The sequence below is a fragment of the Ruegeria sp. CL5 genome (genome assembly GCF_056536485.1).
Genome location: NZ_JBQFPS010000004.1, coordinates 55711 through 111675, shown reverse-complemented (window position 1 = coordinate 111675; position 55965 = coordinate 55711). Strand labels below are relative to the sequence as shown.

Sequence of the window (55965 nt, the reverse complement as noted above, 5' to 3'; positions counted from 1 at the left end):
TATGACAAGAGATATTGAAGCTAACGCTCAGAAAATCGCTGATGCCCTGAGCTCTGCCCAGCAGATATCTAAACTGTCTTCAGAGGCAGAACGGCTAACGCTGGATGACGCATATTCGATTGCAAGTCGCGTCCGAGAGCTTCAGGGCAAAAAGAGAGTCGGCCGAAAAGTCGGCTTCACGAACCGCACGATTTGGCCTGTTTATGGTGTGGATCAACCCATTTGGGGAGAGGTCCACGCAGATGGGCTGTTTTCGACTGATCAGCCGGTAAACTTGGCAAGGTATTCAGAACCGAGGATTGAACCAGAAATCGTACTAGGCCTTGGCTATGTCCCGACGGCTGAAATGAACAATGAGCAGTTGGCAGGTTGCGTGGAGTGGGTCGCTCCGGGATTTGAAATTGTTCAATCGATTTATCCCAAATGGAAATTCTCGTTCGAAGACTCAATCGCAGCACAAGGACTGCACGGCTGCCTTGTTCTTGGCGACAAAATCGCGGCGACGCATGATGTTTTGATCGGCTTGGCCGAAGTGCCACTAACATTGTTCAAGGGCACCGAGGCTATCGAGTCCGGCAAGGGGGAAAACGCGCTTGGAGGCCCAATTGAAGTCCTGGCTCATCTTGTGTCTCTGCTCTCCGAAGCCGACCAGCTTCAAGGAGGCGAGCTGGTTACAACCGGTACTTTGACAGACGCATGGCCAGTGTCTCCGGGTGAAGAATGGTCAGCTGGTTTTGGTGGCGTGATGGACACCGAGCTATCAGTACGATTTACATGAGGCTTTGGTAGAGTGGTGACGCCGACTGCACCAAAGAAAAGTTACTCTCAATAGCTGACCATGATGGTCTTCCACTGGTTTCATCAATTCTGGGATGCAAGTTACACCATGCTATCCAAATCAGATTACATGATGTTTCTCAGGCACCCCGCCTGGCTATTGTGCACCAAATCTCTGGCAAGTAATTGATCGGTGAGGATCAAAAGCTCTAAACCGAGGCTTCTAAAGATATTTGGCAGTAGCAATGTGCTCTCATTGTGCTTCAACAATCTAGAGTGCCGCACTTCCACGAAGAGCCTCCGACCATCAAAACAAATGACTTCAAAATCAGGAGTGTAGGGTTTTGGCTTGTATCCCGTTCCTTTGAACTTGGTGATGAGCTCCGCTTTTGTTGGATAAACACGACCTGATTTCAGATCGAAAGTGCAGGGTTGCGGCCTGACGGCTTTAACCTTCGGATGCAGGTCGCAACCAAAGGCAAAACTTGCCTCCAATCCACTTTCAGTCTGGATCACGCCCTGTGCTTTTCTTGCGGACAAGAAATGGGACTTCTTTTTTTGCCCTCTTCGCCAAGCTTGGCGCGCAGGGATTTCTGCTCTACTGTCGATTTTCATAGGGTATTCCCTACAATATCAGCGTCGTCTTTTACAATTAATTGTTGACGTTGTACAATAATGGTGAACTAACCGATGCGAAAAAGCAACGGCCTCGAAGACGTGGCAAAAAAAGATAATTGGATAGATTTTGGTGAGGCCCTAGCAGAAGCGGTCGAAAACCCAATAAAATATGACCTTCGCACATCTTCGGAAGTTCTGAATATGGTGGCGGAACTAAGAGGGAAGCGTGCTCATACCCTGAGAAACCCGCTCGAAGCATACAAGTGGTTAAAAAAGAGATTTCCTGACGTAGAAAAAGATAGACCAGCTTGGTTGGGTATGACCCTGGTCATGTTTTTGATGAAAATAGAAGAACTGGATCCGACCACTGCTGAAAGACTAGCGCCCCAGGTCTTCGGCGGACAAATGAGACAAGTCGAGCTAAAGGCCGAGTTCGACCGACTCCGACAGGAGCGAGCAGAAAAGCACTCAGATACAAATCTTTCAAAACTATCCTCTCCTCAACGCGCGCAAATTTTTGATCAAACTGTTTTCTCTTTTCTCAGGGTATATGGCCCCAAGATGTTCGAATCCGATAACGCGGTGCTCAAAGACGGAAGGAGCCTAGGTTCATTGTATCCTGACTACGTCATCGAAGTTGATGGGAAGCCCAAAGTAGCGGTCGAAATAAACGCGCACAGGACGAGAGTAGAAAGACAGTTCGCAATAAACACACTTGGCTATCTTTGGCTCCTTAGGAGACTTGTACCAGAGGCGCTCTTAATCGTACCTCAAGACTCTGGTTATGACCTAAAACATCTGGCAAAGCTCCGAGATGAAATTGGCCTTGATGGAATTCGTTTCGCAACATTACCAGAAGCTGGAGCCAAGCGTTTTGAAGACTTGGTGGTTCAGGAGTAAGTAACGGGTCAAGGATAGTCGATCCAGATTTGTGGTCGCTGGGCTGCTTATTTAACAACCATATCTTTGCCAGTTGCAAAGTCGTAAGCCTCCGGACTTGGCCCATCTGTTCTCAACCGAAGAAGTCTTTCCTTTCCTTCTGTCAGGCTCGGGATATGGCCAGCCCGGATTGGCCAGATATTCGTCTGTCGAGTAGCAGCCCAAATCGGACATTCACATTTAGACCTTGCAGTTTCCAAGACGCCAAAGAGCGAACTTTTGCAAGAGGCTACACCCGATACCAGTTTTCAACGTCTCGGGTAGCTTCCTCGACTGTAAAAGTAGCCTCTACCTCTGCGACTACACACCGTACTTCATCCGAGCTTGCATTGAGTTCTAAAATACTCGCCCCCAGATCATGGGCTGACCCGGCATTTGAAAAAATCGTATCGACCCCAATTCTGATGGCGTTTCGATGTTGCAGTAGGTGCTCAAAAAACCGCACATAAATCATCTCCTCGTACGGAGAATGACTGTCCGCTTCTGAGATCAAACCCAATTCTGCGGCCTTGGTACACGTCAAACGCCAAGCCAGCTCCATTGTCGATGGAGGCGCATCTCTGGCCTCATCAGGGTGTTTTGGGTTCGCAAACGTAGACCTTCGGATGGCTTCGAGATTGGCACGCAAGCTCATTGTAGGAACAGGATAGATGAATGTGGTTTCCTCGGATGCTAAGGCTGGTTCAACCTGATCCGGCTGCGCCTGGATGAACTCGGAAAACCTGTTTCCGATGATAGGGACTTCACCGACAATCATGTCTGTGGGATCGGTGGTCTCTGCGAGCCATCGCGCCAGGGCTCTCCGGCCCCACAATCCGGCTGCCTTTCGGATCAACGGATGAGTTCCATCTGAAACATCTGGATACTTTGCGAGTATGTTTTCGGTCTGAAACGCCGCGAGTCCTGTATCCCACCGCATGATATGTACGCGTCGTCCCAACGAGACCGAAATGGATATATGCTGGCGCAACAGAAATGACTTTCCAGACGCTGGTAATCCAGTGAAGAAAACCATGCGGCAACGACGTGCAGCGTCGGCAAGGTGTTTTCCAATCTCGGTTTCCGCAAAACTGTCGATAGAAATTGCGTATCTCCTAATTTGGTGTCAGCCGCAGACCGGAGCGGCAAGCGTTCACCACCTCCAAAATTGTTACCCAAGAAATCCGGCGATTTCACAGATAAATTGTCAACCTAAATTGCCCCAAAGCCCAGGCTGAGAGCTTTCCATTGAACATAGATACTTCGGGGCTCGCAGCAAATCCATGGCGCGCCCGGCTTAGACGGCAATATCAGCTCCTAGGCGTTACCAGGATGATCCGACCAGGTAGATAAGGTTGATGAAAGACACGCTGCATTACCCATGGGGACTGGCTAGGCGATGCCTGCTATGGGTTTCAATTACTGCTCGCAGCTCAAACCGGACCTTCATTACGAGCTCTACATCCTCCGAGATGCGGAGCAAACTGCCGTTCGCTTTCATCAGCGCAATGCCTGCATCCGGTAAGCGGTATTCTCTCAGGAAGGGCTCAACTATTTGGGAAATAGCAAGGTAGCTACAAGTCTTACGCCCCAACCGTCAGGTCCACTATCTGGGCCGTCGGCCCAGTAGCGTACTCCCCCGCCTACGCTGACAAGTTGATCCCCGAGTTGGGTAACTTTGGTGACAACACCGTTGATTGGCACAGACCATTGATCGGTTTCCCAGTTGTAGGTGGACTCAGTGTTTAATGTGAACGTCCACGCGTTCGAATTTGTGTAGGAAATAAACGGCTGTAAGAACGTCTGGTTGATGTCGGTATCACCATCAATGTCCCAGATGTGATTTGTCAAGCCACCATATGTCCACTGACCCTGCTGTTTGAGTGCCACGCCGGTAACTCCAGCACCCCACTCTCCGAGACCTAAGCTGTTATCTGTCGACGTTGGCAGCAGAAAAACGGGGCCAGCCCCCCAGATCCAACCGCCCGCACTTGGTTTTTTGGGCGAAAGGAAAAAGCTTTGAACAGTATCTCCTAGCCCAGTCTCGGATCCAGAACCCGGCAAGCCACCATCTATGGAGGCAATTGGAAGAATTGTTCGGGATATGAGGTTCCAATCATCCGTAAGATCAAAGGGAACAACCGGTTGTACGTTTAATATCCAATGCGAACCATTTCTGTCGGCACCCAAATTCTGATCATAATTCAGCTGGAATGGTACACTAATGAGAGCGGCCACGGGGTTAGCAAGTTGCTTTGCTAGTTCTTCTTCCCGGGACTCTGCCCACGCAGTACCAGAAAGGGCACCAATCCCGGCAAGTATGGAGCAGCGTAGCAACCTGAGGTTCATAGGCGGTCTCCTCTTAGCTGGCCGTTTTCTCATGGGTGGCTTGCACTTGAGATCGCCAGGTTGGCAATGACGTCAATGGCCCACTCACAGTCCGCCGCCGCCGAACTGGATGACATTATCCAGCACGGTTGACTTATAGCCAAAATACTTGATCGAACATGGCTTTCAGACTGTCTCCATAAGCGTATCCGAAAGCACATCCTCGGAGAGGGCCCCCGGTGCGCCTATGGCGACAAGCCTTGTTTCGGGTTTGCGGTCACCCCATGTTCCATCCCGTGCGATGTCCATACGTTTTCCAACGACCTGAACAAGAATGCGATGATCCGGATCCTCCTCACTGAAGACAAAACCCTTGAGACGATAGACATCACCGGGAAGCTTCCGAATAGCGCTGCGGAGAGAGGATAGGCTTATGGGGTGTTCAGCTTTCATCATAGTTGTTGAAAAGCTGTCTGAATGATCAGCGTGGAGGCAACCGCAGTCGGGGCCATGTTCATGATGATCGGGTATTTCTGTGTGTAGCTGTTCGGCGGCAAAGCGACCGACTGAAAGAAGTATATCCAGTGGGACGTCCGCATTGACAGCTTCGACCAAACGATAGCGACGGAAGCGAGACCCGAGCCAATCGTGCACCCTTTGAACAGCGGCCCTGTCGACAAGATCGACTTTGTTCAAAATAACCATATCTGAGAACGCGATTTGACGCAGCTTCAGTTCCATTTGTTCCGGCGCAGCAAAAAGCTGTTCCGCATCGACCAGACACATAAGGCTGTCCAAGCGGATCATGTCCCGAAACTTCTGATCGGTAAATGTCATCGCAATTGATGACGGATCCGACACTCCACTTGCTTCAAGGACGATGTATTCCGGTTTCTCGGGCCGGGCGAGAACGGCTTCCACCGTTTCGATCAAGTCATCTCGTATCGAGCAGCAAACGCACCCATTCGCGAGGCTCATGACGTCATCTTCGAGGCCGACCACCAAGTCTGCATCGACGTTTATGGATCCAAAGTCATTTACAAGAACCGCAACCCGCAACCCGTGATTGCCTGTTAGGATCCGGTTCAAAAGTGTAGTCTTACCGGCTCCAAGAAAGCCGGTAAGGATCGTTACGGGGATCGCAGAAGTCGAACCAAATTCAATCATTGTTCGATCTCCTCTCAGTCTTCATCACGCGAGCCGATTACATCCGAAACTTTGATGGTAAAGTCCTGCGGCCAGTCCCCGCCGGGTGCTCGGAAAACGTCAGTTGGGTAGTATTCGCGTGGATCGATCTCCATATCACGGTACTTCTGGTCTTGCTGATCTGCTCGGGTGAGCCTCGGATTCGGTAATGTGATTTCATCCGGAAGCTCAATACGCCCGGCCTCGGCTGCCGCAGCCAGTTCACGAAATGGTGGCACAGTACCGGATTTTCCGGGCAATGCAGCTTTCCTGTACCAGATTGCATCCTTGGTCACGTTCACAACGGCTACATCGAGACCCCATTGGAACAGACCGTCGTAGTGGGCGCGAATACCAGCCAGCATTTCAGCGTCAATGTCTTCGTCCTGGGTATAGTGTGTCACCATTCCCAAACGCGGCCTTGTGTCAGCAAAGAGCTTACCCACGGCATAGTGGGAGGTGTGATGCGTATCGATAGTGTAATTAAAGAGATCCTGTGGGATACCGTATTTGTAAGTCATCAACTGACCAATATCCTGTCCCGACATTTCGGTTACAAAGACATCAACGCCTTCGCCGTATTTCCGTGAAAGCTCATCCGGGCGTCCATCGCCAGTCCATACAAAGCTCAGACCGTTCCAATCGAGCCGATAACCAACTGCGCCGTCCTTGGCATGACTGCGCGGCCAGGACCGAACAGTCACACCTTCTTGGTCATAAACGATGCCACCTTCTTGGCGGAAATCGAACTCGTTGACCTCGATCTCATAGCCGTCCCCAATCGGGAACACATCAAAGGCCTCCAGATGCCATTTGAGCATCTGTTGCATGCCTTTGACCATACCGGCTGTGCCAAGCTCGGGTGTTCGACCTGACGGCCCATGGATGCGTAGTGGCGTGTAGCCACCCGACCAGGCACGGAAGGGGTAAATATACGGAATGTCGGCATAGTGGTCGACATGCAGGTGAGAGATGAAGATGTCGTTGATCAACTGCCCAGGCACTTGCATCGCAATGATGTTGCGGACACAACCGGACCCAAAGTCGAAGAAGAACCGTTTTCCATTCCCCAACTCCACCATGATACAAGTACCCGCCTGATCTTCGCGCGGCGGATATGGTGTTGAGCCGCAGAATGAGATGCGCATCTCATCTGGCCCCAACTCCTCACTAAGCGGAAAATAGTTCGCATTTGAACCAGTCATGTACTTCGTAGGACGGAAGTACTCTGGCAAAGAGATGCCGCCTGCGGGTCGACCACCATATGGGTTCTTGAGTGTTTCTCCAAGTGGACCGTCTCCTTCGTGGGCCTCGGCACTTCCAGCCGCAAACCCAGCTGCCCCTGTCGCAGCCGCTCCAGTTGCCAAGCCCTTAAGAACACTCCGCCGCGACGGGTCTTCAATTTGATCTGATGCCCGAACCTGTTTGTCGTCCTGGTCTTTTCTATTGTCTTCCTTGGTCATGGATTGGTCCTCAGTTGGAAGTATCTCAAAGGTTGCGCTTCAACATCCGGCGAAGCTCGTTGATGAGTTCAGATTTGATGTGGGCCCATTCGGCGCGCTCTGAGGCCGAGATCGATGCGTCTTTCGAAAACGCAGATGCTTTCTTCAGGTCTTCGATGACTTCGCCGAGTAGCGCATCCGTTCCGATACGCCCCGAAAGCACATCAGAAAGTTCTGGAATTTCTTCAATCAGGTCGACCGTCACTGGAAAAGTCCCGACACCCACTATCTATTCTCAAATCAAGATGAGTGCGGTTGACCGCAAAGGCCAAGTGAGTCACCGTGAGTTGGGGGTGAGTTGACATTGAACAAATCCAACGATTTAACAATAAATCAACATGTTGGACAGCCTTCTCCGGAACTCATCCGGGAAGCTCTGAGTCGAATCGTATCAAGCGACGGGTTTCAAGCTTCACCACGACTCACGCAATTTCTCACCTATATAGTCGAGGAATCTCTATCTGGTCGAAGCACTCAGATTAGAGGCAAAGCTATCGCTGTTGAGGTCTATGGGCGGCGCATAGATGGTACTGGTGGTCAAAACCTGGTTCGCGTTGAGGCAAGGCGGCTGCGTCGTCTTTTGCATCAGTTCTACGAAGATCACTGGGACGGCAATGGAGTTCGCATTTTTGTTGACCCCGGCGGATACAAGCCGCGGTTTTCATTCGAACCTGCAATCGAAGACCGCACATCAAGTGAACTGAAGAGCGACAATCCAGTTGGCCGTTGGCGTTCGCGGCAACTGCTGCATGCAGGACTGGGTGTTCTTGCATTGGTCGCTGTGCTTGGCATCTGGATGAGCCAGGATAGCAGGGAGGTTGTGCCAACAACTCGATCCATCGAACAAGCAGAACGTGTGGCGCTTGGTGAACAATCATTGACACGACTCCAGGCGGTCAACCTTGCGGATCAAGCCCGCGGCATGTTTTTCCCCGTTTTTGATGTCAAGCGTCAGCAAATAGCGCTGGGAATGTTCCAGCACGCTAGGGAACTCGACCCGGCTCTGTCCGACGGCTATGCCGGATCAGCGCAGGTCTTGGCTATCCTGGCAGTGTTGTCGCCGGATGAAGCACAAAGGGATGATCTCTTCAATCAAGCCTCGGAAATGTCTGGAAAAGCGCTTGAATTGTCCCCCTCTGATGCGTGGGCAAACGGCGCAAATGGTTGGGTGCTGGCTGTCAAAAACCAGCCAAACGAGGCATTGAAATACGCTAGAATGTCCGTCGAACTGGCGCCGAAGGATGGCCATATTCTCGACGTTGCAGGTATGACCGCCATCTTGGCTAACGCCCCGGAACTTGCTGCCGAGGTTAGCAACCCGGAGAGACCCAAATCAGGATCTGGTAGGTTTGGTGCGAGAAACATCTGGGGCGTTTCACAACTAATGCTCGGGAACTACGAAAGTGTTGTTGAAGCCTTTCAGGGAGCGCCAGCTGCCGGAGCGCCAGTCAGTGCGCCTTCGCTCTTATTCCAAGCCGTTGCGTATGATCAGTTGGGAAATTCAGAAGAAGCACGACGGCTCGTCGCTGAAATGCGCAGGACATGGCCTGAGTTTCCGTCCGAGTTTCTCACCGGCAGGATTTTCCACAACGACGTCAATACGCGGAACATAATACTGGAGACGCTGAGTAGATACTGACGAAACGTATCGCGCCTATTGCCTAGAAACGAGCGTCAAAATCAATTCATATAATTCCGCTTTGAAATCACACGGCGTTGATAAAATCGGTGATTGAGCCGGACCACGCCGTCTGTCGATTGAGGATGGGCTTTGCAGATTTGCAAAGCCCGCTTTCTGCGCATCGCAGACCTTCGCGAGAATCCAAGGTTCCTTAGGGAGGCCCATTGCGGGATTGAGCAAAGCAAAGGGCCATAACCGCGACGACTAAGCCATAAACTGATTTAATTCGTCGCTAATGCGGACAAACGCGCAGCGCAAAACTATGGGCGAACTACGCAAATTTATGGGGTGCGCGAAGTGTTATGGGCAAACCTACAACTAGATCAGAAATCCAGATTCTCGACGCTTAGCGCATTCTTCTGAATGAATTCTCGGCGTGGTTCCACAACGTCGCCCATAAGCTTGGTGAACAGGTCATCGGCCTCAACCATATCGTCAACTCGAACCTGCAATAGTGTCCGGGCATCTGGATCGAGTGTGGTTTCCCACAATTGGTCCGGATTCATCTCACCCAGACCCTTGTAGCGTTGCAGTGACAGGCCCTTTTCGCCCTCTTCCAGAATCGCGCGCAGCAAATCCAGCGGGCCGTGGATGATTTGGGACCGATCGCGGCGGATCAGGGTCGCCGGAGTATTATAAACCTCTTGCAGGCTTTGGGTGAAGCTGCCGGTCTTGCGCGCCTCGCCCGAGCGGAGCATGGGGCCGTCCAGGGTGCGAACCTCTTCCACACCGCGCAGGATACGGGCCAGGCGGATGCCGTGATCTTGTGTGATCCTGCCTTGCCAGCCGCGTTCGTATTCCAGTGCGATCAGATCCAAACGGGCCGCAACCTTGTCGGCCACGCCTTGCAGGTCAGCATCCACCGCACCTGGCACAAAAGCACCGGCGACGGCGGCTTGCTCAAGGATATGACGTGGGTAATGGGTTGGGAACGCATCCAGCACACGTTTCAGTTGACGCGCTTCATCGACGACGCGGGTCAGGTCCTGGCCAACTAATTCTTCACCGGAACCAAGCTTTAGAACCGCACCTTCGACGCCTTGATTAACCAGATATTCATCAAGCGCAGCCTGGTCCTTCAGGTAAACCTCAGATTTACCTCGAGAAACTTTATAGAGTGGCGGTTGCGCGATGTAGAGATACCCCCCTTCGATCAATTCCGGCATCTGCCGATAGAAGAACGTCAGCAGCAGGGTCCGGATGTGCGCACCATCGACATCCGCATCGGTCATAATGACAATTTTGTGGTAGCGCAGCTTTTCGATGTTGAACTCATCGCGACCAATGCCGGTGCCTAGCGCCATCACAAGGTTACCGATCTCCTGGGACGACAGCATCCGATCAAATCGTGCGCGCTCGACGTTCAGGATTTTACCGCGCAGGGGCAGCACCGCCTGCGTCAGGCGATCCCTACCCGTCTGAGCAGAACCACCAGCCGAGTCTCCCTCTACCAGAAAAACTTCGGTCTTGGATGGGTCTTTCTCGGAACAGTCTTTCAACTTTCCGGCCAGATAATTCACATCCATCGCCGTTTTGCGGCGGGTCAGTTCGCGCGCCTTACGGGCGGCCTCACGGGCTAAAGCGGCCTCGATGATCTTGCCGACGATGCCCTTTGCCTCGTTCGGGTTTTCTTCGAACCACTCGGACAGCTTTTCGTTCATCAGGCCCTCGACCGCTGGGCGCACTTCGGACGACACCAGCTTATCTTTGGTCTGGGATGAGAATTTGGGGTCAGGTACTTTCACCGACAGCACACAGGTCAGGCCTTCACGCGCATCATCGCCGGTAAAGCTGACCTTTTCCTTCTTCGCGATGCCGCTGGACTGGGCATAGTTGTTGATGGTCCGAGTTAGCGCGCCCCGGAAGCCCGCCACATGGGTGCCGCCATCACGCTGCGGGATGTTGTTGGTGAAGGGCAGAACCGTCTCGTGATAGCTGTCATTCCACCACATCGCGATTTCGACGCCAATATCGTCGCGCTCGCCTTTGATGTAAATCGGCTCGGGCATGGCCGGAGTTTTCGACCGGTCAAGGTACTTAACGAACTCTTTGACACCGCCTTCATAGAACAGCTCGGTTTCCAACCGCTCTGCCGGGCGCTCGTCGATCAGGATGATCCGCACGCCCGAATTCAGGAACGCCAGTTCGCGAAGACGTTTTTCCAGCGTCTCGAATGAATACTCGAGATTCGAAAACGTATTGGTCGAGGCCAGAAAGCGCACCTCGGTTCCAGTGCGATCGCCGCACTCATCCACAACTTTCAAATGTTCTGCAGTCTCACCACCTTCAAACCGCGCCACATGCTCCTTGCCAGCGCGCCAGATGCGCAGTTCCAGCCAATCGGATAGTGCGTTCACCACCGATACACCCACACCGTGCAGACCACCCGACACTTTGTACGAGTTGCTGTCGAACTTACCGCCCGCGTGCAGCTGGGTCATGATGACCTCGGCAGCCGAAACGCCTTCTTCGGGGTGAATATCGACCGGAATACCGCGACCGTTGTCGCTGACTGAAACGCTGGAATCGGCGTGGATTTTCACGGTCACATGGTCGGCATGACCGGCCAACGCCTCGTCAATTCCGTTGTCCACGACCTCGTATACCATGTGGTGCAGACCCGAGCCATCATCCGTGTCCCCGATATACATGCCTGGGCGCTTGCGAACCGCCTCTAAGCCTTTGAGAACTTTGATGGAATCTGCGCCGTATTCCTGGGGTGCCTGTGCGTCTTCGGACATGCCGTTAGTACCTATATTATTTTGGTAACTTATACGTTTTCTGGTGGGGAATGTCACGCGATCCCCCAACATTTTGTGGTTCTGATCCGCTTTATTTGCAGATCAAAGCCGATCGAGGTCTGCTGCAATATCTTCGGCGATCTCTGCTGCGTTCACATCGTCGCGTTCGGCCGATAATCGCAGCCCTAAAAGATCAGATTGATAGCGCGAGGCAAGGCGGTCAGGGTCATGATCAGGGGCGATTTCTCCGGCATCCTGCGCGCGGCGAAACAGGTCTGCAAAACAAGTCTTCATCGAAACCATATGAGTACGTGCCTGAGCGGCTAGATCGTGATCCTTGGCCTGCAACTCGGCAAAAGTTTTCGCCAACATGCAGGCTTTGGTCGGCAGCTCTGATGCCTCGATTACGCGACGTGGCTGCGCCTTGAGCGCGCCGAGCGGCCCCAGTTCCTCGGCCAAGGTCCTCATGCTGGCAACCCCATCCTGCGCATACCGCTCTAACGCTAGGGCGTAGAGCGTATCTTTCGACCCGAACGCCGCGTAGAAGCTGCCCGGTTTCAGCTTCAGCTCGCGCTCAAGGTCTTTCAGCGACGTTCCTGCCCAGCCGTGACGCCAAAAAACATCACGAGCCTGCGCGATTAGTGCGTCTCGGTCGTATGAGGGCTTGCGGGGCATGGTCTCACCAATACTTGAACGTTCGCTCAAATATATACTTGAGTGATCGCTCAAGAAACCCTAAATACGACCCATCTCGCCAGAAACAGGAGTTTGACATGGCCAATTTCCCGTCCCACGACCTCGAATCCGCCCCAGAAGGATCCAAGCCGCTGCTTGAGAAATCTCAGGCTGCATTCGGGCGCCTGCCCGGTCTGCACAAAGTAATGGCCGAAAGCCCACAACACCTAGAAGGCTATCAGGTTCTGCACGGTCTGTTCCTGCAGACCAACTTCGACAATGACGAAAAGACCGTTGTCTGGCAGACAATCAACGTAGAAAACGAATGCCATTACTGCGTGCCGGCCCACACTGGAATCGCTAAGATGATGAAAGTCTCGGACGAGATCACAGAGGCACTGCGCAACGAAACTCCGCTTCCCTCGGAAAAGCTTGAGGCACTGCGCACTTTCACCCTGCAGGTGATGGAAACTCGTGGCAACCCGACCGAAGAACAACTGCAGGCGTTCTTCGAAGCAGGCTATTCCCACCGCGCGGTTTTGGACGTGGTTCTGGGACTGGCGCAGAAAACCATGTCGAACTACGTCAACCACATGGCCAAAACACCGGTCGACCAGGTTATGCGCGGCTTCCTGTGGGAGCGCAAAGTCAGCGAGCCTGCCTAAGCAGTTACAACCGAGCCTTCGTCGCCCTCGGTTACAATCAATGTTTGGGCCCGGTCGCCCAATTCCGCAAATAGCTCAGGCCCGGTGCCCGTCATCCAGGCCTGAGCGCCCAGCGCACAAATCTCATCGTAAAGCGCGGCGCGACGGTCCGCGTCCAGATGAGCAGCGACCTCATCCAACAGCACAATCGGTGGCGCCCCGACCATGCCCGCCAAAGCCCGCGCATTCGATAGGATCAGCGAAACCAACAGCGCTTTTTGCTCTCCGGTGGAACAGTCTTTGGCGCGCACACCCTTGGCCGCAAACACTCCAAAAAGATCCGAACGATGCGGCCCAACTAACGTGCGGCCCGCCGCCAAATCCCGAAACCGGCTTTCATTCAACGCTTCGCGCAAATCTTCCGTAGTTTCAGGCATCGCTCCTTCGGTCTGGACAAGTTCCAACTCTGCCGAAGGAAACGCCGTTTCCGCTTGATCCTGAGCCGCGCGCAAATGCTCCAGAGCCGCCCTTCGTGCCGCGTGGATACGGTGCCCCGTCTCTGCCATCTGTCCTTCCAGCGCCGCATACCAATGGGCGTCTCGAACGTGCTCTTTCAGCAATCGGTTCCGCTCGCGCATCGCCTTTTCATAGGTCAGTGAGGCTTCGGCATGAGACGGATCAAAACTCAGCGCAATCCGGTCCAAAAACCGCCGCCGACCCTCGGCACCCTCAATCCACAAGCGATCCATCGAGGGGATCAACCAAACAACGCGCGCCAACTTGCCCAGATCAATCTGACTGGCCGCCTTGTTATCAATCCGAACCTGACGTGCTGCGCCACCTTCGGACCACGTTTCAATTTCATACCGCTGGCCCTGAGCTTCCAGCAAACCGGACAGTTTCCACCCCAATGCCTCGGGCCGCCGCGTCATCTCGGCGGCACTTGCCCGTCGCATCCCGCGCCCGGGTGAAAATAACGAGACTGCTTCCAGAATGTTGGTCTTGCCGGCCCCGTTCGGCCCGTGGATCGCCACTGGTCGCCCGTCCAAGGACAACCGCGCCAGCTTATGAGACCGAAAATGCGAAACCGTAAGTTCGGTCAGGGCCAATCCCATGACCCCTCCCTTTCGTTAGAGATCACCCGATCGGGGCAATCAGACGCGCATCGGCATTACGACGTAAACAGCGCTTTGGTCGTTGCCCTCGCGCATCAGCGTCGGATCACCAGCGGAATTGAACATGAAGACAGCGTTCTCACGGTCCACTTGAGAAGCGATCTCGAGCAGGTATTTCGCGTTAAAACCAATTTCGAGACGTTCATCCCCATAGGCGACAGCCAACTCTTCCTCAGCCGCACCACTGTCGGGTGCATTCACTGACAGAACCAGCTTGTCCGCATCCAGTTGCAGTTTTACAGCTCGTGACCGTTCGGACGAAACGGTCGCCACACGATCCACGGCCTGCGCAAATTCGGCAGCGTCAACCTCTAGCTTGCGCGTATTTCCCTGAGGGATGACGCGAGTGTAGTCAGGGAAAGTCCCATCAATCACTTTCGAGGTGAGCGTGATGTCTGGCGTCGCAAACCGCACCTTGGTTTCGCTGACCGAGACGGCGATGTCCATTTCATCATCATCCAGCAGCTTGCGCAGCTCGCCCACGGTCTTGCGGGGAACAATTACACCCGGCATATCCGTCGCACCGTCCGGCAAATCCGCATCAATGCGCGCCAGACGGTGGCCATCGGTTGCCACGCAGCGCAGCACCTTGCCGCCCTCAGAACCATCAGCGACATGCATGTAGACACCGTTCAGATAATAACGGGTCTCTTCGGTAGAAATGGCGAACTTCGATTTGTCGAACAGCCGCCGCAGCAGCGCAGCCGACGCCGTAAAGTTCGATTGGTATTCCGAGGACGCCATGACCGGGAAATCCTCTTTCGGCAGCGTCGCCAGCGAGAAGTTCGACCGACCGGCCTCAACCGTCAATCGGCCAGCAGCACTGTCGGCGGTTAAAGTCACCAGCGCCCCATCGGGCAGCTTGCGTACAATCTCATGCAGCGTTGTGGCGGCAACAGTTGTTGCTCCAGCTTTCTCAACCTGCGCAGGTGCCTTGTCGACAACCTCGATATCCAGATCGGTCGCACGGAACAGCGCCTGATCCCCTTCGGCTTCGATCAGCACATTGGCCAGGATCGGAATGGTGTTGCGACGTTCAACAACAGATTGGGCCTGCGAAACGGCCTTGAGAAGGGTGCCGCGTTCGATGCTGATCTTCATACCCTCAGTTCCTCTGACTTGAGTGCGTACATGGGCGGGACTGGCAAGTTACCGGTTCCGCCCTGAGGCACAAGGATTTTTTGTGAATTTCTGGGTTGGAATGATCAAACCGTCAAGGCCAACCGGCCATCCCACCGCCAGTTCGCGCGCAATCGTGGATTATTGCGCACATGAAAATACCCCGGCCAGACGGGCGCGGGGCATTTCCAGTACGGTCGCAGATTAGGCTTCCAAAGCCCGGCGCAGCATCTCGACGTCTTCGGCGATCTGGCCATCGGTCAGCTTCAGCTCTTCGATGCGCTTGACGCCGTGCATGACTGTGGTGTGGTCGCGCCCACCGAAACGACGGCCGATTTCCGGCAAAGACCGGCTGGTCAGTTGCTTACACAGATACATCGCCACCTGACGCGGGCGAGCATAAGACCGGAGACGCTTGGGGCCAATGATGTCGCTGAGGCGAATGTTGTAATAGTCCGAGACTTTGCGTTGAATCTCTTCGACAGTGATCTTGCGCTCGGATGCGCGTAGCACATCGGCCAGACAATCCTGCGTCAACTCCATATCGATCTCACGCCCAACCAGCGAGGCAAAGGCGAAGAGCCGGGTCAGCGCCCCTTCCAGCACGCGCACATTGGTCGAGATGCGGTGTGCAAGGAATTCCAATACACCATCAGCAATGGTCAGATCGGGATAAGTGCTGCTGTATTGCTGCACTTTGTTCTGCAGGATTCCCAGACGCAATTCGTAGTCTGTGGGATGAAGATCGACGACAAGGCCGCATTGCAGGCGCGACTTTACCCGGTCTTCAAGATCCTTGATCTCACCCGGCGCGCGATCGGCCGAAATGATGATCTGCTTGTTCTGGTCCACTAGCGCATTGAAGGTATGAAAGAATTCTTCCTGCGTCGAATCCTTACCCGCGATGAACTGCACGTCATCAACCATAAGCACGTCAACCGAGCGGAACAGATGCTTGAAATCCATCATCCGGCGCTCACGCAGGGCCTGCACAAAACGGTACATGAACTGTTCTGCCGACAGGTACAGAACGTTTAGTTCGGGATGCTTGGTTTTCAGCTCCCAAGCAATGGCGTGCATCAGGTGCGTCTTACCAAGGCCGACACCCCCGTAGAGCACCAGCGGATTGAATGTTACGGGCCCGCCTTCGGAAACGCGGCGCGCGGCGGCGTGAGCCAGCTCATTCGGCTTACCAACAACAAAACTGTCAAAGGTAAAGCGCGCGTCCAGCGGTGCCGCCTGCAACGCCTCAAGCGCATCATGCGAGGCCTCAACAACTGCGGGCTGCGGAACGGCTTGGGGTTTTGGGGTCTCGGCCTGCGCCGGACGGGTCGGAGAATTGGCGGCGGTGCGGAAGGCAAGGCGCTGAACAGGCTCGCCCGCCGTGTTCAGTTCATAGAGAATTAGATCCGCAAAATTTTGACTTACGTAGTTTCCCATGAAGTTGGTCGGCACAGAAAATACTGCGACGCCATCTTGCAATCCCTGAAACTCTAAAGGTTCGATCCAGGTCGTGAAGTTGTTCTTACCAACAGCCTTCATCAACTTGTTCCGCAACTGTCCCCATTTCTCTTGTGTCATTCGGCGCCTCACGCATCCCATTCTTTATTGGCCTGTCAGCCTTATCAAAATAGTCCGGTATACCGGTTTATTGCGTCCACCCACAAGGATCCCACGCGCCAGGCCACAAGGTCTGGCGGGTCATTTTGACGTTCAGCGCAATCCGATACCGCATTGTCCAACGGTCGGTACAACCCCGAAAACAGGGTGGCGCGTCACAATCCAATTTTTCGACAGGGCCGAGATCATCGGAAAACCCGAGACCCAGAGCAGATCGTCCAATCGACCGAAGCCGATTTTCGAACATTCGTTCCGGATTCCTACTGATGCCCGTCAGTCAGATACCCAGAACAGCCTGTCCCCCCAAGCGAGTGAATCGCTGACTCAGTCGTAGCAAGAGCCCATGGGTCCGGGCAACGAAACTCTGATATTGACTCGGGGTTCAGGGCGAAAGAATCTCTCGACTTCGTGAAGACGCGGCTTTCCGGCAACAATGAAAAAGGCGCCGCTATGCGCGACGCCTTTTTCGCAAATCAACGCTTGACGCGTTTTCCCAAAGAATCAGCCCAGCGCTTTGACGCGTGCCGACAGGCGCGACATTTTGCGGGCTGCGGTGTTCTTGTGGAAGACGCCTTTGGTGACGCCGCGCATCAGCTCGGGCTGAGCGGCGCGCAGGGCAGCGGTAGCCGCGTCCTTGTCACCGGATGCGATTGCTTCTTCAACTTTGCGCAGATGTGTGCGGATGCGCGAACGGCGCGCTTTGTTTACAGCAAAACGCTTTTCGTTCTGACGAGCGCGTTTCTTTGCCTGGGGCGAATTTGCCATGTGTCTCTGACCTTTTGTTCGGTACGGTTATCTAGGGTTGCGCGCCACGGACATATCCGCACCGGATCAGAAATCACGAGTGTGAGTCGGGCCAAGCGGGCCGCACGCGCATGTATGACGGCGGTCTCTACCCAAGTTTAAAGGTTTTGCCAAGCTGATTCTTCAAAAGAGCTTCAGTAGCAAAAAGGCGGGACCAAGCCCGCCTGAATTCACTGAATGTCCGTTATCGTCACTTGTCGCGGAACTGAGCCGCACGTTTTTCCAGAAACGCGGCCATGCCCTCTTTCTGATCTTCAGTTGCAAACATCGAATGGAACACCCGGCGCTCAAACAGCATGCCCTCGCTCAGCGGCAACTCATAGCTGCGGTTCACGGCTTCCTTGGCCGCGATTGCCGTGATCTGCGACTTCTCAGCGATCTTCTGCGCCGCACCGGTTGCTTCTTCTATCAGCTTCTTGGCAGGCACGACACGGCTGACCAGCCCCGCACGCTCGGCCTCTTCCGCGTCCATGAACCGACCGGTCAAGTTCATATCCATCGATTTGGACTTGCCTACAAACCGTGTCAAACGCTGGCTGCCGCCGAGTCCTGCGATGACGCCCAGATTGATCTCGGGTTGGCCGAACTTGGCCGTATCCGCCGCGATGATGAAATCACACAGCATTGCCAGCTCACAACCTCCGCCCAGCGCATAACCCGCAACAGCGGCAATGATCGGTTTGCGGATCGCCGAAACCCGGTCATTCGCGTCGGCAAAAAGGTTGATGTTGAAGACATCGGCATAGCTCATCTCGGACATCTCTTTGATGTCCGCACCAGCCGCAAAGGCTTTGTCCGAGCCGGTGATAACGATGCAGCGCACCTTGTCGTTGCTGTCTGCTTCTTCCAGCGCATCACACAACTCACCCAGTAACTGGGTGTTCAGCGCATTCATCGCATCTGGTCTGTTGAGCTTGATTAGGGCGACGTGGTCTTCGATTTCGACGATGATCGTCTCAAAAGCCATGAGGTGTAAGCTTCCGGTTGTTCCGTTCAGGTACGATTCCTTACCACGCGATTTCGCTGGATCAAGTTATCTTTGGCATTGCGCACAGTAGAAGGATGAGCGACCGGACTGAGTGATTCTCTTGATTTCAGCGCCACAACCTTCGGTTCGGCAGGGCTGGCCTTCGCGGCCATAGACGTCGAAGCTGTGCTGAAAATATCCAAGTTCTCCATCGGCTTGGCGGAAATCACGTAAGGATGAACCACCCGCTTCAATCGCGTCCTGCAACACCTGGCGGATGATCGGAACCAGTGCTCCAACACGCGACGCAGAAATTTGTCCGGCTTTGCGACGTGGCGACACCTTGCCGCGATAAAGCGCTTCGCAGACGTAGATATTTCCCAATCCGGCAACGATTCCCTGATCCAGCAACGCGGATTTGACCGGGCTATTCTTACCTTTGAACGCCTCAATGAGGTGCTTTTCGTGGAAATCGTTACCCAATGGTTCAGGTCCCAGAACTGACAGCAGCTTGTGATCCTCTGCCGTGACCGTCGGCAGCAGGTCCATGGCTCCGAACCGGCGCGGATCGTTAAAAGTGATACGGGCGCCGTTGGCCATATGAAAGACTACGTGATCATGCTTTTCCGGCATCGGGTGTTTGTGGGCAAATTGCCCTAGAGGATCACCAGATACGGTCATACGCCCTGACATGCCAAGATGGATCAGCAGTGTTTCTCCACTGTTCAGATCGGCCAGAATGTATTTCGATCGTCTACGCAATCGGTCGACGCGCTGCCCAGTCAATCGTTCAGCCATCCGCTCGGGGAAAGGCCAGCGCAAATCGGGGCGGTTTACGTCCGCCCTTTGGATTACGACGCCTTCCATCGCCGGGGATAGACCGCGTCTTACTGTCTCGACCTCGGGCAATTCGGGCATTAGATGGCTCCTATTCCAAAGGGCCGCATTGTGCCCGCCTCTCATCGCCCTATAACAGAGACGAAATTCGACGAACGGCAAGGCAAATGTCCGACAACAGCGACAAGACCACTCATTTCGGGTTCGAAACCGTGCGCGAGGCTGAAAAGGCCGGGCGCGTACAGGGCGTGTTCAACTCGGTCGCCTCGAAATACGATGTGATGAATGATGTCATGTCGATGGGCATTCACCGGGTCTGGAAAGACGCAATGATGGATTGGCTTGCCCCGCGCCCCGGTCAACGGTTGCTGGACGTTGCAGGTGGGACCGGAGATATCTCTTTTCGCTTCCTGAGACGCGCGGGCCACGGCCATGCCACGGTTCTGGACCTGACAGAGCCTATGCTGGTCGAAGGCCGCCAGCGCGCCGAGGCCGACCAGATGTCCGACAGCCTGAACTGGGTGGTGGGCGATGCGATGTCCCTGCCGTTCGAGGACAATACGTTCGACGTCTATACAATTTCCTTCGGCATCCGGAATGTTACCCGCCCGCAAGAGGCATTGAACGAGGCCTATCGCGTGCTGAAACCCGGTGGCCGCCTGATGGTGCTTGAATTCAGCCAACTGCCCAATGACGGACTGCAAAAGCTTTATGACCTCTACAGCTTCAACGTCATTCCACGCATGGGCAAACTAATCGCCAATGACTACGACAGCTATCAATACCTGGTGGAATCGATCCGCAAGTTCCCGGATCAGGAGACATTCCTGAGCATGGTCCGCGCCGCCGGGTTCGAAAACGCCAAGTACCGCAATCTCAGCATGGGTATCGCGGCACTGCATTCCGGCTGGAAGATCTAGATGCGCGGCCCACACAACATTATCCGCCTGATCCGCACAGGCGCAACGCTCGAGCGCACGGGTGCCATGAACGTGGTATTAGACGCGTTCGAAGCTCCTCGGGCTATCCGCATTCTCGCACATGTTCTGGGCAAACCATTTCAGTGGCTGGGGTACAAAGGGGATCCCCAGATGCCGCCCGCAACCCGCGCCCTAACTGCTCTTGGACCCGCCTATATCAAGTTCGGACAAGTCCTTTCGACCCGCCCCGACGTGGTTGGAAATGAACTGGCTGAACAACTGCGTGTCTTGCAGGATAAGCTTCCGCCATTCTCCAAGGCCGAAGCCATGGCCGAGGTCGAGAAAGAGCTGGGCCAACCCCTTTCAGAAATGTTCAGCGATTTCAGTGAGCCTATCGCCGCAGCCTCAATCGCTCAGGTCCACAAAGCTAAGCTGGCCAGCACGGGTGAAGATGTTGCCGTCAAAGTCCTGCGCCCCGGAATTGAACGCGCCTTCCGTAAAGATGTAGACGCCTTTTATTTCGCCGCCCGAATTGTCGACCTGTTTGCCCCCGGTGCTCGTCGCTTGCGCCCTATGGAGGTGATCGAGCATTTTGACGGAGTTGTCCGCGGCGAGTTGGACCTGCGCCTGGAAAGCGCTGCTGCTTCGGAGTACGCCGCCAACACCAAGGATGATTCCGGGTTCTGGCTGCCTCCGGTCGTCTGGTCCTTGTCCGCACGCCGGGTGATGACACTCAGCTGGGCCGATGGAATCCCGCTGGGCGACAATGATGCGCTGGACGCTGCAGGCCACAATCGCAGCGATCTGGCAGAACGTGTGTTGCGCCTTTTCCTGCTTCACGCCCTTCGCGATGGCTATTTCCATGCGGATATGCACCAAGGGAACCTGAAGGTCGCCGCGAATGGAGACATTATTGCCTATGACTACGGCATCATGGGGCATATCGACGAATACACCCGTCGGGTCTATGCCGAAATCCTCTTCGGCTTCATCCGCCGCGACTACAAACGTGTAGCCGAGGTCCATTTCGAGGCCGGCTATGTCCCTGCCAACCAGGATGTCGACGAATTCGCCCGCGCCCTGCGCGCAGTCGGAGAACCCATCTTCGGCATGGACGCGACCCATATCTCAATGGGCCGACTGCTCAGCTATTTGTTTGAGGTCACCGAGCGCTTCGGCATGGAAACACGAACTGAACTGATTCTTCTGCAGCGCACCATGGTCGTGGTCGAAGGCGTTGCCCGATCACTCGACGATCATATGAATATCTGGGAAGTCGCGCGCCCGGTCGTCGAGGATTATATCAAAAGCTCCATCGGCCCCCGGGCCGCCCTGAGAGATTTTGGAAAGACCGCAATGGTGCTGGCCCGATTCGGCCCACGCTTGCCTGCGCTGGTTGAAAACGCCCTGATTGCGCAAACCACGAAAGATGACCAGCAAACTTCCGGCAAGACAACGTTGCTTATACCTGCCGCCATTGGCGCAGCCGTTGGAATCGCAGCCACACTTGTCGTGATGACATTCGGCTAACAACAACCCGCCTGCTTCATCTGGCCACAAATATCTTCGGGGGGAATCGCGCCACCGGCGCGATGGGGGGCAGACAGCCCCCTCCGCTCGACCTCAATCAGAGCCGCTCGATGGCAATGGCAATCCCCTGCCCACCGCCAATACACATGGTGATAAGCGCCTTGGAACCGCCAACACGCTCCAACTCATACAGCGCTTTCAGGGTGATAATCGCCCCAGTTGCCCCCACAGGGTGCCCCAACGCAATCGCACCGCCATTCGGATTGACCTTAGCGGCATCCAATCCAAGCTCTTGATTGACGGCCAGGGCTTGTGCGGCAAAAGCTTCGTTACTCTCGACCACATCGAAATCACCCGCCGACAGCCCTGTCTTCTTGAACAAGTTCTGCACTGCAGGAACCGGCCCAATTCCCATTACTTCGGGCCGCACTCCGGCATGCGCATATCCCAATATCCGTGCCTTTGGTTTCAATCCGGCCTTTTCAGCAGCATCTGCCGTCGCCAGAATCATTGCTGCAGCCCCATCGTTGATACCCGATGCATTCCCCGCCGTGACGCGTCCTTCTTTCTTAAATACCGGACGAAGGCCCGCCAGAGCCTCAGCTGTGGTGGCCTTGGGATGCTCATCCACCTTAAAGTCAACCATCTCGCGTTTGACTTTCACCTGCACAGGCGTGATCTGGCTTTCGAAATATCCAGCGTCGATCGCTGTTGCCGCTCGGCTCTGGCTGGTTAAGGCAAACGCATCCATCTGTTCACGACTGATCTGATGTTCGTCGGCCACATTCTCAGCCGTCACACCCATATGACCGGTTCCGAAAGGACAGTTCAGCGCGCCCAACATCATGTCCAGTGAGGTGACGTCGCCCATCTTGGCGCCCCATCTGGCCTGAGGTACGATGTAGGGGCTGCGTGACATGCTCTCCGCTCCACCAGCCACAGCGAAATCAGCATCGCCCAGTATCAGAGACTGTACCGCTGACACAATCGCCTGCGCGCCGGAGCCACACAAACGATTTACGTTCATCGCCGGAGTCCCATTCGGAATGCCCGCCTGCATCGCTGCTACGCGCGACAGGTACATATCGCGGGGTTCAGTGTTGATCACATGACCGAAAACCACATGCCCGATTTGCCCACCTTCGACACCCGACCGTTCAAGCGCGGCTTCGGTCGCCACGGTCGCCAGATCAATCGGCGCGGTCGAAGCCAACGCACCGCCAAAAGTGCCGATGGCAGTACGTGCGCCATCCAGAATAACAATATCGGTCATGGATCACTCCTCCTGAGTTTGGCCGTAGTATGCACCCGCAGAAACCCTCTGTCGCCTGAGACGTCCCGTCACAGACGGAATTGACATCTATCGATTCAAGGCGCATGAAATTCCGTCATGACGGACAAGACAGACGATATCCTGACACGCCTTCCGACTCGCCTTAAAGAGGCGCGCCGGGCCCAGGGCCTTTCCCTCGAAGCGGTCGCGAATCTCAGCGGCGTATCGCGATCCATGGTCAGCCAGATCGAGAGGGGAGAAAGCAGCCCCACAATTTCGACATTGTGGAACCTGACCCGAGCTCTGCAGGTGGATTTTGCCGGGTTGCTGGAAGACACGAAGACAACCGACCAGATCGAGATTCTCAAAAACTCCGAAGTGCCCAGCATCGATAACATGGGAGAGAACTGCCGCATCCGGATCCTCTCACCGCCAGAAGAGGCCGGCGGTCACGAGGTCTATGACATTCAGCTCGACAAAAACGGCGCCCTGAATAGCCAACCCCATGCGCGCGGTGCACGGGAACAATTGACCGTGTTGGAAGGGTCAGTTCGAGTTACTTCAGGCGCGGCAGTGAGCGAACTCAGGCAGGGTGATACAGCCCGATATGCCGCTGACGTTGCGCATTCCATTTCTGCCGACAGCCCTGCGCGTGTTTTCCTAATTGTAAAGAACGCCTGACTCAGCGATAATCCGCCTTCACGGATATTTTTCCGTAATTTCGTAAATCCCCTATTTGGGATATTCGTCCGTTATGTTAGAAGCGCGACTCAGTTGAACGGAGGTCGCCATGGCAGATGCATTCCTGTCCCACATCACGGACACCCTTAAGCAGATCGAATCCGAAGGTCTGTACAAGCGTGAACGAATGATCACCTCGCCTCAGGGCGGTGAGATTACTGTGGGCGGAAAGCAGGTCATCAACCTGTGCGCCAACAACTATCTGGGCCTGGCCGATCACCCCGCCCTGATCGACGCCGCCAAGAACGCCATGGAACCAAAAGGGTTCGGCATGGCCTCGGTCCGCTTTATCTGCGGCACGCAGGATATTCACCGCGAGCTTGAGCAACGGCTGGCCAAGTTCCTGAACAAAGATGATTCAATTCTGTTCGCTGCCTGTTTCGATGCCAATGGCGGGCTATTTGAGCCTTTGTTAGGGCCTGAAGACGCAATCATCTCGGATAGTCTGAACCACGCGTCAATCATCGATGGCGTAAGGCTCTGCAAGGCCAAACGCTATCGCTATCTAAACAATGACATGAATGACCTCGAGGCTTGGTTGAAACAGGCACGCGAGGACGGGGCGCGGCATATCATGATCGCCACCGACGGCGTTTTTTCGATGGATGGCTATCTGGCCAATCTGCCGAAAATACGCGAGCTGGCCGACAAATACGACGCCATCGTCATGGTCGATGATTGCCACGCCACGGGGTTCATGGGGCCAAACGGTGCGGGCACGCCGGATCACTTCGGCGTTGACGTGGATATTCTGACGGGAACTCTGGGCAAGGCACTTGGGGGGGCAATCGGCGGCTACATCGCCGGGCCGCAGCCAGTGATCGACCTGCTGCGGCAGCGGGCGCGGCCCTATCTGTTCTCAAACTCGCTGCCGCCGTCCATCGTCGCTGCCGGTCTGGAAGCAATCCGTCTGGTTGAAGAGGGCGACATGCTGCGTGCCCAACTGTTCGGCAACGCCAAATACTGGCGCGCCGGTTTGGAGAAGCTGGGCTTTGATCTGTTGCCCGGTGAGCACCCAATCATCCCGGTGATGCTGGGGGACGCAACGCTTGCGCAAGACATGGCGTCGCGGTTGTTTGATGAAGGCGTCTATGTTTCGGGTTTCTTCTTCCCGGTCGTCCCGCGTGGTCAAGCGCGGATCAGAACTCAGATGAATGCGGCTCTAACAAAGGATGAATTGGATCGCGCGCTCGCGGCCTTTGGCAAAGTCGGCAAAGAGTTGGGGGTGATTTGATGCGACCCAACACGATGAAAGCACTGGAAAAATCCAAGCCCGAGGAAGGTCTTTGGATGGTTCAGGCCCCAGTGCCCGAGATTGGACCGGACGAGGTACTGATCCGCATAAACAAAACCGGCATCTGCGGCACAGATATCCATATCTGGAACTGGGATGACTGGGCCGCAGCCACAGTACCAGTGCCGATGATCACCGGCCACGAATTCGCAGGCGAAATCGTTGAGATTGGTCGCAACGTTACCGGGCTTGAGATCGGCCAGCGCTGCTCGGGCGAAGGGCACCTGATCGGAACCGAAAGTCGCCAGAGTCGCGCTGGCAAGTTCCATCTGGACCCCGGAACGCGAGGCATCGGCGTAAACGAACAAGGTGCCTTTGCGCAATTTTTGAAACTGCCCGCCTTCAACGTGATTCCTTTGCCAGATGATGTGCCGGATGAGATTGGCGCCATCCTCGACCCGCTGGGCAATGCGGTTCATACCGCGCTGAGCTTCGATCTGCTGGGTGAGGATGTTCTGATAACAGGCGCAGGCCCTATCGGCATAATGGCAGCAGCTGTCGCACGCCATGCAGGTGCGCGAAACGTCGTAATCACCGATATCAATGCAGATCGGCTGAAACTGGCGGAACATGTGGTGCCGTCGATACGTACGGTCGATGTAACCATAGAAAAGTTGTCCGATGTCATCACCGAACTGGGGATGAAAGAAGGCTTTGACGTGGGATTGGAGATGTCGGGCTCGCAGGCAGCTTTGGATCAGATGGTCGAAGCGCTGGTCATGGGCGGAAAGATCGCCCTGCTGGGCATCCCGCCGGGCCAATCTCCGGTCGACTGGAGCCGCATTGTCTTTAAAGCCATCACCATCAAGGGCGTCTACGGCCGTGAGATGTTTGAGACATGGTACAAGATGATTGCTATGCTGCAGAACGGTTTGGACGTAAGCCGCGTGATCACCCATCAGTTTGGTGTTGACGATTTTGCCGAAGGTTTCGCAGCAATGAAGTCGGGCCTGTCCGGCAAAGTTGTTCTGGACTGGACCTGACCCTCTGGATAGTTGCAAAACTGGCCCATACACAGGGATCGCGCAACCAACCGGAGGAGCAAGATGGGCAGCACGAAAGATGACCGACTGCTGGAACGCGGAATCGAGGATTCTCTGGTCACCGATTTCGCTGAGACGCATCGCAAAAGCTATGGCGACTTTCTGCAACTCAAAACCCTGTTGAATCTGCAAAAGACCTTTCAGGATCCTGCTCAGCCCGATGAGATGTTATTCATCATCATCCATCAGGTCAGCGAGCTATGGCTGAAGTTGATGCATCACCAGCTGGTCGAAGTGCGGCGCTTCCTGCAGCAAGACGATTTCGGCCCGGCGATGAAAAATCTCGACCGGATCAAGGCGATCCAGCGGCAGTTGATCACCGCTTGGGAAACGCTGCTGACCATGACGCCCGCGGACTACATGACGTTTCGCGATGCGTTAGGTAGTTCGTCAGGCTTTCAGAGTTACGGTTATCGCCAGATCGAGTTCATATTGGGCAACAAGGATGCTTCGACCCTCAAGGTTCATGAACACGATCCGGAGGTCATGGAGATGCTGAGCGCAGCGCTAACCAAACCGTCCCTTTATGACGAAGTGCTGCACATGCTGGCACGGCAGGGGTTCGATGTACCGCAAGACCTGATCGAACGTGACTATTCACAATCCTATTCCGGCGACCCGCGCGTCGTGAAAATCTGGTGCGAGATTTTCCAGGATACCGGCAAGTATTGGGACCTCTATGCTCTGGCTGAAAAGCTGATGGACGTCGAATCGCTGTTCCAGCGCTGGCGTTTCGACCACGCTACGGCAGTCGAACGGGTCATCGGGATGCAACCCGGTACAGGTGGCTCGAGCGGCGTGGCCTTTCTGCGCAAGGCGCTGGAATTGCGCTTCTTCCACGACCTCTACGATATGCGCACCGAGCTGATGTATGCGGGAGACTGAGGCATGCTTTATCGCGGGTTCACCCAAGATCAACTTGAACAGGAATACTCCCCCAGCTCGATGATTGGTGGCGATCTGACGCCATATCTGGACAGTTATGTTGCGCTCAGCGCTCAGGCCCGGACACGGATGGATGTGCGCGAAAACCTTGCTTATGGCGACAGTCCGGCGCAGGTTCTGGATTTCTTCCCCTCCTCAGACGCAAACGCACCTTTGCATGTGTTCATTCACGGAGGGTATTGGCAGGCGCTCAGCCAGCGCGAATCCGCCCCGATGGCACCGGTTCTACACGAAAACGGGCAGGCCTTTGCGACCCTGAATTACACACTCGCCCCTGAAGCTAGGTTGGGGCAGATGGTCGAAGAATGTCGCGATGCCTTGCTGTGGCTTGCATCACAGGCCGAGTTATTGGGCTTCGATCCATCAAACATCACCCTGTCAGGTCATAGCGCAGGTGCGCATCTGGTAGCGATGGTCATGGCGACCTCATCCAGCGCGTTGGCGCAGGCGGGTCTAAGAGTGCGTAACGTAATTCTGATCAGTGGCGTTTACGATTTGGAGCCGATTAGCCTGACTTCGGTAAATGATCCCTTGCAACTGACTAAGGTCGAGATTCACGATCTTTCCCCTTGCCTCAATCTGCCCGCGCCGGGGCCGCGCTACAGGGTAACGGTTGCTGAAAGAGATACACCAGAATTTGTTCGACAAAGCCGTGACTATGCGGACTTGCTACGAAAAGCAGGACATTCGGTCAGTTTCGACCTTCAACAGGGTAAACATCACTTCGACATCATCATGCCCTCGGGCTCGTTTTTGTCGTCGCGCAGCGAATAACCCCAAATAGAAAACAGCGGCCCAATTGAGCCGCTGTCTTAAATCTCTCGAGGTAAGCCAGATCAGTCGAGCGTCCGGGTCACTTCTTCGCGTTCGAAGATCTCGATCACGTCGCCTGCGCGGATGTCGTCGTAGTTTTCGAACGCCATACCGCATTCCTGACCCGACTGAACTTCGGTCACTTCGTCCTTGAAACGCTTCAGCGTCTTCAGCGTGCCTTCGTGAATCACCACGTTGTCGCGCAGCAGACGAACACCAGCGGAACGACGCGCCACGCCTTCGGTGACCAGACAGCCGGCAACTTTGCCAACGCCGGTAACCTTGAAGACTTCGCGGATCTCGGCGTAGCCGATGAACTTCTCGCGGATTTCAGCGCTCAGCAGGCCGGATGCGGCTGCTTTCACGTCGTCCACGAGGTCATAGATCACCGAATAATACCGGATCTCGACGCCTTTCTGGTTCGCAGTGTTTCGCGCTGACGCATTTGCACGAACGTTGAAGCCAAAGATCGGAGCGCCCGAGGCTTCGGCCAGGCCGACATCCGTTTCGGTAATCGCGCCAACACCCGAGTGCAGAACGCGTACGCGCACTTCCTCATTGCCGATCTTCTCCATCGCCTGAACGATGGCTTCGGCAGAACCCTGCACGTCAGCTTTCATCAAGATCGGCAGCTCGGTGACGTTCTCGTCTTCTTTGGCCTTCTGCATCAGCTGCTCAAGGGTGGTCGCGGCACCAGCTGCGGCGCGCTTGTCCTTGGCTGCTTGCTCACGATAGGCAGCAATCTCACGGGCCTGCGCTTCGGTCTCGGTCACGTTCAGAACGTCGCCCGCTTCAGGCGTACCGTTCAGACCAAGAACCTCAACGGGTACCGACGGGCCGGCTTCTTTGACGCGGTCGCCTTTGTCGTTGATCAACGCACGGACCTTACCATACTGCTCACCCACGACGAAGATATCACCCTGACGCAGAGTGCCGTTCTGAACCAGAACGGTGGCAACGGGACCACGGCCCACATCAAGCTGCGCCTCGATCACGGCACCTTGGGCGGCGCGGTCGGGGTTGGCTTTCAGTTCCAGAATCTCGGCCTGCAGCGCGATGGCTTCCAGCAGTTCATCGAGACCTTGACCGGTGATGGCGGACACTTCGACGTCCTGAACCTCACCTGACATCTTTTCGACGATGACTTCGTGCTGCAGCAGATCGGTCCGCACCTTGTCCGGGTTCGCATCCGGCTTATCGACCTTGTTGATCGCCACGATCATCGGCACTTCGGCCGCCTTGGCGTGGTTGATCGCCTCGATCGTCTGCGGCATCACCGCATCATCGGCAGCCACAACCAGAACCACGATATCAGTGACCTGAGCACCGCGCGACCGCATTGAAGTAAAGGCTGCGTGGCCCGGCGTATCAAGGAAGGTCAGCGTGGTGCCACCATCGGTTTTCACCTGATAGGCGCCGATATGCTGGGTAATGCCACCGGCTTCGCCCGCCACAACGCGCGCGTCACGAATCGCGTCCAGCAATGATGTCTTACCATGGTCAACGTGGCCCATGATGGTGATGACCGGCGGACGCGGCTGCAGATCGTCATCGCTGTCTTCGACTTCTTTGATGACGTCTTCAACATCCGAATCAGAGACGCGGGTCACCTTGTGCCCAAACTCTTCGATGATCAGCTCAGCGGTATCAGCGTCGATGGTCTGGTTCTGCGTGACCATCATGCCCATCTGCATCAGCGATTTGACAACGTCAGCCACGCGCTCAGCCATACGGTTGGCCAGTTCCGAGACCATGATCGCCTCGGGCAACTGAACGTCGCGGATCACCTTTTCCCGCTCGACCGGGCCGCCCATGGCTTTCTGGCGCGCACGCTCCTGCTTGCGCTTCATCGCAGCCATTGAACGCTGACGATTACCTTCACCACCGGTGGCCTGACCCAGTGTCAGCTTGCCCGAACGGCGGTTGTCGTCACGGCCTTTGCCGCGGCCACGCTGCTCGCGCTCGCGGTCTTGCTTGCGGGGTGTAGCCGCTGGCGCCGGTTTGTTGGCCGGACCGCGTGCCGTACGCGGTTGTTCTTCGGGCGCGGGTGCCGCAGCAGCACGCTTGGCGGCTTCTTCCGCCTCTTTGCGCTTACGTTCTTCTTCCTCGGCCTTGGCACGAGCACGCTCTTCAGCCTCACGCTGTTCGCGTTCCTTGGCTTCCTGTTCGGCCCGGCGGCGCGCACGTTCTTCTTCACGCGCCTTCTCTTGTGCCTCGCGGGCAGCGGCCTCTTCAGCCTCGCGCGCTTTGGCAGCTTGCAACGCCTTCATTCGACGCGCCATTTCCGCATCGGAAATACCCGCCGGACGACGCGAAGGATCACCCGAAGGTGCCGCACCACCACTTGGTTTGGTCGCGCCCGGCTTGGGTACGACCACGCGTTTGCGTTTGGTCTCCACCACGACATTCTTGGTACGTCCGTGGCTGAAACTCTGTTTCACATTTCCGGGGCGTGCCCCGCCACGAAGACCCAATGTCTTTTTGCCGTCACTATCGCTCATTAAGCTTCTTACCCTTCCGAGCGGCCCTTGCCGCCGTCATCCTTTTCGCGCAAGCCACGCAGGCGCTGCGCTTCCTCTACAACACGTTTGGCGAGTCCGCCAGAGGCCATGGCCGCATGAATCACGGTTTGGCGCCCAAATGCCGCCCCAAGCTCATCCGCAGTCAGCCAGCCGATGTATTTTCCAAAGTGCGGCGTGCTGAGTTTCGACTTACCGCGCCCCGATCCGTCCGAGGCTTGAATCAACACCTGGGCCTCTTCCCGGTCCAGCCACGACTTGACCTTTTCATACCCGGCGACCGCATCTCCGGACTTGCGCGCCAAACTGATCAGCTCGATCACCCGGCGCGCCACCTGTTTTTCGACCTCATCTGTTAGATCCTTGGCCGCACTCACCTGAGCCTTGAACCCACGCGAGAACAGTTTCTTACTCACCGCTTTGTCCAGCGCGGCGCGATCCGCCGCCACATAGACCCCGCGCCCCGGCAATTTAGCCGCAACATCGGGAAAGACCTGACCGTCCGGCCCTGCCACAAAGCGGATCAAGCCATATTTAGGCTGAATCTCGCCAGTGGCGATGCACTTGCGTTCAGGGCCTTCCGACCGATCCTTTTGGACGCCACCGCGACCCATGTCAGCCACCCGAGGCCTGAGATCAGGCCTCGACCCCCTCATCGGTTGCTTCGCCGTCTTCTTCGGCCTGCTCCAATTCAGCCGGATCAACCCAGCCCAACATGATGCGCGCCGTCATGACCAAGTCCTGAGCCTCTTCCAGCGTCACGCCGAAAGGTTCCAGAACACCATCATCCTTGATGCGCTCACCATCAACTGTGGTCCAGCCACCGGCCAGCTCCCAGTCGGCGCAAGTTGCGAAGTCTTCCAGCGTCTTCACGTCATCCTTGGCCAACGCTTCTACCATTTGGGGTGTCAGGCCTTCGAATTCAATGAGGCTGTCCTCGGCGCCCAGCGCACGGGCCGCATCCAACGCTGCCTTGGCTTGCGCTTCAAGGAATTCACGAGCGCGCGTCTGCAGTTCTTGCGCGGTGCCTTCGTCAACGCCGTCAATGACCAGCAGTTCCTCAATTTCGACATAGGCCACTTCTTCGAGGTTGGTGAATCCTTCCGAAACCAGCAGTTGCGCGAAGAACTCGTCCAAATCCAGTGTTTCCATGAACAGCTGTGTACGGGCTTCGAACTCTTTCTGACGACGGGCCGATTCTTCGGCTTCAGTCATGATGTCGATGTCCAGATTGGTCAGCTGGCTGGCCAGGCGCACGTTCTGACCGCGGCGACCGATGGCCAGCGAAAGTTGCTCTTCGGGTACAACCACTTCGATCTTACCGGCTTCTTCGTCCAGAACGACCTTGGAAACCTCTGCAGGCTGCAGTGCGTTCACCAAGAAGGTCGGCTGATCTTCGTTCCACGGGATGATGTCGATCTTTTCACCCTGCAGCTCGTTCACAACGGCCTGCACGCGGCTGCCGCGCATACCAACGCAGGCACCCACGGGATCAATCGAGCCGTCATACGAGATCACAGCGATCTTGGCGCGCGAGCCGGGGTCACGAGCCACGGCCTTGACCTCAATGATGCCATCATAGATTTCGGGCACTTCCATCTTGAACAGCTCAGCCATGAATTCCGGCGCGGTGCGCGACAGGAAGATCTGGTGACCACGCACCTCACGGCGGACTTCCTTGATATAGGCGCGCACACGGTCATTCGGGCGATAGCTTTCGCGGCCGATCTTGTCATTGCGACGCAGAACGGCTTCGGCACCGCCCAGATCGACGATGACGTTGCCGAATTCCTCGCGCTTGACGGCACCGTTGATAATGGTGCCCGCGCGATCCTTGAATTCTTCGTATTGACGGTCACGCTCAGCTTCGCGAACCTTCTGCAAGATCACCTGCTTGGCGGATTGTGCCGCGATACGGCCCATCTCAACCGGCGGAACCTCTTCAACGAAGACATCACCGACCTCAGGGTTTTCCATATATTGTTTGGCCTGCTCAACGGTGAACTCAGCCTGATAGTTCTCAAGTTCTTCATCTTCAACCACGGTACGGACGCGGGTAAAGGTCGCCTTGCCGGTTTTGCGGTCAATCGACACGCGGATATCCATTTCCGCGCCGTAGCGGCTCTTGGCGGCACGGGCGAGCGATTCCTCCATCGCTTCGACAACCAGACCGGGGTCGATCATCTTTTCGCGGGCCACGGCCTCGGCGGTCTGCAGCAGCTCCAGCTGGTTGGCTGAGGTGATTGCCATCAGTTCGTCTCCTCTTCGGACCCTTCGGTCTCTATCTCGTCGAAAGCGTTTTCGTTCAGGGCACCGGCGTCTTTGCGCTGGCGCAGCATTTCCTTGATCAGGTCATCGGTCAGGACCAGCTTGGCGTCGCTCAGCCAGTCGAATTGCAGACCGATGGTGATCGTCTCGTCCCCCTCGGGGATGTTGATCAGAACCTCATCCCCTTCGATCCCGGCCAGTTCACCTTTGAAGCGGCGGCGACCGTCGATCAGTTCGGCGGTTTCGATCTTGGCCTCATAACCCTCGAACGTCTCAAAGTCTTTGAGACGGGTCAAAGGCCGGTCGATACCGGGGCTGGAGACCTCAAGCGTATAGGCGTCAAGGATCGGGTCTTCGACGTCCAACGTGGCGCTGACGGCGTTTGAAATCTCGGCGCAATCGTCCACTTCGATGCCGCCATCGGGCTTGTCGGCCATGATCTGCATCGTGGTGGTCTTGCCGCTCATCAGGCGGATGCGCACCAGCTCATATCCCAGATCCTCGATCACGGGTGTGATGATCTCGGCCAGTCGCCGGTCAATGGCTGCTTTGGCTATCAAGTCGTTTGTCATTCAGGTTCTCTACCCTGTCATCGGGCACAAAAAAACGGGCGCGCGGCCCGTCGAGATTTCCGGTGGAGCCCCGGACCAGAAGTCCAACGCGCCGCTGTTGCAACTGCATATACGCAGGCTTTTCCGAGTCTGCAACCCCCGGCGAAAATCGTGATCGGATTTAGGCCAGCCACCACCGCTCGGCGATGCGCCCATCGTCCAGCGACCCCCTGCCAATCTGACGCGGCATGCCAACATGCGCGGCCACCGCCAGCGCCATGTCGGTCTTACTTGGATGGTATCTGAGACCGCGTTGAACCTTAAGCTCATCACCTTCGGGCAGGGCAGCAATGTCCACATAGCCATCCCGCAAAGCCTCGGCCCGCACACGCGCATCAGGGATCACAATGATTTCCAACGCATCAGCCCAACCCGCGTGGCCATTTTTGTAGTGGCCCGCCACCTTGCGCCCAAGGAAATGGCGAGAATCCTCGGCCCGTTCTACACGATAGCACCCCGTGCCCGTTGCCGTGTTCAATGGGGTAACTCCCTGCCCGTCACGTGTCACGACAAACCGACTGTCGGCAAGCAAGAAGGGCAAACCAGGATTGGGCGCGGCCAGTTCCAACCTAACGCGATCAGGGGCTAGGGCCTCCGCGCGTCCGATGTCTGAAAATACCGCCGCTACATCGTCTGCATGCATGGCGGATCCATCATGGAACATCGCGTCGTCGCGTAGATCAAAGCTCCATACACGCGCGTGTTCTTCTGCCTGCCAAGCTTTTGCCAGTTCGCCGCGCAAGGTCCCATCTGATGCGACTTCGGTCAGGGTGTCGAACACGGCCCCGCGCGCTAATATTTCCAAACTCTCATCGCGCGGAACCGCAAGCCGCAGCTTGCCACCTGTCTTTGGTGTATCCGCCAGCGACCCGCCCGTCGCCGCCAGCAAGGCGGCGGCAGCACCCGAGGCAAACAATGCACGACGGTCGATCCTGGTCATGCCGTACCCTCCGCCACGCGGTCCATAATCCGGACCAGCTCAACGCTTATACCCGGTTCTGACAAGGCGTGCCCTGCCTGGCGCACCATTTTCAAGTCAACGCCAGGCCATCGCTGCGCCAGGTTCCAGGCCGCTTGCGGTGGACAGATCATATCATACCTTCCCTGCACGATATGGCCGGGAATATGCGCGATGCGGTCCATCTGGTCCAGAATCTGGCCGTCATACTCGAGAAACGCACCGTTCCTGAAATAGTGATTTTCCAGACGTGCAAAGGTACGGGCGTATTCCCCGGGGCTTTCCCCAACCGATCCGTTGGTGTGGATTGAGGCCAGAGCGTTCTCCCAATGAGACCAAGCGCGCGCAAAGAGGATCTCGGTCGCACGATCGCCCGAAAAGAGACGCTTGTGATAGGCATTGATCGCGTCAGACTGTTCGGCCTCGGGCAACAGGGATGCAAACTTGGCCCACTGTTCCGGCCAAAACTTGCCCGCACCGCCACCATAAAACCAATCGAGCTCGGCCTGTGTCGCCAGAAACACGCCGCGCAACACCAAACGGTTGACCCGATCCGGGTGTGTCTGCGCGTAAATCAAAGCCAGTGTTGCACCCCAGCTGCCGCCAAAGACAATCCAGTCCTCGATACCAAACAGCGTTCGCAACCGTTCGATATCCGCGACCAGATGCCAGGTCGTATTGTCTTCGACCGAGGCCGTGGGCCTTGAACGGCCACAACCGCGCTGATCAAAGAGAATCACCCGGTAGACATCCGGGTCGAAATAGCGCCGCATCGCGGGGCTGCAACCGCCACCCGGCCCACCATGCAGCACCACGACCGGTATCCCATTGGGATTACCGCATTGTTCCACATAAATGCGGTGCCCATCGCCCATATCAACGACGCGCTGATCGAACGGATCGATCGGCGGGTAAAGATATTGAACTGCGCGCTTTTGGTCCGGGTACTTATCCATTACGGCCCTATATAGTCCTTAAGCGTAAAAGAGCACACGGAGACAGGAATGCAAGCGCATCCGAACACGGTCGACCCGTCCGAGATCGCAAAATTCGAGGCGATGGCCGCCGAATGGTGGGACCCACATGGGAAATTCAAACCTTTGCACATGCTGAATCCGTGCCGTCTGGATTATATCACACAGCAGATCGCGGGTGAGTTCGACCGCGATCTCAAGACTTCACATCCCTTTGAGGGGCTGCGCCTGCTGGATATCGGCTGCGGCGGCGGGCTGCTGAGCGAACCGATGGCGCGATTGGGCGCGACGGTCGTGGGCGCCGACGCCGCTGAAGGCAACCTGCCCGTCGCCCGCATCCATGCCGAGCAATCGGGGTTGCAAATCGATTATCGCCACACCACCGCCGAGGACATGGCAGCCGCAGGTGAGCAGTTTGACGTGGTGCTGAACATGGAAGTGGTCGAACATGTGGCCGATCCGCTGGGTTTCCTGACCGCCTCGCAGCAGTTGTTGAAACCGGGCGGGCTGCTGATCTGCTCGACCATCAACCGCAACCCGAAATCCTATGCTATGGCGATTTTCGGGGCCGAGGTCGTCATGCGCTGGCTGCCGCGCGGCACGCATGAGTGGAACAAGTTCATCACGCCGGATGAGCTGTTCGACCTGCTGCGTCAGGCCGGACTGGAGCCGGTGGACCGCAAGGGCTTTGTCTTCAACCCGATCTTGTGGAGCTGGTCGATCTCGGACCGGGATTTGAGCGTGAATTATGTGACGGCGAGTGTGAAGGCAGGATAGGATGGGTGTAAACACCATCCAAATACTGACAAAAATTAACTCTTCAAAAGCTATTTAGATGGAACTTGAGCGCGGCATCGCTCTTTATCAATCGGGGAGCGATTTACAGGCGAGAGCAGCTTTCAAACGTGCCCTTCAATATTCACACGCAGCCCCACAGAGTTGGGTACAAGGCTCATTGATCGTATGAACACCTTTGAAGATATGGGCGCTGTAGATCTTTGAGAGTCGGTTGTCTCGAAAACCAAATAGTTGCGCTCTTCACTCCCCCTCCAACTGCAACCGCAAATCTCGCAGCACCGGCAGCGTGCTGCGGACGCGCTCCAGCCCCAGCTCTCCGACGACGCGGTTGATCAGCGGGGCAATCGAGGAAATCGCCTGATCGCGCGCGCGGCGGCCGGCGGGGCTGATGGCGACCATTTTGCGGCGGGCGTCGTCCCAGTCGGGGCGTATGTGAATGTATCCAGCCCATTCCAGCTTGGCCAAGGTGTTGGTCATCGCTCCGCGCGTGACGTGGAACGTGTTGGCCAGCTGCGCCGGGCTGCGTTCATCTCCGACAAAGACCAGATGGTTCAGAACTGAGAAATGTGAGATTTCCATGCCCTTGGGCAGCACCCGGCTCAGCCGGTTGCGCAATAGCTGGTCTGCGGTCAGTATTTCGCTGAAAAGCGTGACCGCCAGGGCATTTTTCTCGTCCGTCATAAGCCCGGTTCTGGATCAGGGACCTGTGAAAGGCCGTACATGGGTCAATGAGGGCACGCGTCGGCGCGCCTCGGACACAGAACTATCATGCAATTCGAAAAAGTGAATGCCCGGATCGGTGCCTGCGTCGATGACGACCTCTCCCCAAGGGGCCACGACGATGCTGTGGCCATGGGTATATCGGGTCTTGCCGCGCGTCTTTGGATGCGCGCCAGTCTGCGCCGGGGCAAGCACCCAGCAACCTGTTTCAATCGCCCGCGCGCGCAGCAGGGATTCCCAATGTGCAGCACCTGTGACCGGCGAAAACGCTGCCGGGACGGTTAGAATCTGTGCTCCAGCCTGCGCCAGCGCTGCATAAAGATGCGGAAAGCGGATATCATAGCAGATCGTCATACCAACTTTCCCGAAATCTGTATCTGCGATCACGGCATACTCGCCGGGGCGATAGTTCTTCGATTCGCGGAACGTCTCGGTCTCACTGACCTGCACGTCAAACATGTGGATCTTGTCGTATCGCGCCACGATCTGCCCCTGCCGATTGATCATGAAGCTACGGTTGGCAAAGCGGCCATCGGCATCGTGGGTCTTGATCCCCAAAGAGCCGATCAGCAGCCAAACACCCAAATCAGCGGCGTGCTTGCGCAGGCCAGCCAGAGTGATGTCATCCTCTTCATGCTGCAGAACTTCGTGCTGCCGCGTAGTGCTGGTCGAGACGCAGTTCGTCACCTCGGGGGTCAGTATAAAGCCCGCGCCTTGCTCTGCAGCCTCGGCCATCATGGCGCGCACCATGTCCAGATTCTGGACCGGGTCGTCCGACGAGGTGATTTGCAGCAGAGCGGTCTGCATCAGGCCGCGAGCAGGCGATCCAGCTTGCCCTGACGTTCAAGCTCGTAGAGGTCATCGCAACCGCCAACATGAGTTTGGCCGATGAAAATCTGCGGGACAGTGCGTTTCCCACCCGCCCGCTGGATCATCTCGGGTTTGCGTTTGGGATGCATCAGCACGTCGACTTCCGAAAACTTGACGCCTTTCTGCTTCAACAACCGTTTGGCAGCGTGGCAAAAGCCGCACAGCGGCGAGGTGTAGATTTCTACCGGCTTCATATTCCGTCCCTTTGGGTTTCGCACATTCTTGGGCGAATTAGGCATCCTTGGCAACGCGCGCCAGTACCAACACGAAAATATGATTTGCTCCTGAAGCACGGCAGACACGCGCGCAGGCCTCCAGTGTCGCACCCGAGGTCATAACGTCATCGACCAGAAGAATATCGCGGCCCTGTGTCATACGTTCCCGTTTCGGATGTACAGCTATGGCATCGGCGAGTGCTGCCGCGCGTTCAACCGCTGTTTTGCCATCCAGGACAGGCGTGCGTCTGGTTCGAACCAAGAGATCAGGGCATACGGCCAGACCCGTTTCCTGGCCCAGATGATGCGCAAGCAATGCGGATTGGTTATATCGCCTGCGGATCATTCGGGACCAATGCAGCGGGACTGGCGCGATCAACATGTTGGGGCGAAACACCTCGGATCCGGCTCGTGCCATCCAGCGCGCAGCCGGGCGCGCCAATTCCGTACGATCCCCATGTTTCAACGCCAGTATCAGCGATTTGGCACCCCCTTGATACATCAGAGCTGCCCGACCGTCCTGCCAAGCGTGTGGTTTTGTGAGGCAGTCGTCGCATTCGATTCTATGCCCATCCCGTGCGCCGGGGACCGGCACGCCGCAACTTTCGCAAACTGCGCCGCCGATAAATGGTGTGTCTCGCCAGCATGGACCGCAGAGGCCAAAGTCGGATTCAGTCAGCGCACCGCATGAAAGGCAACGCGGGGGATAGATCATCTCGACAACGGTTTGAATCCCCCGACGAATGCGATACTTGCGGCTTATGAAACTGCCGTCCGACACTGCACCCTCTCTGTTTGACCGCGCTGCCCTCGCGCTCCACCGCAGCCGCGCGCAGGATGAGGCGCTGTTTCTGCACCGCGCCGCTGTTGACGAGGTTCAGGATCGTCTATCGATGGTTAATAAAACCTTTAAGGCGCCTGTCATCGTGACCCCGTTCCCACACATCTGGGAAGGATTATGGACCGAGGCCCGGTTCATCCCGGATGATGAGGTTCTGGACCTGACGCCAAGCGCGCATGACCTGGTTATACACGCGATGGCGCTGCATTGGGCAAACGACCCGGTTGGCCAATTAATCCAATGCCATCGTGCTCTGAAACCTGATGGTTTGCTCTTGGTCGTGTGCTTGGGCGGCGAAACCCTTCAGGAGTTGCGTTCAGCACTGGGTCAAGCGGAGATTGAGATTACGGGCGGTCTAAGCCCGCGTATTGCGCCGATGGCAGAATTACGTGATCTGGGCGCGTTGCTGCAACGGGCTGGTTTGGCTTTGCCCGTTGCAGACAAGGCAACGTTATCTGCCGAATATCGCGACCTTAACCATCTGATGCATGATTTGCGCGCGATGGGAGAAACCAATGCGCTGCAAGATCGTCTGAAGCAACCGACCCGGCGGGCTGTTTTCGAGAAAGCGCAGGAAATCTATGCCGCTCATTTCGCAACCTCCCAAGGCCGTTTGAGGGGAACTTACGAACTGGTCTGCCTGACAGGCTGGTCACCTGATGACAGTCAGCCCAAACCTTTGCGTCCGGGATCGGCCCAAATGCGCCTTGCTGATGCGTTGGGCACGGATGAGGGCAAACTGCCCGATTGACGACCGGCCTTTTCCCGTTATCTCAGGCCAGACACATAAATTCAGGAAGCTTCACATGTTTGATGCCACTCGTCCTACCCACGCGCCCGCAGAGCATCCCAAGGTTAAAACGGGACGTGTCGGTGTCCTGCTGGCCAACTTGGGCACACCTGATGATTATAGCTATTGGCCCATGCGGCGTTATCTGAACGAATTTTTGTCAGACAAGCGCGTGATCGACTACCCGGCCTGGAAATGGCAGCCCATTCTGCAAAGCATCATCCTGACCAAACGCCCTTTCAGTTCGGGCGAAGCGTACAAGTCGATCTGGAATCACGACAAGGGTGAAAGCCCTTTGATGACGATCACCAAGGACCAGACTGCCAAGATACGCGAGGCGATGCACGAACAGTATGGCGATCAGGTCATGGTCGAATTCTGCATGCGCTACGGTAATCCTTCGACCCCTTCAAAGGTGCGCCAGATGGTGGAAGAAGGCTGTGATCGCATCCTTTTCTTCCCGCTCTACCCGCAATATGCCGGGGCTACGACCGCCACAGCGAATGATCAATTCTTCCGTGCTTTGATGAAAGAAACCTGGCAGCCGGCCAGCCGAACTGTGCCGGCCTATTTCGATGAACCCTGTTATATCGACGCACTGGCAAGTTCGGTCGAGCGTGCCTATGCAGTGATGGAGACCAAACCGGATGTCCTCGTGTGCTCGTATCACGGTATGCCGGAACGCTATCTACAGCAAGGTGATCCCTACCATTGCCAGTGCGTCAAAACCTCAAGACTTCTGAAAGAGCGTTTGGGTTGGTCAGATGACCAGCTTGTCTCAACCTTCCAATCGCGATTTGGGCCGGAAGAGTGGCTGAAACCCTACACCGTCGATCATGTGGCCGATCTTGCTCGGGCAGGTAAGAAAAATATCGCCGTTATCGCGCCTGCATTCTCTGCCGACTGCATCGAAACGCTGGAAGAGATCAACGAAGAGATCAAGGAAAGCTTCGAACATGCGGGTGGCGAATCGTTCACCTATATCCCGTGCCTCAACGATGATGATTCGCATATCGCGGCACTGAGCAAGGTGATCCAAGACAATTTGCGCGGCTGGTTGGAATGACGGCCACTTAACCAAGCACAAAAAAAGGCGGTGGTTTGCACCACCGCCTTTTTAAATTGATAAAGTCTCGTCGACTTAGCTTGCTGCAACAGCTGCGGCAACTACAACCAGCAGGATCAGCGGCAGGATGATGCCCTGCGACGAACCTTGGGTTTCTTCGACAACTACAGGTGCTTCAACAACCGGCTCTTCCAGGTTGCCAGCATATGCGGTCGAAGCAGCAGCAGTCAGAGCAGCAGCGAGAACGAGTTTCTTCATATTAACCTCCAGAATTTGCGCGATTCCCAATAGCGAAACCGCACATCTAAGACTTACCTCGTGAGTTTTTCTAATCAGCTATCCCCATGGATTGCAATTGCAACTTACGTAAATGGCAGGTTCGTGCGCGAAAATGTCGTCAAATTAGCAACACTTGCGTACCGACCTTGGCCATTGAGAACAACTCAGCGATATCTTCGTTGAACAAACCAATGCATCCGTTCGAAGACCGACGGCCGATTTTGCGTGTATCATGGGTGCCGTGAATGCGATAATATTTCCAACTCAGATATAAAGCGTGCGTACCCAATGGGTTATCAGGCCCCGGCGGGATATAATCAGGCCATTCGGGGTTGCGTTTTTTCATCGATGGCGTCGGTGACCAACTTGGACCCTCGACTTTGCGGATGACACTGGTGCGCCCACGACGGGTCAATTCTTCGGTCAATGGCACTGACGAGGGGTACAGTTTGTATACGGATTGATCATCTGACCAATAATGCAGCGCTCGGGATACCGTATCGACCAGAATGGCCCCGTTTCTGGTATTGGAAAAGTAAGGCTGCCAATCCATCGCCCTGAATCCGGATACATTGCGTCGTACCTGAGGCTCAGGTTCGGGCGCAGGGCGCAACGGATCACCCGGAATGTATTGGGCCAGCGCAGGCGAAGCCAAACTGGCAGTGGCTGCCGCCAGAAAGCCGCGACGCGTCGGAGACAAAAGAGTTTTCTTGACCATGTTGAGCGGTCCTTTGTTATGAGCACATGCAATTTCTGTGATATTTTATGGCCAGAATGCCTCAATCGCAAATCAAACCGGCAGAATCACGCAAGGTTGGGCCTTTGTGCGTTTGCTCTGGGCGCTCAGGCAGGCTATTTCCTTGGTCGACACTAAATTCAGGCCGATCATGACACGTATTCTTTCTCTTCTAGCGATTTGTTTAGTCGCACTTGCCGCATGTACCGATTCGGGTACGACAACTCTTGGTGCTGATGGCAGGCCATTGCCGAGCGTCTATAAAATCCGCGGCAACCCAGAGAAGTTGCAGTTCCGGATGCTGGATTCAGTAAACGCACTGCGGCAAGCCTCAGGTCTGCAGCAAGTTCAGTTGAATGCAAAACTGAACGCAGCCGCCGAGACTCACTCTAAGGACATGGCCCGCCAAAATCGGCCTTGGCATTTTGGTTCGGATGGGTCTTCCCCCCTGGATCGGGCTTCGCGGGTTGGGTATTATGGCACCTTCCTGGGCGAAGCGATCTCGGAGACCTATGAGACTGAGACGGAAACGCTGGCTGCTTGGATGCAGGAACCCGGACCGCGTGCGGTAATAATGGACCCCAAAGCCACACAGATGGGCTTTGCCTGGCATCAGGAAAAAGGCGGTAAAATCTGGTGGACATTGGAGATGGGCACCGGCGGCTGAGTATTCCGGTCGCAGGCCGAACGAACCTTTGACTGTCTATCACCCTTGCGAAACGAGCACCCTCGCAGACTTTTGCGAGGGTGCTGTCATTTCAGAGACGCTATTTTGGTCAAAATAATGAGTGAGCACAGAGGGCAATCCGAAAAAGGTGGTGGCGTTGGATAGCAACTTGCATTGGATTTTAACGCTGCTTACGCGGCATCTGCTAAAGCGTGACATAGTTCACGGTGATATCCATCGTGTTCCTCTAAGCAATCCCAATGCGAATTAAGATACCCAGACAAAACAGAAAATGGATATCGCTGATTTTGTTCGGCGGAATCGCGACATTCCTGATGCTCGGCGGCGAGTTTACAGGTTCGCACGACGCATGTCGCCTAAAGTGCTTTACATTAACAATGCAGGAATGGGTGGATGAAGGACACAAAATCTATGTGATCGCCGGCCTCTACCTAGCCGCCATATTCAGTTTTCTTTGGGATCATCTTTAGTTGGACTGATCAGCCCTGTATTGCCCGCAAAAGGCGGCGCCAACGATGACTACCTTGCCGTCGTTCAACGGATTCTTCGTTTCTTAGTACCCTACGCCGCTTGCATCGACTGAGCTTCGGTCAGAATAGCATACAGCTTTACCGGATCAGGATTTGCCCGCAACTTCGCGCAGACCGATTGCTCACGCAATGTGCGCGAGACCAACGCCAGCGCCTTCAGATGCTCAACCCCGGCTTCTTCAGGGGCAAACAGCGAAAACGCCAGATCAACGGGCTGACGGTCGACCGAGCCAAAGTCGATGGGTTTCTCGAGCATGACAAACACACCCGAGACCGATTCCAGTTCCGACAACCGAGCGTGTGGAAGCGCAACACCATGGCCAACGCCAGTCGGGCCAAGGCTCTCCCGCTCGAGCAAGCTTTCAACGATGGCCTGCGCATCCAGCCCAAGCGTCGCAGCGCCTACGTCGCCAATTTCCTGAAACAATCGCTTCTTACTGGACGCAGCGGACAATACACGCACCGCTTCGGGCTTTAGAATACTCGAAAGCTCCATCAATCTGCTCCTAAGCCGTGCCCCCTCTGCGAGGGGGCGTTCCGACTATTCTTGCCTGTTACGGATCAATCCAGCCAATATTGCCGTCCTCACGACGATATACGACATTCAATCCGTCCTTGTTCTCATTCCGGAACACCAGCACCGGGGCACCGGCAAGTTCCATTTGCATAACAGCTTCCCCAACACTGAGCGATGGGATCTTGGTCTCCATCTCAGCCACAATCATTGGCTGCAGCGATTCGGGTTCATCCGCCGTGTTCGATTCGTCAGAGGCGAGGATATAAGAGGACGCGCCAAAGAGTTCAACCGGCTCGGATCGATCCTTATGGTGGTCTTTGAGGCGCCGTTTGTAACGCCGTAGTTGTGTCTCCATCTTGTCACAGCAGCCTTCAAACGCCGCATAAATCTCGGTCGCATGAGCCTTGGCCTGAGCGGTCAGGCCAGTCGACAGATGCACAGTGGTTTCGCATACATATTCATGCGCCGAACGGGAAAAGACGACGTTGGCGTCAGTCGGTCGCTGGGCGTACTTGCCCACGACCTCGCCCAGTTCGGTCTGCACGTGGGTCTGCAGCGCCGCACCGATGTCGATCTGTTTTCCGCTGATTTGGTAACGCATGTGATCTCCTTCACAATTCACACCCATTCTGACGCCGCGTAACGCGACTGACTTGTTTTTATCGGGTGGGGGGTATCGGCATTTTCTGCGGTTGCCGCTGATCCTGCCCTTCCAAGAAGGGACATCGAGATCCTGACTGGAACCGAAGCAATGCCATGTCCCAATTGATGCAAGGGACGACGGGAGAGTCAATCAAAACAGATGTGTTTATGCGAGATTTCCGCCATGCGCCCGGCGCATTTCCGCGTAAACTTATGAAATACGGAAGTTTTCGCCCAGATAGACCCGACGCACATTTTCGTTTTCCACCACCTCGTCTGGGGTGCCGGACATCAGAACTTGACCGTCATGCAGAATGTAGGCGCGATCCACAATTTCCAGCGTTTCCCGGACGTTGTGATCCGTGATCAAAACCCCGATACCCCGTTTCTTCAGATCAGCCACCAAATGCCGGATATCACCGACACTGATCGGGTCGACCCCTGCAAAGGGCTCGTCCAACAGCAAATAATTCGGATCGGCGGCCAAACAGCGCGCGATCTCAACCCGGCGCCGCTCTCCACCAGAGAGAGCAAGCGCTGGCGCGCGGCGCAAATGTTCGATCGAGAAATCCGATAACAGCTCTTCAAGCCGCTCTTTCCGGCGATGAGCGTGTTTGACCGTGATATCCAGAACCGAGGCGATATTGTCCTCGACGCTCATACCGCGGAAAATTGACATTTCCTGTGGCAGATAACCGATACCCAACCGCGCACGGCGATACATTGGCAGAGTCGTGACGTTCTGCCCGTCAATGGTCACGGTACCTGCCTCGGGAAAAACCAGCCCTGCGACGGAATAGAACGTGGTGGTCTTGCCCGATCCATTCGGCCCCAGCAGCGCCACGACCTCAGATCGGTTCAGCTCCATAGACACGTCACGGATGACGGTCTTCTTGCGATAAGACTTCCGCAGCTTCTCGATTTTCAGACCGGAAGAGCCTTCAGCGATGGACAATTCGGGACGGTTCATCAGTTGCCACCTTGCTGCAGGATCGTCTTGACGCGCCCTGACATCGTTGCGGTTCCGGACGTCAGATTTGCGATCATCTGATCACCGCTGATAATGCTGGGCCCCTGAGTCAGCAGCACATTGCCCTTCATTTCAATCACACCGGAATCGATGGTGTATTCCGCCCAATCACCTTCGGCAGCGTCAGGTGGACTGACCAGAACGACATTTTCCGTCGCCTCCATCCGATCAATGGCCGAACGTTCTTCGTTATAGATGACAAGAACGCGATCTGCCGTCAGGCGCATTTCACCCTGTATGACGATCACGTTGCCGATAAACTCGGCAGAGCCGTCTTCCTGATTTACGTTCAGAGTCTCGGACGTGACTTCAACCGGCAGGGTCGGGTCCGCGTTCACCGATCCAAATGCAACCTGAGCCTCCTGCGCAAATGCAGGCGCGGCCCCAACTGCGATGGCACAACACAAAACGGCGACACGTAAATCGAACACAAGTTATCTTTCTGCTTTTTGCGGCTCGTATATCAGCTTCACGCCGCCTGTAAAAAGAATATGGACCGGACCGTCCTTTTTTACAGTCCCAAAAATCATTCGCCCTGCGGTAAAGTCGCCAATCGGACCCGTTCCGTCAATCTGACCTGGGCTGTCGCCGCGGATTTCATCCAAAGATGTATTCAAAAGGTCAGTCGTTACCTGAATACCATCCGCCGTCGTGATGACTACATCGCCCACAAATGTCGCGGTGCCCTTGTCTGGCCGGATCATGCCCGTATTCGATTCTAGTGTAATCTCGCCACCGCTGCTCAACTCAAATCGCCCCTGAACCTCAGACGCCGTTGGGGTTTCTAGTTCACCACTTTGGCTGGCACGACGAGCCTCGACCCGAATCCCTTCGCCCTTGCGGGTTACGCCTTTGTAGTCGGGGCGGGTAACAACCTGATCTGTCAGTCGCTCTCCAATATCCTGATCATTGAAGGGCACCGATACATTGGTGTCGATGCTGCGGGACAGCAAAAACACAGAGGACAATATAAGAATCGCCGCCAGTGGTAGCAGAACTTTCAGAAACTGCACCCAACGGGAATGGCGATCCACCTCGGCCATTTCCTTAACCCAGCCCTACACGCAGACAGTCGTGGATATGCAACAGCCCCGATGTCGGACCATTGGTCTCGGGATCCACCACAAAAAGAGAAGTGATCTTGCGATCATTCATGATCGAAACCGCCTCTTCTGCCATTGCGTTTGGCGCGATGGTCAGAGGATTTTCGGTCATTACCTCGGTGGTGTTTTTGTTCAGTAGCCCGTCCATGTTTCGACGCAGGTCACCATCCGTGATAATGCCCAGCAAACAGCCGGCCTCATCAGTAACGCCAACGACCCCAAAGCTCTTCTGGCTCATAACCAGCAGTGCCTCGCTCATCGGAGTACCGGCAGTTACCAGAGGCATATCTTTGTGCATCAAATCGCGCACGGTGGATAATTGCGCCCCCAGTTTGCCTCCTGGGTGGTAGGCACGAAAATCCTCGGGCCTGAAATCTCGGTATTTCATCAACGCGATTGCCAAAGCGTCACCCATCGCCAACGTCAGAGTGGTCGAGATCGAGGGAACCATACCAAATCCGCAGGCTTCTCCCATCGATGGAATAAGCAGGTGCACGTCAGCCTGCTTCATCAACGTGCTTTCGGGCTTGCTGGACAGACCAATCAGCGGAATTCCAAAACGCCGCGTAAAGGCCAGCAGATTGGCAAGTTCCGGCGCTTCACCTGAGTTCGATATAGCCAGAACCACATCCCCTTTCGAGACCATGCCCAAATCACCATGGCTGGCCTCGGCCGGGTGGACAAAATAGGCTGGCGTACCGGTACTAGCCAAGGTCGCCGCGATCTTGTGGCCGATATGCCCGGACTTACCGATACCGCTAATGATGATGCGGCCTGTGGCCTGCAGGATCAGCTGCACAGCTTCGGCAAAATGCTCGTCCAAGCCTTCGGCAAGGACGTCCAAGGCACGGGCCTCATCGGTGATGACCTGGCGTGCAGTTTTCAAAAAGGACTCAGTATCTGTCATGAGTGCGCAAAAATATCAGTTTCGGGCCAGCCTGCGAGGTCAAGCTTCGCACGCGTGGGGAGGAAATCAAAACAGGCCTGTGCCACCTCGGTACGGTCTTCACGGGCAAGCCGACCGTCCAGCGCGTCGCGCAGACGGTGCAGATACAATACATCCGATGCAGCATAGTCCAGCTGAGCATCCGTCAGGGTTTCCGCACCCCAATCGCTCATTTGCTGCTGTTTCGAAATATCGACACCCAGCAGTTCCTGACACAGGTTCTTCAGGCCATGGCGGTCGGTGTAGGTACGCACCAACCGGCTGGCGATCTTGGTGCAATAGACCGGCGCTGCAAGCACACCGAACGCGTGATACATGGCTGCAATATCGAAGCGGCCAAAATGGAACAGCTTCAACACATTGGGGTCCTCAAGCATTGCACAGAGGTTCGGAGCTGATGATTGACCCTTTTCGACCTGAACGATGTGACAATTTCCATCCCCACCCGACATCTGGATGACACACAGCCGGTCCCGATGCGGGTTCAGCCCCATGGTTTCGCAATCGATGGCCACGACCGGGCCCATATCCAACCCTTCGGGCAGATCGTTTTTATACAGGTAATTCGCCACGCCGACTTCCTTTGTGCGGTCTCGACCCCGAGATAGGAGGTTTCGCAGCCAAACTCAACGTCCTCGGTGCGCGCGTAGTTATAGCATCGCGACTAACTTGACAATAACCCCATGGGGAGGATAAGGATACGCCATGACATCCCATACCCATAATTCTCACCCGCAGATCACCGCGCGCCTGAAACGCGCGCACGGGCATTTGGCCAAGGTGATCACCATGCTCGAAGCTGAAGCCCCCTGCGCTGACATCGCTCAGCAGCTTTTTGCGGTGGAGAAAGCTATCACAAACGCCAAGCGCGTGCTGATCCATGATCATGTTGATCACTGCCTGTCTGGTGAAGCGGATCAGACTGCCATCGAAGACTTCAAAACAATAACCAAGTACCTCTGACCAATGCTCAGCGTCCTGACAAATCGCACCTATCGGCATCTGCTGGCTGCCCAGATTGTGGCCCTGACAGGCACCGGTCTGGCGACAGTGGCGCTGGGGCTTTTAGCATTTGATCTGGCCGGAGATTCAGCAGGGTTGGTTCTAGGCACCGCGCTAACCATAAAGATGGTAGCCTATGTCACTGTGGCTCCTCTTGCCGCAGCCTTTGCCGAACGTTTGGACCGGCGTAGAATGCTTGTGGCATTGGACATTGTGCGTGCAATCGTCGCTCTGTGTTTGCCATTCGTCACTGAAATTTGGCAGGTCTATGTGCTGATCTTTGTCCTGCAATCGGCTTCTGCCGGGTTCACTCCGGCCTTTCAGGCGACGATTCCTGACGTTCTGACAGACGAACAGGACTATACCAAAGCCCTGTCTCTGTCGCGTCTGGCATACGATCTGGAAAGTCTTCTAAGCCCGATACTGGCCGCCGCACTCTTATTGATCGTCAGTTTCGACAGTCTGTTCCTGGGCACCAGTATTGGCTTTGTCGCTTCCGCCCTGCTTGTGGTGTCTGCAACACTGCCTTCCCCAAAACCGAAAGAACCACGCGGCATCTATGACCGAACCACCCGTGGTATCAGAATATACCTCAAGACCCCGCGCCTACGTGGCCTGTTGGCTCTGAGCTGGAGCGCAGCGGCCCTTAGTTCGATGGTGATCGTTAATACCGTTGTGATCGTGCGTGGTGATCTCGACCTGTCTGAAAGCGCTGTTGCCATTGCATTGGCCGGTTTTGGTGGTGGTTCGATGTTGGCTGCGTTCGCGCTGCCACGCCTGCTGGATCGGATCCCTGATCGTCGTGTCATGCTGAGTGGTGCCACAATGGCAACCGGAACAATGGCGGTGGCCGCTATTCTGGCCGCAACCATACCGATGACGCTAGGCGTGCTGACTGCGATCTGGATACTGGTTGGCTTTGGATATTCTAGCACTCTGACACCATCGGGTCGCCTGCTGACCCGATCTGCACATCCCGAAGATCGCCCGGCAGTCTTCGCCGCCCAATTCACCCTGTCTCATGCCTGCTGGTTGGTGCTGTATCCGTTAGCCGGATCGCTGATGACCTGGTTTGGTTCGACGGTCGCCATGGCCGGGATGGCCACCGCTGCCGTTTTGGGCCTTATCTTCGTGATAAGGGTTTGGCCTCGCACCGACGCAAAATCTGTGGTCCACAACCATCCGGAACTGTCGCCGGATCATCCGCATCTCGCAGGACCCAAACCGCATGCCCATCCGATCATCATTGACGAGTTGCACCCTCGCATTCCTCATGAACCTTGAGCTTTGCCCGGCATCTACCTTAAACCCGGGCACACCTGCCTCATCCCGGAGACCGCATGGACCAGCTTGACCGACGCATCATCGCCGCTCTCCAACACAACGCGCGCGACTCGACTACGCGCATCGCGGCAATGCTGGGTGTTGCCCGGACAACTGTGCATGAACGCATTAATCGCATGGAAGAGCGGGGTGTTATTGCTGGTTACTCCGTCGTACTGCGAGAAAACGAAGACACTCCGAAGGTACAGATCGTTGTGCTGCTAGAAGTGCAGCAAAAGGAAACCACGCGCATCATCAAACGGCTTGAAGCCTATCCCGAGGTGAAGCTGTGCTTGTCGATCAATGGTGAGTTTGACCTGTTGCTGTCAGCCGAAGCCCCACGAATCGAGGACCTTGATATTCTGGTTGACGAGCTCGCGCGCATCCCCGGTGTTTTGCGCACTAACACCAGCGTTGTTTTCGGCCGCAAGATTGATCGAAACTGAGATGCGCTAACCCTCTGTAAACAGATAATTGGCTAGCTTGAGAGGGACTGACCAGAATCCCGGACCGGCAGAATGCCAATTCATAAACTTCTCATTGCTGCGCTTTTGGCGCATGTCTTTCTAGCCCACACCGGACATGCAACATCGACAGCCGCGCTGTGCGATCACGCCGCGCGCCGCGCAGCTCAGGCCGAGGGCGTTCCTCTTGACGTCCTCAGGGCAATTGCTCGGGTCGAAACAGGCCGTACGCTGGACGGTAGACTGGAACCTTGGCCCTGGACCGTCAATCGCGAGGGGCAAGGCTATTGGTTCGCCTCTGAGGTCGAAGCAAAATCTTACGTGTTCGACATCTTCAAATCCGGCACTCGCAATTTTGATGTGGGATGCTTCCAGATTAATTACCGCTGGCACGGCAAGGCCTTTCGCTCGATCGATGCAATGTTCGATCCGGACGAAAACGCCGCTTACGCAGCTCGATTTCTGTCCCAGCTCTATGCGGAGCTTGGATCATGGCCTGCCGCTGCCGGGGCCTACCATTCGCGGACCCACCAGCACGCAGCGGCGTATTCAGACCGCTTTCAGACTGTATTGGCGCAATTGAACGGATCGCCCCTAGTCAGTCGACGCGATCCATTCACAGCTGCGGCAGCTCCGCTCATACCCTTGAGCGCACATCCGGCCGAACAGAAAGCGCTGGGGTCTCTGGTGCCCGATACCACCACCGCCACCGCCTTCATTACGTTTAACTAGGAGCAGGCCGTGCCCCGTATCGATCCCCGCACCTTGTTCTCTCCGACCATTCTGCTGGCATTAGCGTTGATGGCGGTCATCGTCATGATGATCCTGCCAATGCCCGCCTGGGTGCTGGATGTGGGTTTGGCCGCCTCATTTGCACTGGCGATCCTGATCTTCACCCTGACACTGTTCATTGAGCGGCCTTTGGATTTTTCATCCTTCCCGACGATCCTACTGGCCTCACTGATGCTGCGTTTGTCGCTGAACGTGTCCTCGACCAAGCTGATTATTGGGCAGGGGCATACTGGCACCAATGCGGCTGGCGACGTGATCGAGGGCTTTGCTCAATTCGTCATGAGCGGCAGCATATTTTTGGGGCTGGTGGTGTTTGGCGTGCTTCTGATCGTGAACTTCATGGTCATTACCAAAGGAGCGGCGCGCATGGCCGAAGTCGGCGCTCGGTTCGCACTGGACGGAATGCCCGGCAAACAGCTTGCCATCGACAGCGACATGTCTGCCGGAGCCATCGACCACCAGCAAGCCAAAGAACGGCGTGAACGCGAACAACAGGAAACCACCTTTTTTGGCTCGCTCGACGGGGCGTCAAAATTCGTCAAAGGTGACGCCATCGCCGGGCTGCTGATTACGCTGCTCAACCTTGTGATGGGGCTGGTCATGGGCGTTATCGTGCATGGGATGCCAGTCACATCGGCCTTTGAAACCTATGCCATCCTGACCGTCGGCGATGGGTTGGTCTCGCAGATTCCAGCGGTGATCATATCGATCGCCTCCGCTTTGTTGCTGGCGCGCGGCGGTACGCAAGGCGCAACTGACAGCGCGATATTTTCGCAGCTGGGACGCCACCCGGCAGCGTTGGGGACAGTTGCAGTTCTGATGGCTCTGTTTGCGTTGGTTCCCGGCTTGCCGTTTCTGCCCTTTATTCTGGGGGCGGGGGTTCTGGGCTATGCCGCATACTCCGGTATCCGGAAACGAAGCGAAGAAGCCGAGACCGAACCGCAAGTGGTCGATGCTGACACACCGGTCTCGCAAGCCATCGGAGACATCCTGGACCTTGATGATGTACATCTTGAATTCGCACCTGACCTGGTCAGCATGGTATTGAATCCTGGTACCGGCCTAGATGCACGGATCGCCAATATGCGGACCTATGTCGCTTCAAGCTTTGGCCTGATCCTGCCCGAGATACGTCTGACCGACCGTGCGGACCTGCCGACGGGCACCTACGTGATCAAAGTGCAGGGGGTTGAACAGGCACGTGGTGTTCTAAACTCTGAACTTGTGCTTGCTCTGGTGCAAGAAGGGCACGATTTTCTACCCGACGGCACGGACGTGACTGAACCCGTTTATGGCGCTCCTGCACGCTGGATATTACCCAAAGATCAGGAGGCCGCAGCACTCAATGGGGCTACAATCGTCACCCCCCCGGAAATCCTTGCGACCCATCTGCTTGAGATCATCAAACAGAATTTCTCACGCTTGCTAACTCTGAAATCCCTACGCCGCCTATTGTCCGAGATGACGCGGCTCAGCGATCCGACTCGGGCAGAGGCCAACCGCAAGCTGCTGGACGAACTGATCCCCGACAAAGTACCGATCGACACGCTGCATGCAGTCCTGCGGCTGTTGCTTGATGAGCGGGTCTCGATCCGCAACATGGCACTGATTCTTGAAAGCGTAGCCGAAGCGCGCCTGACCACAACTCAGCCCGCAGGGATTTGCGAATTGGTTAGACAGCGGTTGGGTTTTCAGTTGGTCTCTGACATGAAGCGCGAGGACGGATCGATCCCATTGATCCAGCTAGCGCCCGAGTGGGAGGACACTTTCGCCACCTACCAGATCGACGCCCCGAATGCCGGGTTGGATGTGGCACTGCCACCAAATCTGTTCAACAAGCTCGCTGATGGGGTCGTAAACAGCATTGCGCAATCTGCCGATCGCGGATTGTTCCCAGCTGTTGTCACCTCGACCCGGCGTCGCCGATTACTTAGAACCATCATGCAAGCACGCGGCGTTGCAAACCCTGTTCTGTCTTTTGAAGAAATCGGGCTGGAGGCGAGGCCGGCCTTGGTCGGAACGGTATCCGCGTGAGTTCAGCCCCGGCAGAGCTTTTGCCGCTTGTTGGGCAAAACCTGTGGCATCTGTTCGCCGTGTTTCTTCGCGTATCTGCCTTGGTTTCTCTGTTACCCGCATTCGGTGAGCGCAGCATTCCGACGCGGGTAAAACTTGGGGTCGCGGTCGCATTCACGCTGATTATCGTGCCCGCGATCCCTTCCGCGGAAATAGTCCCGGATGCGCCCAACATGGCAGGTTTGATCGGCATTGAAATCCTGATTGGCCTTATGCTCGGCATCGGGTTGCGCTTGTTTGTACTTGCCCTGCAAACAGCTGGGTCGATTGCGGCGCAAGCTACGTCACTGTCGCAGATTCTGGGCGGCGCAGCTACCGAGCCCGTCCCGGCCATGGGTTATCTGCTGACATTGGCCGGGTTGGCGCTGGCAATGTTGCTGGGCCTGCATATACGCGCCGCACAATTCATGATTAACAGTTACATGCTATTCCCCATGGGGGTCCTGCCAGCGGCACCCGACTTTTCACCTTGGGGCATCATACAAATTGCGCGCAGCTTTGGGTTGGCGTTCGCGTTGGCAATGCCATTTGTCATTGCATCGCTGATCTACAACCTCGCCCTCGGTGTGATCAACCGGGCAATGCCGCAACTCATGGTCGCGTTTGTTGGTGCACCGGCAATTACATTCGCGGGCTTGTTCCTACTGTTCGCAGGGGTCCCATTTATCCTGTCAACCTGGTCTGACACGTTGTTCGACTTTCTTCAAAGCCCGCTGCGAGGTCTGCGATGAGCGCATCGGACGACGACAGCGACAAGTCATTTGAGGCCACACCACAAAAGCTTGAAAAAGCCCGCAAAAAGGGTGAAATCGCAAAATCCAATGACCTGTCGGTGGTCGCCGCATATGCTGGTTTGCTCGCCGCACTATTGGTCGCAGGCCCGTATATGGCTGAACAACTTGGTAATCTGTTTGTGGTGCTGATCGAACAGTCAGACCAATTCGCAGGTTTGGTGACCGTCGGTCCAGCCACCTCCACAGTCGCTGGTATTCTGAAATCGACACTGACCCCGATCGCAGTGTTATTCGTTTTACCTGCTGCCGCAGTATTGCTCAGCCTCATTGCACAGCGCGCACTGATTTTTGCCCCAGACAAGTTGAAACCACGCATCTCACGGATCTCGATCATTTCAAATGCTAAGAACAAATTTGGCCGGGGCGGCCTTTTCGAATTTGCCAAAAGCTTTGTGAAATTGTTGATTTACGGCACTTGCCTAGCACTGTTTTTGCGCGCCAATTTGCCTGAGATTCTAACAGCGAGCGCTGCACCCGCACGATCCTCAATCCTATTGATGATGAGTTTGCTCACACGTTTTCTGTTCATCGTCATCACGATTGCATTGGCGATCGGCGTTGTCGATTATCTGTGGCAGCATGCAGAACACCTGCGCAAAAACAGAATGTCGCGCAAGGAAATCCAGGACGAAACCAAAGATTCCGAAGGTGATCCGCATATCAAACAACAACGGCGCCAGCGCGCGCAGGACATTGCAACCAATCAGATGATGGCAGAGGTTCCCAAAGCCGATGTTGTGATCGTCAACCCGACCCACTTTGCCGTTGCTTTGAAGTGGTCTCGCGCGACCGGCAGCGCGCCGGTCTGCGTTGCAAAAGGTGTTGACGAAATAGCCGCGACCATTCGCTCAACCGCCGGTGCGGCAGGCGTGCCTATTCACTCTGACCCGCCGACTGCGAGGGCGTTACACGCCACGGTCAAGATCGGGCAGGAGATTACCGAAGAATATTATCGCCCGGTCGCTGCAGCTATTCGGTTTGCCGAAACCATGCGCAAAAAGGCAAAGGGCCAGATCTGATGAAACGAGATCACATTGAAAGTCTATCGAGTGTGGCCGAAGCGGTATTTCAGCGAGAACACCAAAAGCTTAGCCCTCTGCTGCAACATGAGGCCAAAATACTTCGGCAATTGTCCCTCCTCCAGGCTCAATCGATCGAAGTGAAGTCTGAGAACTCACTGACCAAGGGCTATCAGATTACTGGAGCGGACCTCGTTTGGCACAGTTGGGAAGAATCCACACGACGAAATCTGAATATCGAGTTAGCAAAACTACGTTCGCAAAAACTCGCTGCGATAGACAGCTTACGCGACGCGTTTGGGCGAAAGCAGGCCGTCGCAGAGCTGACACATCGGCTGCAAGAGCACAGGCCGCGCTAACTCAAAACAGTGTATCGGCAAGGGGGAGCTTGGACAGTCTCCAAGCAATGCTGTTTAGGTATCCTGACGGCTGACACTCATAATCAGAACCTGCGATACATCCTGCCCCAGATCCTTTTTAGCCACTTCCAACAATGCCGTACGCAATGCAGCAAGGTTGTCAGAGTGTGTAAAGGCCCCGTCGAAGCCGCCAGTATTGGCGTGATCAAAAAGGACCTGCAGGAAACGGTCTCTCAATTTGGGCTCGATCTCGTAAAACGCCTCGGCCATCCCGGGACGCACTTCAAGGCTAAGAGACATGGTGACCAATGCTGAAATCTCGTCCTCGGCAACTACAGGGACCACGAATTGTTTGGTGAGTTTCAGATACTCATGAGTTGCTGGCGCATCATCTTTTCCGGGGTCGGATTTCATATTCCTTCCCTTTGCCGGTTTATTTTCAACATCAGCTTTATCAGTAATATTCTCTGCGGGCGCGAATGCCATCCTGGCCCCGATGCCCATGGCCAAGCCCACCACCAGAAAAACAATTGGCAACAGTTTCCCCATAAACCTAACCCTCAGAACGGCAACAAAGTGTCCAGGATTTGCTGGCCATAGCGTGGCTGCTGCACATCCGTAATCTGACCCCGGCCACCATAAGAGACACGCGCAGAAGCGATTTTGTCATAAGTGATTTCATTCTGGCGCGAGATGTCTTCGGGGCGGACATAGCCTGACACCAGCAGTTCACGAAGTTCAAAATTCACCCGCAGCTCCTGCGAGCCTGCGATCGAGAGCACCCCGTTGGGGAGTACGTCGGTAACTGTTGCCGCCACCCGCAAGGTCAGCTTTTCTTTGCGTTTGACCGACCCCTTGCCTTTGCTGACGGAAGCCGAGTCTATCGAC

General features: G+C 55.7%; 60 protein-coding genes (1 of these 60 only partly in view). 23 read left to right on the top strand and 37 right to left on the bottom strand.

The features are described from left to right. Position 1 precedes the first annotated feature (1 nt). Positions 2-778 (top strand): 2-keto-4-pentenoate hydratase, encoded by a 777-nt coding sequence (locus ACR0IU_RS08470; protein WP_480715935.1) that lies wholly within the window; start codon positions 2-4, stop codon positions 776-778. Positions 779-903: 125 nt separating this feature from the next. Here the strand turns inward: ACR0IU_RS08470 and ACR0IU_RS08465 are convergent, their stop codons facing one another. Further along, a complete protein-coding gene (locus ACR0IU_RS08465; RefSeq protein WP_480715934.1) occupies positions 904-1392 on the bottom strand; it encodes a hypothetical protein in 489 nt (162 codons plus the stop codon). Positions 1393-1467: 75 nt separating this feature from the next. On the opposite strand from ACR0IU_RS08465, the gene ACR0IU_RS08460 reads away from it, so the two are divergent. Further along, a complete protein-coding gene (locus ACR0IU_RS08460; protein WP_480715933.1) occupies positions 1468-2295 on the top strand; it encodes a hypothetical protein in 828 nt (275 codons plus the stop codon). Between the two features lie 47 nt (positions 2296-2342). On the opposite strand, the gene ACR0IU_RS08455 is transcribed toward ACR0IU_RS08460, so the two are convergent. The 6 genes from ACR0IU_RS08455 to ACR0IU_RS08430 all read right to left on the bottom strand — a co-directional run bounded on the left by ACR0IU_RS08455 (position 2343) and on the right by ACR0IU_RS08430 (position 7533). Then, the gene (locus ACR0IU_RS08455) at positions 2343-2534 is read right to left on the bottom strand and encodes a DUF3291 domain-containing protein (RefSeq protein WP_480715932.1); all 192 of its coding nucleotides are present in this window, start codon (positions 2532-2534) and stop codon (positions 2343-2345) included. A 29-nt stretch (positions 2535-2563) separates the two neighbouring features. Continuing rightward, positions 2564-3253 carry a hypothetical protein gene (locus ACR0IU_RS08450; RefSeq protein ID WP_480715931.1) on the bottom strand — a complete coding sequence of 230 codons (690 nt, stop codon included), beginning with the start codon at positions 3251-3253 and terminating at the stop codon, positions 2564-2566. A 611-nt stretch (positions 3254-3864) separates the two neighbouring features. Then, entirely contained in the window at positions 3865-4662 is a 798-nt protein-coding gene (locus ACR0IU_RS08445) for a transporter family protein (protein ID WP_170399544.1), read from the bottom strand. Positions 4663-4827: 165 nt separating this feature from the next. Then, on the bottom strand, positions 4828-5808 hold the full coding sequence (locus ACR0IU_RS08440) for a CobW family GTP-binding protein (RefSeq protein ID WP_480715930.1): 981 nt from the start codon (positions 5806-5808) through the stop codon (positions 4828-4830). 14 nt (positions 5809-5822) lie between these two features. Beyond that, complete coding sequence (gntH, locus tag ACR0IU_RS08435; RefSeq protein WP_217354401.1) at positions 5823-7289, bottom strand: guanitoxin biosynthesis MBL fold metallo-hydrolase GntH; 1467 nt, start codon at positions 7287-7289, stop codon at positions 5823-5825. Positions 7290-7314: 25 nt separating this feature from the next. Continuing rightward, the gene (locus tag ACR0IU_RS08430) at positions 7315-7533 is read right to left on the bottom strand and encodes a hypothetical protein (RefSeq protein WP_170346907.1); all 219 of its coding nucleotides are present in this window, start codon (positions 7531-7533) and stop codon (positions 7315-7317) included. A 99-nt stretch (positions 7534-7632) separates the two neighbouring features. Between ACR0IU_RS08430 and ACR0IU_RS08425 the strand changes: the two genes are divergently transcribed. After that, on the top strand, positions 7633-8967 hold the full coding sequence (locus ACR0IU_RS08425; protein WP_480715929.1) for a tetratricopeptide repeat protein: 1335 nt from the start codon (positions 7633-7635) through the stop codon (positions 8965-8967). Positions 8968-9332: 365 nt separating this feature from the next. Here ACR0IU_RS08425 and gyrB read toward each other — a convergent pair whose 3' ends face one another. Together gyrB and ACR0IU_RS08415 are read right to left on the bottom strand one after the other, a co-directional pair. After that, entirely contained in the window at positions 9333-11750 is a 2418-nt protein-coding gene (gene gyrB / locus ACR0IU_RS08420; protein WP_170473682.1) for a DNA topoisomerase (ATP-hydrolyzing) subunit B, read from the bottom strand. A 102-nt stretch (positions 11751-11852) separates the two neighbouring features. After that, entirely contained in the window at positions 11853-12425 is a 573-nt protein-coding gene (locus ACR0IU_RS08415; protein WP_480715928.1) for a TetR/AcrR family transcriptional regulator, read from the bottom strand. A 98-nt stretch (positions 12426-12523) separates the two neighbouring features. Here ACR0IU_RS08415 and ACR0IU_RS08410 point away from each other — a divergent pair, with 98 nt between their 5' ends. Then, complete coding sequence (locus tag ACR0IU_RS08410) at positions 12524-13090, top strand: carboxymuconolactone decarboxylase family protein (RefSeq protein ID WP_480715927.1); 567 nt, start codon at positions 12524-12526, stop codon at positions 13088-13090. On the opposite strand, the gene recF is transcribed toward ACR0IU_RS08410, so the two are convergent. From recF to mutM, 6 genes are all read right to left on the bottom strand, one after another. After that, the gene (gene recF / locus ACR0IU_RS08405; protein ID WP_480715926.1) at positions 13087-14184 is read right to left on the bottom strand and encodes a DNA replication/repair protein RecF; all 1098 of its coding nucleotides are present in this window, start codon (positions 14182-14184) and stop codon (positions 13087-13089) included. The genes ACR0IU_RS08410 and recF overlap by 4 nt on opposite strands. A gap of 39 nt (positions 14185-14223) precedes the next feature. Further along, the gene (gene dnaN, locus ACR0IU_RS08400) at positions 14224-15345 is read right to left on the bottom strand and encodes a DNA polymerase III subunit beta (RefSeq protein WP_170473666.1); all 1122 of its coding nucleotides are present in this window, start codon (positions 15343-15345) and stop codon (positions 14224-14226) included. A gap of 222 nt (positions 15346-15567) precedes the next feature. Beyond that, complete coding sequence (gene dnaA / locus ACR0IU_RS08395; protein WP_170473663.1) at positions 15568-16944, bottom strand: chromosomal replication initiator protein DnaA; 1377 nt, start codon at positions 16942-16944, stop codon at positions 15568-15570. Positions 16945-17484: 540 nt separating this feature from the next. Continuing rightward, positions 17485-17748 carry a 30S ribosomal protein S20 gene (gene rpsT, locus ACR0IU_RS08390; protein WP_010442545.1) on the bottom strand — a complete coding sequence of 88 codons (264 nt, stop codon included), beginning with the start codon at positions 17746-17748 and terminating at the stop codon, positions 17485-17487. A gap of 229 nt (positions 17749-17977) precedes the next feature. Further along, positions 17978-18754 carry an enoyl-CoA hydratase gene (locus ACR0IU_RS08385; protein WP_480715925.1) on the bottom strand — a complete coding sequence of 259 codons (777 nt, stop codon included), beginning with the start codon at positions 18752-18754 and terminating at the stop codon, positions 17978-17980. A 66-nt stretch (positions 18755-18820) separates the two neighbouring features. Then, positions 18821-19672, bottom strand: coding sequence for a bifunctional DNA-formamidopyrimidine glycosylase/DNA-(apurinic or apyrimidinic site) lyase (gene mutM, locus ACR0IU_RS08380; RefSeq protein ID WP_480715924.1), 852 nt, complete (start codon positions 19670-19672; stop codon positions 18821-18823). A gap of 86 nt (positions 19673-19758) precedes the next feature. Here mutM and ubiE point away from each other — a divergent pair, with 86 nt between their 5' ends. Together ubiE and ubiB are read left to right on the top strand one after the other, a co-directional pair. Then, the gene (gene ubiE, locus ACR0IU_RS08375; protein ID WP_480715923.1) at positions 19759-20511 is read left to right on the top strand and encodes a bifunctional demethylmenaquinone methyltransferase/2-methoxy-6-polyprenyl-1,4-benzoquinol methylase UbiE; all 753 of its coding nucleotides are present in this window, start codon (positions 19759-19761) and stop codon (positions 20509-20511) included. Next, a complete protein-coding gene (gene ubiB, locus ACR0IU_RS08370; RefSeq protein ID WP_480715922.1) occupies positions 20512-22041 on the top strand; it encodes a 2-polyprenylphenol 6-hydroxylase in 1530 nt (509 codons plus the stop codon). A gap of 97 nt (positions 22042-22138) precedes the next feature. Here the strand turns inward: ubiB and ACR0IU_RS08365 are convergent, their stop codons facing one another. Continuing rightward, positions 22139-23314: an acetyl-CoA C-acyltransferase family protein gene (locus ACR0IU_RS08365; protein ID WP_480655964.1), complete on the bottom strand. Its 1176-nt coding sequence runs from the start codon at positions 23312-23314 to the stop codon at positions 22139-22141. 117 nt (positions 23315-23431) lie between these two features. Between ACR0IU_RS08365 and ACR0IU_RS08360 the strand changes: the two genes are divergently transcribed. The 5 genes from ACR0IU_RS08360 to ACR0IU_RS08340 all read left to right on the top strand — a co-directional run bounded on the left by ACR0IU_RS08360 (position 23432) and on the right by ACR0IU_RS08340 (position 28111). Further along, the gene (locus ACR0IU_RS08360; protein ID WP_170775895.1) at positions 23432-23995 is read left to right on the top strand and encodes a helix-turn-helix domain-containing protein; all 564 of its coding nucleotides are present in this window, start codon (positions 23432-23434) and stop codon (positions 23993-23995) included. Positions 23996-24104: 109 nt separating this feature from the next. Further along, positions 24105-25289 (top strand): glycine C-acetyltransferase, encoded by a 1185-nt coding sequence (locus ACR0IU_RS08355; protein ID WP_480715921.1) that lies wholly within the window; start codon positions 24105-24107, stop codon positions 25287-25289. Between the two features lie 14 nt (positions 25290-25303). Next, complete coding sequence (gene tdh / locus ACR0IU_RS08350) at positions 25304-26332, top strand: L-threonine 3-dehydrogenase (RefSeq protein ID WP_480716126.1); 1029 nt, start codon at positions 25304-25306, stop codon at positions 26330-26332. 63 nt (positions 26333-26395) lie between these two features. Then, positions 26396-27277 (top strand): tryptophan 2,3-dioxygenase, encoded by an 882-nt coding sequence (locus tag ACR0IU_RS08345; protein ID WP_170775891.1) that lies wholly within the window; start codon positions 26396-26398, stop codon positions 27275-27277. 3 nt (positions 27278-27280) lie between these two features. After that, positions 27281-28111: an alpha/beta hydrolase gene (locus ACR0IU_RS08340; protein WP_480715920.1), complete on the top strand. Its 831-nt coding sequence runs from the start codon at positions 27281-27283 to the stop codon at positions 28109-28111. Between the two features lie 62 nt (positions 28112-28173). Here ACR0IU_RS08340 and infB read toward each other — a convergent pair whose 3' ends face one another. The 6 genes from infB to pip all read right to left on the bottom strand — a co-directional run bounded on the left by infB (position 28174) and on the right by pip (position 35462). Continuing rightward, positions 28174-30651: a translation initiation factor IF-2 gene (infB, locus tag ACR0IU_RS08335; RefSeq protein ID WP_010442534.1), complete on the bottom strand. Its 2478-nt coding sequence runs from the start codon at positions 30649-30651 to the stop codon at positions 28174-28176. Between the two features lie 8 nt (positions 30652-30659). After that, positions 30660-31283 carry an RNA-binding protein gene (locus ACR0IU_RS08330; RefSeq protein ID WP_170473632.1) on the bottom strand — a complete coding sequence of 208 codons (624 nt, stop codon included), beginning with the start codon at positions 31281-31283 and terminating at the stop codon, positions 30660-30662. A 22-nt stretch (positions 31284-31305) separates the two neighbouring features. After that, a complete protein-coding gene (gene nusA / locus ACR0IU_RS08325; RefSeq protein WP_480715919.1) occupies positions 31306-32919 on the bottom strand; it encodes a transcription termination factor NusA in 1614 nt (537 codons plus the stop codon). Beyond that, on the bottom strand, positions 32919-33509 hold the full coding sequence (rimP, locus tag ACR0IU_RS08320; protein ID WP_010442531.1) for a ribosome maturation factor RimP: 591 nt from the start codon (positions 33507-33509) through the stop codon (positions 32919-32921). Before rimP ends, nusA begins: the two co-directional genes overlap by 1 nt. 160 nt (positions 33510-33669) lie before the next feature. After that, positions 33670-34488 carry an ABC transporter substrate-binding protein gene (locus ACR0IU_RS08315; RefSeq protein WP_480715918.1) on the bottom strand — a complete coding sequence of 273 codons (819 nt, stop codon included), beginning with the start codon at positions 34486-34488 and terminating at the stop codon, positions 33670-33672. Further along, a complete protein-coding gene (gene pip, locus ACR0IU_RS08310) occupies positions 34485-35462 on the bottom strand; it encodes a prolyl aminopeptidase (RefSeq protein ID WP_170775883.1) in 978 nt (325 codons plus the stop codon). Before pip ends, ACR0IU_RS08315 begins: the two co-directional genes overlap by 4 nt. A gap of 48 nt (positions 35463-35510) precedes the next feature. Here pip and ubiG point away from each other — a divergent pair, with 48 nt between their 5' ends. Further along, the gene (ubiG, locus tag ACR0IU_RS08305) at positions 35511-36257 is read left to right on the top strand and encodes a bifunctional 2-polyprenyl-6-hydroxyphenol methylase/3-demethylubiquinol 3-O-methyltransferase UbiG (protein WP_480715917.1); all 747 of its coding nucleotides are present in this window, start codon (positions 35511-35513) and stop codon (positions 36255-36257) included. A 261-nt stretch (positions 36258-36518) separates the two neighbouring features. Here the strand turns inward: ubiG and ACR0IU_RS08300 are convergent, their stop codons facing one another. The 4 genes from ACR0IU_RS08300 to ACR0IU_RS08285 are packed head-to-tail and all read right to left on the bottom strand — an operon-like array spanning position 36519 to position 38864. Further along, a complete protein-coding gene (locus tag ACR0IU_RS08300) occupies positions 36519-36959 on the bottom strand; it encodes a MarR family winged helix-turn-helix transcriptional regulator (protein ID WP_010442526.1) in 441 nt (146 codons plus the stop codon). A 15-nt stretch (positions 36960-36974) separates the two neighbouring features. Further along, the gene (locus tag ACR0IU_RS08295) at positions 36975-37805 is read right to left on the bottom strand and encodes a carbon-nitrogen hydrolase family protein (RefSeq protein ID WP_480715916.1); all 831 of its coding nucleotides are present in this window, start codon (positions 37803-37805) and stop codon (positions 36975-36977) included. Then, complete coding sequence (gene grxC / locus ACR0IU_RS08290; RefSeq protein WP_010442524.1) at positions 37805-38062, bottom strand: glutaredoxin 3; 258 nt, start codon at positions 38060-38062, stop codon at positions 37805-37807. Before grxC ends, ACR0IU_RS08295 begins: the two co-directional genes overlap by 1 nt. Positions 38063-38099: 37 nt before the next feature. Continuing rightward, entirely contained in the window at positions 38100-38864 is a 765-nt protein-coding gene (locus tag ACR0IU_RS08285; RefSeq protein ID WP_480715915.1) for a double zinc ribbon domain-containing protein, read from the bottom strand. Here ACR0IU_RS08285 and ACR0IU_RS08280 point away from each other — a divergent pair. Further along, complete coding sequence (locus ACR0IU_RS08280) at positions 38845-39675, top strand: methyltransferase domain-containing protein (RefSeq protein WP_480715914.1); 831 nt, start codon at positions 38845-38847, stop codon at positions 39673-39675. The genes ACR0IU_RS08285 and ACR0IU_RS08280 overlap by 20 nt on opposite strands. 55 nt (positions 39676-39730) lie before the next feature. Beyond that, positions 39731-40780 carry a ferrochelatase gene (gene hemH / locus ACR0IU_RS08275; RefSeq protein ID WP_480715913.1) on the top strand — a complete coding sequence of 350 codons (1050 nt, stop codon included), beginning with the start codon at positions 39731-39733 and terminating at the stop codon, positions 40778-40780. 75 nt (positions 40781-40855) lie between these two features. Here the strand turns inward: hemH and ACR0IU_RS08270 are convergent, their stop codons facing one another. Beyond that, positions 40856-41038 carry a hypothetical protein gene (locus ACR0IU_RS08270; protein WP_010442520.1) on the bottom strand — a complete coding sequence of 61 codons (183 nt, stop codon included), beginning with the start codon at positions 41036-41038 and terminating at the stop codon, positions 40856-40858. A gap of 139 nt (positions 41039-41177) precedes the next feature. Next, positions 41178-41777 carry a L,D-transpeptidase gene (locus ACR0IU_RS08265; protein ID WP_319545686.1) on the bottom strand — a complete coding sequence of 200 codons (600 nt, stop codon included), beginning with the start codon at positions 41775-41777 and terminating at the stop codon, positions 41178-41180. A 169-nt stretch (positions 41778-41946) separates the two neighbouring features. Here ACR0IU_RS08265 and dalA point away from each other — a divergent pair, with 169 nt between their 5' ends. Further along, the gene (dalA, locus tag ACR0IU_RS08260) at positions 41947-42462 is read left to right on the top strand and encodes a divisome-associated lipoprotein DalA (RefSeq protein ID WP_480715912.1); all 516 of its coding nucleotides are present in this window, start codon (positions 41947-41949) and stop codon (positions 42460-42462) included. 582 nt (positions 42463-43044) lie between these two features. Here the strand turns inward: dalA and ACR0IU_RS08255 are convergent. The 7 genes from ACR0IU_RS08255 to ACR0IU_RS08225 all read right to left on the bottom strand — a co-directional run bounded on the left by ACR0IU_RS08255 (position 43045) and on the right by ACR0IU_RS08225 (position 47823). Next, the gene (locus tag ACR0IU_RS08255; RefSeq protein ID WP_170473601.1) at positions 43045-43509 is read right to left on the bottom strand and encodes a PTS sugar transporter subunit IIA; all 465 of its coding nucleotides are present in this window, start codon (positions 43507-43509) and stop codon (positions 43045-43047) included. 58 nt (positions 43510-43567) lie between these two features. Further along, the gene (hpf, locus tag ACR0IU_RS08250) at positions 43568-44131 is read right to left on the bottom strand and encodes a ribosome hibernation-promoting factor, HPF/YfiA family (RefSeq protein ID WP_010442515.1); all 564 of its coding nucleotides are present in this window, start codon (positions 44129-44131) and stop codon (positions 43568-43570) included. 252 nt (positions 44132-44383) lie between these two features. Beyond that, positions 44384-45142 carry an LPS export ABC transporter ATP-binding protein gene (gene lptB / locus ACR0IU_RS08245; protein WP_170473598.1) on the bottom strand — a complete coding sequence of 253 codons (759 nt, stop codon included), beginning with the start codon at positions 45140-45142 and terminating at the stop codon, positions 44384-44386. Beyond that, complete coding sequence (locus ACR0IU_RS08240; protein WP_260023698.1) at positions 45142-45633, bottom strand: LptA/OstA family protein; 492 nt, start codon at positions 45631-45633, stop codon at positions 45142-45144. Before ACR0IU_RS08240 ends, lptB begins: the two co-directional genes overlap by 1 nt. Before the next feature lie 3 nt (positions 45634-45636). Continuing rightward, on the bottom strand, positions 45637-46245 hold the full coding sequence (locus ACR0IU_RS08235; RefSeq protein WP_480715911.1) for an LPS export ABC transporter periplasmic protein LptC: 609 nt from the start codon (positions 46243-46245) through the stop codon (positions 45637-45639). A gap of 4 nt (positions 46246-46249) precedes the next feature. Beyond that, complete coding sequence (locus ACR0IU_RS08230) at positions 46250-47212, bottom strand: KpsF/GutQ family sugar-phosphate isomerase (protein ID WP_010442511.1); 963 nt, start codon at positions 47210-47212, stop codon at positions 46250-46252. After that, entirely contained in the window at positions 47209-47823 is a 615-nt protein-coding gene (locus ACR0IU_RS08225) for a ribonuclease D (protein ID WP_170546744.1), read from the bottom strand. The genes ACR0IU_RS08230 and ACR0IU_RS08225 overlap by 4 nt, the downstream gene beginning before the upstream one ends. A 133-nt stretch (positions 47824-47956) precedes the next feature. On the opposite strand from ACR0IU_RS08225, the gene ACR0IU_RS08220 reads away from it, so the two are divergent. The 8 genes from ACR0IU_RS08220 (at position 47957) to ACR0IU_RS08185 (ending at position 55077) form a co-directional block, all read left to right on the top strand. Beyond that, a complete protein-coding gene (locus tag ACR0IU_RS08220; RefSeq protein WP_010442509.1) occupies positions 47957-48214 on the top strand; it encodes a metal-sensing transcriptional repressor in 258 nt (85 codons plus the stop codon). A 3-nt stretch (positions 48215-48217) separates the two neighbouring features. Continuing rightward, positions 48218-49537 (top strand): MFS transporter, encoded by a 1320-nt coding sequence (locus ACR0IU_RS08215; RefSeq protein WP_480715910.1) that lies wholly within the window; start codon positions 48218-48220, stop codon positions 49535-49537. 56 nt (positions 49538-49593) lie between these two features. Beyond that, positions 49594-50022 (top strand): Lrp/AsnC family transcriptional regulator, encoded by a 429-nt coding sequence (locus ACR0IU_RS08210; RefSeq protein ID WP_170473559.1) that lies wholly within the window; start codon positions 49594-49596, stop codon positions 50020-50022. Between the two features lie 72 nt (positions 50023-50094). Beyond that, on the top strand, positions 50095-50772 hold the full coding sequence (locus ACR0IU_RS08205) for a lytic transglycosylase domain-containing protein (RefSeq protein WP_480715909.1): 678 nt from the start codon (positions 50095-50097) through the stop codon (positions 50770-50772). Positions 50773-50781: 9 nt separating this feature from the next. Further along, on the top strand, positions 50782-52866 hold the full coding sequence (gene flhA / locus ACR0IU_RS08200; RefSeq protein ID WP_480715908.1) for a flagellar biosynthesis protein FlhA: 2085 nt from the start codon (positions 50782-50784) through the stop codon (positions 52864-52866). Next, the gene (locus ACR0IU_RS08195; protein ID WP_480715907.1) at positions 52863-53636 is read left to right on the top strand and encodes a flagellar biosynthetic protein FliR; all 774 of its coding nucleotides are present in this window, start codon (positions 52863-52865) and stop codon (positions 53634-53636) included. Before flhA ends, ACR0IU_RS08195 begins: the two co-directional genes overlap by 4 nt. Next, positions 53633-54718 carry a flagellar type III secretion system protein FlhB gene (gene flhB, locus ACR0IU_RS08190; RefSeq protein WP_480715906.1) on the top strand — a complete coding sequence of 362 codons (1086 nt, stop codon included), beginning with the start codon at positions 53633-53635 and terminating at the stop codon, positions 54716-54718. The genes ACR0IU_RS08195 and flhB overlap by 4 nt, the downstream gene beginning before the upstream one ends. Further along, a complete protein-coding gene (locus ACR0IU_RS08185) occupies positions 54718-55077 on the top strand; it encodes a hypothetical protein (protein ID WP_480715905.1) in 360 nt (119 codons plus the stop codon). The genes flhB and ACR0IU_RS08185 overlap by 1 nt, the downstream gene beginning before the upstream one ends. Positions 55078-55131: 54 nt before the next feature. Here ACR0IU_RS08185 and ACR0IU_RS08180 read toward each other — a convergent pair whose 3' ends face one another. After that, positions 55132-55491: a flagellar basal body-associated FliL family protein gene (locus ACR0IU_RS08180; RefSeq protein WP_480715904.1), complete on the bottom strand. Its 360-nt coding sequence runs from the start codon at positions 55489-55491 to the stop codon at positions 55132-55134. 146 nt (positions 55492-55637) lie between these two features. After that, positions 55638-55965 carry the final stretch of a flagellar basal body L-ring protein FlgH gene (flgH, locus tag ACR0IU_RS08175; RefSeq protein WP_170781788.1) on the bottom strand. It continues 404 nt past the right edge of the window, so only the last 328 of its 732 coding nucleotides appear in the window; its start codon lies beyond the right edge, outside the window — the gene reads right to left on this strand; the stop codon is at positions 55638-55640.

Excerpts from the sequence above, each read along its gene's own strand:
- ACR0IU_RS08180 (WP_480715904.1), bottom strand. The coding sequence starts at position 55,491 with ATGAAATCCGACCCCGGAAAAGATGATGCGCCAGCAACTCATGAGTAT.
- ACR0IU_RS08220 (WP_010442509.1), top strand. The coding sequence starts at position 47,957 with ATGACATCCCATACCCATAATTCTCACCCGCAGATCACCGCGCGCCTG.
- ACR0IU_RS08330 (WP_170473632.1), bottom strand. The coding sequence starts at position 31,283 with ATGGGTCGCGGTGGCGTCCAAAAGGATCGGTCGGAAGGCCCTGAACGC.
- ACR0IU_RS08360 (WP_170775895.1), top strand. The coding sequence starts at position 23,432 with ATGACGGACAAGACAGACGATATCCTGACACGCCTTCCGACTCGCCTT.
- ACR0IU_RS08450 (WP_480715931.1), bottom strand. The coding sequence starts at position 3,253 with ATGCGGTGGGATACAGGACTCGCGGCGTTTCAGACCGAAAACATACTC.
- ACR0IU_RS08440 (WP_480715930.1), bottom strand. The coding sequence starts at position 5,808 with ATGATTGAATTTGGTTCGACTTCTGCGATCCCCGTAACGATCCTTACC.
- ACR0IU_RS08365 (WP_480655964.1), bottom strand. The coding sequence starts at position 23,314 with ATGACCGATATTGTTATTCTGGATGGCGCACGTACTGCCATCGGCACT.
- ACR0IU_RS08230 (WP_010442511.1), bottom strand. The coding sequence starts at position 47,212 with ATGACAGATACTGAGTCCTTTTTGAAAACTGCACGCCAGGTCATCACC.
- ubiB (WP_480715922.1), top strand. The coding sequence starts at position 20,512 with ATGCGCGGCCCACACAACATTATCCGCCTGATCCGCACAGGCGCAACG.
- pip (WP_170775883.1), bottom strand. The coding sequence starts at position 35,462 with ATGGATAAGTACCCGGACCAAAAGCGCGCAGTTCAATATCTTTACCCG.
- ACR0IU_RS08460 (WP_480715933.1), top strand. The coding sequence starts at position 1,468 with ATGCGAAAAAGCAACGGCCTCGAAGACGTGGCAAAAAAAGATAATTGG.
- ACR0IU_RS08215 (WP_480715910.1), top strand. The coding sequence starts at position 48,218 with ATGCTCAGCGTCCTGACAAATCGCACCTATCGGCATCTGCTGGCTGCC.
- rimP (WP_010442531.1), bottom strand. The coding sequence starts at position 33,509 with ATGACAAACGACTTGATAGCCAAAGCAGCCATTGACCGGCGACTGGCC.
- ACR0IU_RS08385 (WP_480715925.1), bottom strand. The coding sequence starts at position 18,754 with ATGGCTTTTGAGACGATCATCGTCGAAATCGAAGACCACGTCGCCCTA.
- rpsT (WP_010442545.1), bottom strand. The coding sequence starts at position 17,748 with ATGGCAAATTCGCCCCAGGCAAAGAAACGCGCTCGTCAGAACGAAAAG.
- ACR0IU_RS08210 (WP_170473559.1), top strand. The coding sequence starts at position 49,594 with ATGGACCAGCTTGACCGACGCATCATCGCCGCTCTCCAACACAACGCG.
- dnaA (WP_170473663.1), bottom strand. The coding sequence starts at position 16,944 with ATGACACAAGAGAAATGGGGACAGTTGCGGAACAAGTTGATGAAGGCT.
- ACR0IU_RS08470 (WP_480715935.1), top strand. The coding sequence starts at position 2 with ATGACAAGAGATATTGAAGCTAACGCTCAGAAAATCGCTGATGCCCTG.
- ACR0IU_RS08185 (WP_480715905.1), top strand. The coding sequence starts at position 54,718 with ATGAAACGAGATCACATTGAAAGTCTATCGAGTGTGGCCGAAGCGGTA.
- grxC (WP_010442524.1), bottom strand. The coding sequence starts at position 38,062 with ATGAAGCCGGTAGAAATCTACACCTCGCCGCTGTGCGGCTTTTGCCAC.
- ACR0IU_RS08300 (WP_010442526.1), bottom strand. The coding sequence starts at position 36,959 with ATGACGGACGAGAAAAATGCCCTGGCGGTCACGCTTTTCAGCGAAATA.
- ACR0IU_RS08355 (WP_480715921.1), top strand. The coding sequence starts at position 24,105 with ATGGCAGATGCATTCCTGTCCCACATCACGGACACCCTTAAGCAGATC.
- ACR0IU_RS08255 (WP_170473601.1), bottom strand. The coding sequence starts at position 43,509 with ATGGAGCTTTCGAGTATTCTAAAGCCCGAAGCGGTGCGTGTATTGTCC.
- ACR0IU_RS08345 (WP_170775891.1), top strand. The coding sequence starts at position 26,396 with ATGGGCAGCACGAAAGATGACCGACTGCTGGAACGCGGAATCGAGGAT.
- nusA (WP_480715919.1), bottom strand. The coding sequence starts at position 32,919 with ATGGCAATCACCTCAGCCAACCAGCTGGAGCTGCTGCAGACCGCCGAG.
- ACR0IU_RS08340 (WP_480715920.1), top strand. The coding sequence starts at position 27,281 with ATGCTTTATCGCGGGTTCACCCAAGATCAACTTGAACAGGAATACTCC.
- ACR0IU_RS08295 (WP_480715916.1), bottom strand. The coding sequence starts at position 37,805 with ATGCAGACCGCTCTGCTGCAAATCACCTCGTCGGACGACCCGGTCCAG.
- ACR0IU_RS08265 (WP_319545686.1), bottom strand. The coding sequence starts at position 41,777 with ATGGTCAAGAAAACTCTTTTGTCTCCGACGCGTCGCGGCTTTCTGGCG.
- ubiE (WP_480715923.1), top strand. The coding sequence starts at position 19,759 with ATGTCCGACAACAGCGACAAGACCACTCATTTCGGGTTCGAAACCGTG.
- ACR0IU_RS08205 (WP_480715909.1), top strand. The coding sequence starts at position 50,095 with ATGCCAATTCATAAACTTCTCATTGCTGCGCTTTTGGCGCATGTCTTT.
- recF (WP_480715926.1), bottom strand. The coding sequence starts at position 14,184 with ATGGGATTGGCCCTGACCGAACTTACGGTTTCGCATTTTCGGTCTCAT.
- lptB (WP_170473598.1), bottom strand. The coding sequence starts at position 45,142 with ATGAACCGTCCCGAATTGTCCATCGCTGAAGGCTCTTCCGGTCTGAAA.
- ACR0IU_RS08235 (WP_480715911.1), bottom strand. The coding sequence starts at position 46,245 with ATGGCCGAGGTGGATCGCCATTCCCGTTGGGTGCAGTTTCTGAAAGTT.
- ACR0IU_RS08280 (WP_480715914.1), top strand. The coding sequence starts at position 38,845 with ATGAAACTGCCGTCCGACACTGCACCCTCTCTGTTTGACCGCGCTGCC.
- hemH (WP_480715913.1), top strand. The coding sequence starts at position 39,731 with ATGTTTGATGCCACTCGTCCTACCCACGCGCCCGCAGAGCATCCCAAG.
- hpf (WP_010442515.1), bottom strand. The coding sequence starts at position 44,131 with ATGCGTTACCAAATCAGCGGAAAACAGATCGACATCGGTGCGGCGCTG.
- flhB (WP_480715906.1), top strand. The coding sequence starts at position 53,633 with ATGAGCGCATCGGACGACGACAGCGACAAGTCATTTGAGGCCACACCA.
- dalA (WP_480715912.1), top strand. The coding sequence starts at position 41,947 with ATGACACGTATTCTTTCTCTTCTAGCGATTTGTTTAGTCGCACTTGCC.
- gntH (WP_217354401.1), bottom strand. The coding sequence starts at position 7,289 with ATGACCAAGGAAGACAATAGAAAAGACCAGGACGACAAACAGGTTCGG.
- gyrB (WP_170473682.1), bottom strand. The coding sequence starts at position 11,750 with ATGTCCGAAGACGCACAGGCACCCCAGGAATACGGCGCAGATTCCATC.
- ACR0IU_RS08315 (WP_480715918.1), bottom strand. The coding sequence starts at position 34,488 with ATGACCAGGATCGACCGTCGTGCATTGTTTGCCTCGGGTGCTGCCGCC.
- ACR0IU_RS08415 (WP_480715928.1), bottom strand. The coding sequence starts at position 12,425 with ATGCCCCGCAAGCCCTCATACGACCGAGACGCACTAATCGCGCAGGCT.
- ACR0IU_RS08270 (WP_010442520.1), bottom strand. The coding sequence starts at position 41,038 with ATGAAGAAACTCGTTCTCGCTGCTGCTCTGACTGCTGCTGCTTCGACC.
- ACR0IU_RS08410 (WP_480715927.1), top strand. The coding sequence starts at position 12,524 with ATGGCCAATTTCCCGTCCCACGACCTCGAATCCGCCCCAGAAGGATCC.
- tdh (WP_480716126.1), top strand. The coding sequence starts at position 25,304 with ATGAAAGCACTGGAAAAATCCAAGCCCGAGGAAGGTCTTTGGATGGTT.
- infB (WP_010442534.1), bottom strand. The coding sequence starts at position 30,651 with ATGAGCGATAGTGACGGCAAAAAGACATTGGGTCTTCGTGGCGGGGCA.
- ACR0IU_RS08445 (WP_170399544.1), bottom strand. The coding sequence starts at position 4,662 with ATGAACCTCAGGTTGCTACGCTGCTCCATACTTGCCGGGATTGGTGCC.
- ubiG (WP_480715917.1), top strand. The coding sequence starts at position 35,511 with ATGCAAGCGCATCCGAACACGGTCGACCCGTCCGAGATCGCAAAATTC.
- ACR0IU_RS08465 (WP_480715934.1), bottom strand. The coding sequence starts at position 1,392 with ATGAAAATCGACAGTAGAGCAGAAATCCCTGCGCGCCAAGCTTGGCGA.
- mutM (WP_480715924.1), bottom strand. The coding sequence starts at position 19,672 with ATGCCCGAATTGCCCGAGGTCGAGACAGTAAGACGCGGTCTATCCCCG.
- dnaN (WP_170473666.1), bottom strand. The coding sequence starts at position 15,345 with ATGAAGATCAGCATCGAACGCGGCACCCTTCTCAAGGCCGTTTCGCAG.